Raw genomic sequence first — 57671 nt, 5'->3', positions numbered from 1 at the left:
ACCGCTCACCACCAGCGACGGTCAACCGACCAACGCGGCGCGAGGTGTGATCAGCATGATCCGTAGCTTAATCGGCCGTTACCCTGACTCACCGATCGTGGTGATCTTCGACGCCAAAGGCAAAACCTTCCGCGACGAGATGTACACCGAGTACAAGGCTAACCGCCCTTCTATGCCGGACGATCTGCGTCTGCAGATCGAGCCGATTCACCGCATGATCGAAGCCATGGGCTTACCATTAGTGGTGATCGAAGGCGTGGAAGCGGACGACGTGATCGGCACCATTGCCAAACAGATCGGCGGTGAAGGCCGTGAAGTAATCGTCTCCACTGGCGATAAAGACATGGCGCAACTGGTGACCGACAAAGTCACTCTCGTCAATACGATGACCGACACCGTGATGGACATCCAAGGCGTAAAAGATAAGTTCGGCATTCCACCAGAGCTAATCATCGACTTCCTAGCTCTGATGGGCGACAAGGTCGATAACATCCCGGGCGTACCGGGTGTGGGCGAGAAAACGGCTCTCGCCATGCTGCAAGGCATCGGTAGCCTAGAAGAAATCTACGCACGTTTGGATGACATCGCCGATCTTGGTTTCCGTGGCTCGAAAACCATGGCTAAGAAAATGGAAGAACACCGCGAAATGGCTGAGCTAAGCTATAAGCTAGCCACCATTAAATGCGATGTGGCGCTACCATTTGATCCGCACACATTGAAAAACGAAGAAATCAATAAAGAAGCTCTACGTGAGTGGTTCACCAAGCTGGAATTCAAAACCTGGTTGCGTGATATCGACAAAGCGCCTGCCCACGGCAAAGCCGACGACACGGTCGACAATGCAGATGAGCCAGTGCAAGCGGCCAACATCGACGTGGAATACGACACGGTCTTGGATCAAGACAGCTTCAATGCATGGTTAAAGAAAATCCAAGACGCCGATTTAGTGGCGTTCGATACCGAAACTACGTCTCTTAACTACATGGCCGCAGAATTGGTTGGTGTAAGTGTCTGTGTCGAAGTCGGCAAAGCCGCTTACATTCCGGTGGCGCACGATTACGAAGGTGCACCAGAGCAGCTTGATCGAGACTGGGTACTGGAGCAGCTAAAACCTTGGCTTGAAGACGACAACCAGAAGAAAGTCGGTCAGCACCTTAAATATGACGCCAACGTATTGAACAACTACGGCATCACCCTGCGTGGTATCGCTTACGACACCATGCTGGAATCCTACGTATTAAACTCCACGGCAACACGCCACGATATGGACAGCCTAGCGTCAAAATTCCTAGGCCATACGACCGTGAGCTTTGAGGAAATCGCTGGCAAAGGCGCGAAGCAAAAGACCTTTAACCAGATCGACCTTGAGCAAGCGGCGTTTTACGCTGCCGAAGACGCCGACATTACCTTGCGTCTACACCAGGCCATCATGCCCAAGCTGGAAAAAGAAGGCGACCTAGTTAAGGTTCTAACCGACATCGAACTGCCATTGGTGCCCGTACTAGCAAGAATGGAACAAACCGGTGCCTTGATCGATCCTGACCTATTGCACGCACAAAGCACTGAGATCGCCGCTAAATTGCAGGAGATCGAGATCAAAGCCCATGAAGAAGCGGGTCAAGCCTTTAACCTAAGCTCACCCAAACAGCTGCAAGAAATCCTGTTTGAGAAGCAAGGTTTACCTGTTATTAAGAAGACGCCTAAAGGCCAACCTTCAACCGCCGAGCCGATCCTGCAAGAACTGGCGGAGCAATACGAACTACCACGCTTGATCATGGAACACCGCAGCCTAGCCAAGCTCAAGTCGACCTACACCGACAAGCTGCCAGAAATGCTGCAAAAGACCGGCCGTATCCACACGTCTTACCATCAAGCGATTACCGCAACAGGACGTTTGTCTTCGACCGATCCGAACTTGCAAAATATTCCGATTCGTACCACCGAAGGTCGTCGCATTCGCCAAGCGTTTATCGCTCCAGAAGGCTACAAGCTGATCGCCGCCGACTACTCGCAAATCGAGCTGCGCATCATGGCGCATCTATCACAAGATAAGGGGCTTTTAGATGCCTTCGCCCACGATGTGGATGTACATAAAGCCACCGCAGCAGAAGTCTTCGACACCACTGTAGATGAAGTCACCACAGAACAACGCCGCCGCGCCAAAGCCATCAACTTCGGCCTGATCTACGGCATGTCCGCCTTTGGTCTGGCGAAACAACTTGGCATTGGCCGCCCAGAAGCACAGCAATACGTACAGCGCTACTTTGAACGCTACCCGGGCGTACGCACCTACATGGACAACACCCGCGAAAGCGCCAAAGAAAAAGGCTACGTGGAAACCATCTTTGGTCGTCGCTTATACCTCCCCGAGATCAAAGCGAAAAACGCCATGATGCGCCAAGCCGCCGAACGAACCGCGATCAATGCTCCGATGCAAGGCTCCGCCGCCGACATCATCAAACGCGCCATGATCAACATGCACCAATGGCTCGCTGAAACCGACCTCGACGTGAAAATGATCATGCAAGTACACGATGAACTCATCTTCGAAGTGGCCGAGAAAGACCTTGATGCCGCGCAAGCGAAAATTGTCGAGATCATGCAGAATAGTAGTCAGATTGATGTGCCATTGCTGGTTGAGGCAGGGGTTGGGAATAATTGGGACGAGGCGCACTAGGCCTCGTTACTGACGTACTCTCAGGGGTCAGATCCCTTATACACTGAATTTGGTTGAGACTAACCTTAACCGTTACGTGAAAGGGATCTGCCCCCTTTACTGTTGGGATTTCAGACAAAAGAAAAGGAGACTCGAAGGTCTCCTTTTTAGTACTTAATAGATAGTAATGCTGACATCTACCGAATTAACTAGAGCTTGTCCCGAAGGCAAAACTACAGTCAAAACGGAGATAAAAATGGCTTTGTACAGTAATCTGTTCATGCCATGCCCTCCTCTTAATTAAAAAATTTCATAAGAGATTGGCTTGAAGAATTGAACTCAGAACACTAAAGTACGACTACCACATCGAGTAAGTGCTCTGATTAATAAATCAGCCTTTCTCAAAAGAGAAGCTCCTATCACTCCCAGTGATAGGAGCTTTTTTATTAGTCAAATCAATTGACTAAGGCTCGAACAATAGTGCTCATATTGTTGAAAATCAAGGCTTGAAAAAATCAAGATTTTGCGCGTTATCAGGCGCTGAAGTGATCACTTACGTGAGCATGCCCAAAAGCTCTTGAATGCGTAATTGCAACATGAAAATAAGAAATTTTGTTTGCCGATTCTTCTTAGTAAATCGGTGATAACTTGATCTAAGGGGTCAGATCCCTTATACACCGAATTCGTTTGAGACTATCATCAAGTCTTGATATGAAAGGGATCTGACCCCTTTTCGCTAAATTACTTTGGTTTCTATTCAAGGAGGAAAAGATGCCAAGAAGACCTCGTACATTTCTGCCGAATGTGCCCGTTCATATCGTTCAACGGGGTGCGTCACACGAGGCGGTTTTCTTTGATGATGAAGACTACAAAGCCTATGCAGGTTGGATGAAGGAAGCCGCTCAGACTTATGATATTGCCATCCATGCGTTTGTCTTGATGACTAATCACATCCATATCCTACTTACTGCTCAGAACCCTGAGAATGTAGGCAAGTTTATGCAGCATATCGGACGCCGCTACGTTCCTTTTATTAATCATAAATATGGACGTAGCGGTTCTCTCTGGGAAGGCCGATACAAGAGCAATCTAGTGCAATCAGAGCGCTACTTTCTGGCGGTGATGCGTTATATCGAATTGAATCCCGTAAGAGCCAGTATGGTAGAGCAAGCCGCCCAGTATCGTTGGTCTAGCTTTCGACATAACAGTGGCCTAAAGCCACTTTCTTTTATTACGCCGCATCCTATCTTTACTGCACTTGGTTCAAACATCGAAAGCCGGAATCAATACTACCTATCCATGTTTGAACACAAGCAAAACACGCAAGAGATCAATACCATTCGTAATGCTTGGCAAAGAGGAAGGCCGTTAGCTTAGGGGTCAGATCCCTTATACACCGACTTTGGTTGAGACTATCATTTAGCCTCTGTATGAAAGGGATCTGACCCCTTCCATCAGTTCGCTTTGGCCACAATCCTTTCCAGCAGTGGCGTCCACTCGTTTTCAACCTTGAGTCCGAAGCATTCCTGTAACGCGTCGGCTAGTTGCTCTGGATTTAATTCGCGTTGTTCTGGGGCGCCGTTGCGTGGGCGAACTGTTAGGCGGTTGTTCAGCAATGCATAGCGAGTATCCGGTGTTGCCCGTGCCATCATTAGGTTATGGCGGAATTTGGAGTTGGGGCTGGCGGAGGTAAACCAGTTCGCGACTTCCATCTCGATCGGCTCTTGAGGTTGGCTAGCAATATCGTATAGATTTTCCCATTGATCCTGTACGTTCACCTGTAACATCCAGCCGTGATCTTGTGTCAGGACTCGAAACGCTTCGTGTTGCCCCTGTTGCTCGTCACTGGTTTCCATGCGCAATGGATCGGTCAGAACGAGACCGCCAAAGCCCACATCGGCTAGCCACCATTCGCCTTCAATTCGAACTCTTAGCACCTGATGGGTTCTTGGGCCAAGCGGCGTGTTATCGGGTTGTCGCCAAACGTTACGCGCCATTAACGATTCGACTTCAAACCCCAGTTGTTTGAGCACCTCCATAAACAGAGCATTGTGCTCAAAACAGTAACCACCACGTTGGTTGCCGATGAGTTTTTGCTGGATATTATCGAGCTCTAGGCTAATGCCACGGTCAAGTAGGACATCAATATTCTCAAAGGGAATATGGGCCGGATGCAGCCCGTGAATGGCTTTCAAAGTGGAAAGCTCTGGTGTTGTAGGTCCCTGATAGTTGATGCGGGCGAAGTAGTCTTGCAGGTGAATCATGTCTCATTCCTGTTGATTGGCAAAGTGCTGGCGTTGCGTGTCTCTAGCTATGTTATTTGGAATCGGGGGCGTGAACAATTCGGAGCAGGTGAAAATTGTATCCATGCTCTATTTCCATCTGTCCTCAATATCCTTATCAAGCCCACATCAACTGCGCAATATATTTCTCAAAAATCACTTTAGTCGTCTAAAATGAGCAAAATACTGCTCACTCAGGTATCTTATGAAATCCCTTACTATCCAAGCACTATTCGATCAATAATGGCGCGATATGGCTATAAAGCACCGCTCAAAAGCTTGTGGGGCTACGGGATAGATTAACGGAACGCGGCGTCACAGAATGCATTTTAAGTGTGATTCAAATCGAATGGCTGGAAACTAAACTGACTCGCTGGGGGCTTCTATGAGTATGATACCTGCCGAACGACAAGCGTTGTTGGTGCAACTGCTACAACAGCATTTACTAGGTGAAATCAGCCAAGGGCAAATGCTTAAGAGGCTACGCAAAGAGGTCTTAGGATTTTCTCAAACCCGCTACGCGGAGTTTGTCGGAGTCAGTCGTCGTACGCTCACAGATATTGAGCAAGACAAAGGCAACCAAGCCCAGTCGATGATTGATACCGTGTTTAAGCCATTTGGCATTAAATCTGGACTGACGCCGATCCACCCTCATGTAGCAAAACATATGATGGCTGGCGCGGCACTCGGTGGCAGTTTGAAAGTTAAAACGCCTAATGAGTTATAAAAAAGCAGACCTCTTAATCATTAAGCTGCCTGCTGTTTTCAAAGTACTAGCCCGCGCTATCCGCGTGGGATACGCCGTCAAAGCTTTGTGTATGTTCAAAGCTTGCCAACCAGAATTGCGAACCCACCAAACTAAACTGACGGTTTAGGCCGTTGTCAGCGGTCTGTTTCAGTTGCCACACAATCCCACTCGCTTCTGGAAATGACGTGCCTTTGATTTGGTCTTCGTACAAGCGGTGCATCAGCGCATCATCCCCTAAACCACTGGCCAACAATCGCACCATAGAGGGTGCTAGCGATTTATCAAAGATCGCTAAGTCTTCCGCGTGCGCGGCGCTGACCGTTAAGGTCATTTCCACACCCGTTGGTTTGGCGAATTTACTGCCGTATGCCTCACGTAATACTGCATAGGCATTAAAGAAACGTTCGTGGTACAGACAGTCTGGGTATTCTTCCCAAGAACGATCTTGCAGCATGTCATGTGCCATATGCTCGATTTTCCCTCGCTTCAACGTAGGGAATAAGTGTGTTAACACGATCATAGCCCCGTCGTCGGGCTCTAGGTCTCCCAGAGACATCACACACATTTCTCTTAATTCAGAGTCGTCTAACGAATCAGCATCATCAAAATCCATTAACGTCAGCATGGCTTTGAAATCTGCACTTGACCAAGCATCTTGAATCTTATTTGTCTTACGGTATGAATCGATCTGAACGGAAAATTTTGACTGCATCTAGCACTCCTATTTGAACGCTATCATGGCATGAAGAATCGACGGCGGACGCCGCCACTAGCCGACTGAACCTTGATCAAGGCGAAGAGAAACAGGCGGCTATATAAGGCAATATTTAATCTAAACGATCAAAAATAGCGAGCGAAATCATGGGGGAAATAAGAAAAATAATGCCGATATTTTGGTTGGTGGCGACACTTGAGCGCGAGTGCCTAAAGCTCTTGTTGGATTCGATCGTTCAATACCATTTTGCATTGAACGATCCGAAAGGCAGACCGTCATATAAAGCGCGGTTGTCTAACAATAAAAAGATCCAAAATGATCATCACCTACACAACAACCATTGAGAACCAATGTAATTATCTATCAAGTTACTTAGAAGAATATCGCCCTATTCAGAGGCAATGATATAGCAACCTAGGCTAATATCGCTGGCTTTTTCTTGACACTGCGCTAGAGCTTTCTGCTCCGCATCCGCTTGTGACTCCCCTTTGGAACCGCTTTTTATGCCAGATGGATTACCAACGATCGCTTTATGGCCAGGCGTAGACAAATACTGTTGCCAATGAGCCACGTCACGGTAGGCAATGACTTCTTCAGGAAAACTTGCTGGATCTAGCGGCTCTCTATGAGTGGCTTCTTCGCTCTCAACCACACATCTTTCCTGCTGTGACCGGCTATAGGCTTGGCAAAGTCGAAGAGCTTCTTTACGAGCAATGGTCATAGTGAGTTTGTCATCACCATAACCTGAGGCCAACGGAAATCCAACAGCATCCCAATATACGGCAAATGCTTTATTGCCCTTAGTAGATAAGTATTTGCGATACTCGTTCGCTAGCCATTCTTCACGCTCTAGGGCTCGCGAAAACTGTGGGTGGATATTTTGCTCAGCAAGTTCGGCTTGGCTAAATACACCCTGCTTTTGCACACTGGAACAGGCAGTTAAAAACGTGACAACACTTACAGTAAATGCTGTTTTAAAAAGGAAGGCACGAGGCATCTTATACTCCTTGATACTGAAAGACCGTCAATGGTCCGAAAATACGTGTTGCGGACGATAATAAGCGAGTTAATAAGGAAAGTTAAGAACATTAATAAGCAACCGAGAGCAAAGCCACTGCATTCTGTTTTCTCTGTTTCCAATTAAAAGTTGTACTTTTCGCTACCAGCGCTTCTCGTCAACCAAAAATAACGACCAGCGCACCAAAGACCAAAACACCGACCACAATCGGGTAACCCATAGAGCGGGTGCGTCGCCACACTATATAGGTAGCGCTGCAGCCGATCACCGTCGCAATCCAAGACAGCAGCGAGGGCTCAACGGGCACCAAGGAGGAGCCAAACATGGCAGCAATCATTGTCGGGCCAAGTATCGTCAGCCAAACGGGTGTGCTACCGATACTGCCTTGTGAGGCTTGTTTATTGAGCTTTCGTGCCATCCATAGATAAGGTAAGGCGCGGATCAAGTAGGTCCCCAACGCGATGCTGATAAGAATCATCCAAGTCTGGACGCTCATGATAGTTCCCCCTTATCGGTTGGACGGGCTTGAATGGCGTAATAAGCCAATACACCACAAATCGCCGCAGCAGGAATAGCCATGTTGGGGAAACCAGACAGCTTCAGCAACATGGCCGTACTGGTCGCCATGACCATGGTAATCGTCCAACGACGATCCGTGCATCGGGGTAATACCATCACTAAAAACAAGGCTGGCAGTGCAAACGGTAGCACCTCGCCAATCAACGGCCAGCGTTGCATCAGTTCTTCTCCCGCAATGGCTCCCAAGGCCGTGCCAAAGATCCAACTTAGCCATGCAATTACGCCCGCACTCACATACCAACGCAGGCGATCGCTTGGTGTCATATCTGGCATGCGCGTCAGTGTCAAAGCAAAGATTTGATCGGTTAATAAATGCATCAACGGTAGCCAACGCACATCCTTTTGCAAATAGGGCGCGATGTTAGGCCCGTAAACCAGATGACGTGAGTTAATCAGTAGCGTCATAACAATAACAAGCCAGATTGGCGCGCCGGATACCACCATAGCGACAAATAAGAACTGCGACGCCCCAGCATAAATAAAGGCCGACACTAAGATAGTTTCTAATACGCCAAAACCCGACTGAACCGAGAATAAACCAAACGAAACCGCCACCGGAATGTAGCCACCGAGCAAAGGTAGAGCGTCCTTTGCCCCTTGTTTCCATGGGTTGCTTAAGAGTGTTGGTGCCACGGTATTCATGGTGCCTCCTTTTGTTTGGGATAGGTGATCACCAGCATCGCTGTGGCCGCCGTCCCTTTCGTTTGGTAGCCGTGAGGCTGATCAGCTTTAAGCGTGAAGGTATCCCCAGCGCCGAGTCGCTGCATGGCATCCTTTGGCCCCACAAACAATTCGCCGCTGATCAAGGTCAAGCGCTCCGTCGTGCCATCCGTATGGGCTTCCGATAGCTTTATGGTATTGGCTGCGCAAGACATCCAATACACATCGACTCTTGGATCATCCGAGCCTTGGTCGATCAACTTAACTTGAATACCGTTCTCGCCTACAAACTCATGACTGCCGGCAATCAAGTCGCCAAACGGTACATTCAACTGCACTGCCAGACGCCAAATGGTTTCTATGGTTGGGTTACCTTCCCCTTGCTCAATCCGAGATAAATTGGACTTGGCGATGCCAGCATTGCTCGCCAACTGAGACAGGGACAAGCCCTGCGCTAAGCGAACAGTTTTTAGATTCTGACCAAGACTGCTGAGATTGGGGCTTTCCATGATGAGACGCTCAAGTTGTTCTATATATTGAACGTTCTATATATAGAACAACTTAAAGTCAATTATTTTTCACCTTATTAGCTCTAACAATAAGACAACCTAGACTAAGCGGTTGCAAAAGCGCTATGAGTTGCCTGATAAGCGGGGCGTTGACGAATACGCTCTACATAGGCGGCGACTTTGGACGATGGCTCCATCCATTTAAACGTGACCGCGAAGTCCAGCAGACCACCGAACACGACATCGGCAGCGCTAAAGTGTTCGCCAAGCGCCCAGCCTGTTTCTGGCGTCATCTCTTCAATTGCAGCCAATACGCGAGGTAAATCTCCCCACCCTGCCGAGAATGGCTCAGGGTGTTCAAACCCACAAGCAGCAAGAGAAAAGGCAGGTTCAATGGTATTACCAGCGAAAAATAAGTAACGGTAATACACTGCACGCTCAACCACCCCTACTGCAGGCGCCATTTGTTTTTCCGGAAATTTATCCGCTAGATAAGCACAAATCGCGGATACTTCTGTCACCACAGCGTCACCGTCGATCAGTACAGGTAACTTCCCCATCGGGTTAATACGACGAAACTCAGCGGTGTTATTTTCACTCGCCGTAAAGTCGATGTTAATTCGCTCATGTTGAACATCCAGCTCCTTAAGCATCCAATCCGTCGTAATAGCTCGGCTCATAGGGTTGAAATAGTGTTTCATACTGAAAACTCCTCATCGTGAAAATGGCATTGGACAATTTGATATATGGCTTGTACTAGAGATGAAGTAGTGCCATTGATTTGGAGTTTATGGCTATTTATGCCATTTACTGGCACATTAGATAAATGATCAATACCAGCTTTGAACAACGCACGGAGCGACGTAACCGACTCATTGGTCTACTTCGCTCGGAAACCTACTGGAAGACCTCTGATTTGCGTGAGCAACTTGGTGTCAGCCAGCGTACTTTGATGCGTGAACTGGCGGAGTTAAAACGAGCTGGCTACCCAATTGAATCGGAAAGAGGTCGCGGTGGCGGCATCCGACTAAATGGCCGTTGGGGAGTGAACCGTCTTCAGCTGAACCATCAAGAAGTCGTGGAGTTGATACTGTCCTTAGCGATTATGGAGTCTCTGCAATCACCTCTTCTGACTAGTAACTTGAAGGCAATTAAGCAGAAATTGTTTCAGGCATTCCCACAAGAACAACGAAGTGCTGTCAGTAATCTCCGCAAACGTATTATGATCGGCAGCAACGCTGGCGCTGACACTGTTTCTCGCTATGTCACACCTGAGCATACTATTTCAGAAAGCATCGCCGAAGCATTTTTAGAGCAATACGGCTTAGAGATCGACTACGAATCGGATTCTGGTGCGCAGACAACACGAGTCATTGAAGCCCATTATATTTTGCTAAACTGGCCAATATGGTATATCACCGCATGGGATCACCTGAGAGAGGACTCACGGATGTTCCGCATTGATCGAATTAAGAACGCACGCATCGTTGCAAGCCGTTTTTCACTTAAGCCCATCGAAGACTTTATTGGCATTTACACACCCTATTATCAAAGCATTTAATTTGGACACCAAAGGAACCGTACTCGATGCTTAACTGCCGTTGGAACGAAAAGATATTAAAAAGAGCAGATTTCTAAAACACCTAGAATCTGCCCCTTTTAATAACAGATATTCTCCTAACTCAAGTGATGCACGGGCTCCATACCATAGACAGGGGTTTCAATACCTTCCATGCGGGCTTTTAATTGCAGTGATAAATACTGAGAGTAGTGTCTGGATTGATGCAAGTTGCCGCCGTGGAACCAAAGTGCGTCTTGATGGGTCGGTTTCCACATATTGCGCAGCTCTCCTTCCCAAGGGCCGGGGTCTTTGGCGGTATTCGACCCCATGCCCCAGCATTTGCCCACTTTATCGGCCACTTCTTGCGAGATGATTTTCGCTGCCCAGCCATTCATCGAACCAAACCCTGTGGCATAAACGATCAGGTCAGCTTCGAGCTCTGTGCCATCTGTCAAAACAACGGATTTGGGTTTGATGTATTCAATAGATACGCCGGATTTCAGCTTGATGTCACCGTTAGCAACCAAATCGGATGCGCCTACATCAATGTAATAGCCTGAGCCGCGACGTAGGTATTTCATGAAAAGACCAGAGCCATCTTCACCAAAGTCGAGTAAGAAGCCCGCATCAGTTAAGCGTTGGTAAAAGTCTTTATCCCTTTCCGCTACCGCTTGGTAAGCCGGAATATGGAATTGCGGCATGATTTGAAACGGAATGGAAGCGAAGGTTAGATCGGCTTTATACGTCGTCATGCCATTTTCCACTGCTTCTTCTGAATACAAGCCTCCTAACACAAGCTCCATTAACGAGTCCGACTTAATGATATGCGTCGAAGAGCGTTGAATCATGGTGACATCGGCATCGTTCTCCCAAAGCGCACAACAGATATCATGAGCGGAGTTATTGCCCCCCAGCACGATACACTTCTTGCCCTTATAAGCTTCACCACCAGGGTGTTTACTGGAGTGATGTTGCTCACCTTCGAAGGTTTCCATACCAGGTATTTCGGGAATATTGGGAATACCGGACATCCCCGTCGCCAAAACAAGCTGCTTAGGGCGTAACGTCAGTGTCTCGCCATTTTTTTCGACGCTAACTAACCATTCTTGCTTTTCTTCGTCGTATTGGGCACTCGTACAACGGGTAGATCCCCAGTAATTGATTTCCATAACCTTGGTATACATCTCTAACCAGTCACCAATTTTGTCCTTGGGTGTAAACACTGGCCAGTTTTCAGGGAAAGGCAAATACGGCATGTGGTCATACCAAATGGGATCATGCAACGAGAGTGATTTATAGCGATTACGCCACGTATCCCCAGGCTTTGGTAGCGCATCAATAACGATGGTTGGTACATCCAATTGGCGTAAACGGGCCGCCAACCCAATTCCGCCTTGCCCACCACCAATAATCAGGCAGTAAGGTTGCTCGTCATAACCTAATGTACGCTCTTCCTGCTGACGCTTTTCCAGCCATGTTTGGCGATTCTTGTTAGCACCGTGCTCGGCACCTTTGGGACGAAGCTTGTTACGCTTCTCTGGGTAGTCTTTCAGCTCAGTCATCGTCGTTAAGAACGTCCAAGCCAGTCCATCGCGCAAGCGAAGATACGCACGACCTCTAGCAACCGCGGTATCAAACGTAATCCAAGCATCAATAACACCGTCAGTGTCTGTAGCATCCTCTTCTAACTGCCAGTTTGTTGGTTGAACATGACTAACCGTTTCGCTAACCATATCGCGAATCGCGTCACGCCCTTCCAGCGTTTTGATGTTCCATGTAAAAGCGACTAAGTCGCGCCAGTATCCGTCTTTTTCAAACAACGACGCGACGTCGTCGGAGGCATTTGAATGAAAAGCATTGGATAGCTTTTCCAGCCAATTCAGGACGGCGCTATTAGGTTGATGGGCGGCGCTCGGCATTGATTGCTTGGATGCGGATTGGGTCATAAGTATCTCCATTGCAGATTGTTGTTTTTGTTACTGCGTTTGTCTCGACAGGACGACCAAAATGAGTCCGTATGAACATTTTTCTGAACCATGTCGGTAAGTTCATTTGAGCAGCTTGCGTGCCAAGAACCGTTTTTTATCGTGGTAAATTTTTCAATACTCTGATTTTTAAGACTTTTATTGGGAGGGGATTTTTTCTTATCTTGCTGCTTTTGGAGTGCTGTTGGTTGTCAGCTGATTGCACCTGTCACGTTTTCCATTACAGGTGTAACGCGCCATGTTACAGGTCTGCAGCCGTCGATCCGGCACTTCTAGAGGTTGGGAGAAAGAAGGCTAGAAAGGCAACTTTTTCAGGGGTAGACTCAAAAACAGTCGAACAATAAAAATAAGCAGATCGAGACAAGGTGTGAGCATGAGTGATATAAGTCAGCAACGCCGTCATATAGAAACGATACTGAGCTATGGCGGACACCCAGTTAAAGGTAACAGTGCATTTCCCCCCGAGCTGATTGGCCGCTCTTGGCAACGCTGTGTCAATGAATACGGTTTAGATCCAAGCCGACCAAGGCCTGCGCGCATCGTGACACAGCAAACCTTACTGGAACATCAAGACTCTGTTGATGAGTTACTCAACGTTGCTCGTGCGGGTGTAGAGCAGCTGTTCACGCAAATAGCCAGTCTCGGCTACGTTCTATTGCTAAGTGATTACCGAGGTATCACGGTACAGTTCTTAGGTAACAAAAAAGACGATGATCTACTGCGCCAAGCGGGACTTTACCTAGGTGCAGATTGGAGTGAGCAATATGCAGGTACATGTGCGGTAGGCACCTGCATCCAAGAACAGCAAGCGCTCACTTGTCATCGTACCGACCATTTTGACACGTCTCATATAGGCTTAACCTGTACCGCGGCACCGATTAAAGACCCATTTGGTCAATTGTTGGCCGTGCTCGATATCTCTGCATTACATTCGTCTCGGTCACCTGATAGTCAAAATTTTGCGCTGCATTTAACACAGCTGTATGCACGTTTGATAGAAGACGCGTACTTTTTACGGCGTTATCGACACAGCTTAATCTTTAAATGCGATCAATCTCGCGAACTGGTTCAGGTCAATGGACAGCTTCTATTTGCGTTGGATGAACAAGGGCAAATCCTCGCGGCAAACACCGCAGGTCGAGCTCTGTTATCCCAATGCCAAGTCACTGATCAAACGTGTATTTCCCTACCTAATTTATTGGAGTGTCAGTGGCGAGATATTTTATCCATCACATACGAAAGTAAGGATGGTATTCGTGCCTTCCGCTCAACGGGGACGCAACAAACGTTGTTTGGCATGTTGATCGAGCCGACAATGAATGCTTCTTATCAAAAGCATCTTTCTGACGTGCTGACCCATCAAGAGGAGTCCGTTCCCGAACTTGACCGCCTTTGTGCCGATGACCCAGCGATGCGCAAAACGATTAATCTGGCAAAGCGCTTACGTCACCGTGATATGAACTTGCTTATTTTAGGGGACACAGGCACAGGAAAAGAAGTCTTGGCGCAGGCCATACATTCCAGCAGTGACCGCTCTGATGAACCCTTTGTCGCGGTTAATTGTGCCGCCATTCCTGAGTCATTAATCGAGAGTGAGTTGTTTGGCTATACGCCAGGCACATTTACTGGAGGCCGTGCAAAAGGTGCCAAAGGATTAATTCAACAAGCGGACGGCGGCACACTTTTTCTAGATGAAATTGGTGATATGCCACTGCACTTGCAAACGCGTTTACTACGAGTGTTAGCCGAAGGATTGGTGTTGCCATTGGGCGCGGTGCAACCTGTCGCCGTTAACATTCGCGTGTTGGCTGCCACACACTGCGACTTATCACAGCGCATCAGCGATGGGCGTTTTCGCGAAGATCTGTTCTATCGTCTCAATGGGGCAACATTAAAACTCCCCACGCTTAATGCTCGCGCGGACAAGCAGTATTTAATTCAAACCTTATTGCAAAAGGTTAACCCAAAGGTGAGGTTAAGAGCAGACGCCATGAGTGCACTCTTAGCGTATCACTGGCCCGGAAACATCCGTCAGCTTAAAAATACATTGACGTTTGCAGAAGCCATCTGTGAAAGCGATGAAATTACGGTACAGCATTTACCCGAAGAATTTGTGACTCATCATCACCAAGTTCATGAAGCGTCTGTACCTCTAGCGCAAACGGCTCAATATACGCCTGCCGTTAACAATCAGCCCCCACCAACCGAGTCTGCGATGTTATTGGACTTACTCCAACGACATCACTGGAATGTCTCCGCCGTGGCAAGGCAATTAGGCGTATCGCGCCCCACCGTGTACCGGCGGATGGCAAAACAAAACATTGTTCCGCCCAACCATTGGCAATCGCACCACAAAAGCTAAACAACTTAAGCGCAAGCGAACTATTGGAAAAAGTATTACAACACGCCGCTCGGCAAAGGCTTGCCCAGTGAATACATCAGCAAATGGAATCGCTATGTATTGGAGGAAAGTAAATGAATGCCCCACATTTAAAGCGTGAAGTGTTGGGCTGAGGCAATTACGTAGTTGGGTTCCGCCCGTAGCACTGCGCTTAACACCGCTAAATGATGTTTTTTCCTTGCTCTGGATCACGCGACTTTTCAGCTTGTTCTCGAATTTCATCCGTATCACTACTGACATCATTCAGCGTATCTGAGTGCTCAAGTGCAGCCATGCTTTGCTTAGGTGCTTTCGGCGGCTGCGGCTCTGTGTCTGCCGGGTTATTGTTCGGCATATTAAGCAAAATACGTTCGCGAGCATCATCTGGCATGCTGATCCCTTGTTCAGTAAATTCATTCACCAGCTCCCGCATCAGCTGAGAGCTCACTTTTACCGTACTGTGTTCTTCACTGTTGACCCAGAAATACAAAATCAGATTGATCGTCGAAGCCCCTAAATTGTCTATTAATACTTGCGCAGGTGGGTCGGACAACACAGCCTTTTGCTGATTAAGAATTCGTAAGGCAAGGGCTTGCACACTGCGTATATCGCTATCATAACCAATACCGATGGTAACGTTACCACGCATTTTAGGGTTGGCCGTTAAGTTCTTGATGATATTTTTATACACCGTCGCATTGGGTATTTGAATGTGATTGCCATCATAATCCACCAATGTAGTGGCCCGTGCTGTCACCTTTTTAATCACCCCTACGCGACCCTCCACCTCTATCACATCATCAATCTTAAACGGGCGCTGTATGCTTAAAAGTAAACTGGCGATGAAGTTCTCAGCGATATCACGAAAGGCAAAACCGAGTATCAAACCAATTAGGCCAGTTCCACTCATAATCGCTACGGCAAACTCAGTCAACCCAGCTAAGCGTAAGAACAGATAAGCGCCAAGTAAGATAATGAGTGTACTGATGGCTCGCCTTGCGACAAGTATCACCAGCTTACTATCGGTCATAAAATTAATGGGGTTTATCAATAAGCGCGATAAAGGTCCTGCGACTAAATAACTGCTCATCAATAGAATGAAACCCAGTATCAGAGTGGGCAATATTTGAGCGCTTGAGTGAGCCAGTTGTATGAGCTGATCTTGAAAAAACGACCATGAAAACACACCGGTTGGTAAATCTTGAGGGGGCGTGACGCCTAAAGTATTTGGTTGGGTTGTGGGCATAACGTATCATCCATGGTTAATCTTTATTCACTTTAACAGCAAATTTCAATACACACACTCTCATTAAGTGAGTGACTATTATTGGTCTATTAAAAGCTAGAAACAGGAATGTTGGATATGAGTAACGCTAAACGAGGCCAAGACGCTAGCCAGCCAGGCAATATTCCAATTAAGGGCTGGTGGGATATTAGCAAACGTATTTTTAATCAGATGGGGCGCGATAATTTATCGTTAGTTTCGGCAGGGGTCGCCTTTTACGCCTTACTAGCCATATTCCCTGCTATCGCGGCGACAGTGTCAATTTATGCTTACTTCGCTTCGCCGATGGAAATCAACGAACATTTGTCTGAATTTATCACGCTCCTTCCTGAAAGCTCCCGTGAATTAATCCTATCGCAAGTCGCGGACTTTGCTCAAAGCTCTCAAGCAAGCTTAAGTTTGAGCGCCATCGGCACCCTTTTAATTACCATTTGGAGTAGTTCAAAAGGCAGCCAAGCACTGATTACGGCGTGTAATATTAGCTATCACGAATACGAGAAACGCTCGTTTTTCAGAGCCTTAGTCGTGCGTTTTTTGTTTGCCGCCGGCGCTATCTCGGTCGCGATCTTCGCGTTATTTATCATTGGTATTTTGCCGATTGTTTTGAATATGGTCGGCCTCAAAAACAGCCTCGACTTTTTAATCAAAGCGCTGTCGTGGCCATTGCTGGCGTTTATGTTTCACTTTGCTTTAGCGTTGCTATATCGCTATGCGCCTCATCGTAAGGCCGCGAAATGGCGCTGGATCACATTGGGTTCGCTGTTTGCAACGGTGTTGTGGATTGTTGCATCCATCGGCTTTTCATTCTATGTATCGAACTTTGCCAGCTACAACGAGACCTATGGCTCCCTTGGAGGGGTGGTGATCATGCTGATGTGGCTCTACATCAGCGCTTACATTGTCATCTTAGGCGCCGTGATCAACGCCGCCACAGAGCAACAAACCGAAAAAGACAGCACGGTAGGCCCCGCTAAAGAAATGGGCCAACGCGGCGCTTACGTTGCCGACCACGTCGCCATTAAAGACGATTGATCCAACATCGCACCTTTAGAAGAAACTCACCGGCAGATAAAAATCCAGATCAAAACGCTCATCCTCATTGAGGAAATGATTGTCATGGTAATGCACGTAAGCAGGGGTTGAACGCAGCTTGAAACCGGACTGCGGCAACCATTGCTCAAGCACTTGGCTGATTTGCGGTAACAGTTCACCGTATTGGCCGGTCAATCGAAAGATCGCATGCAATCCCTCTGGAATCGTCAGTTGGCAAACGACTGAGCGACGCTTGATCGGTTCATCAATTGCGAGACAAGCCACGTAACGACATTGGTCAAGCGCCACCCATGCGGGGTTGGAGTGATGCAAACCAAGCTGCTCATCAAACGTTCGCCCTTCTGCCTGAGCCCACGCTTTTAGAATCAGCCAAGCATTACGTATTGAGCGCCCATATCCCGTGTGTCTAACATACGCGACCAACCGTTCGGGCACGTCTTTGATGTGGGGCGTAGGCAACGAGGTCTGTGCCACATGACGATAACCTGCGGCGATTTCAGGATCACTCAAATAGGGTTTGCTACTAGTCTGCGTGTCATGCTGCCGCCAAGCACTGGGCGGCATCCCAAAGCTTGCTTTGAAAGCTTTGTTAAACGACGAGACCGATTGAAAACCGCAGCGTTGGGCGATGTCCACTATGCTGGTTTTGGATGCAAACATCAGTTGGTTAGCGGCGTATTCCATGCGTGTACGACGAATATATTGATGCACCGACTCACCGACAACCTGCTTAAATACTCGATGAAAATGCTGCTCAGAATAGGCTGCAAAATCGGCTAACGACTTCGCGCTTAACTCTTGGCTGATATCTTGATGGATGTGAAATAACACATCGTTAATACGCGTTAGATGTTGGTTGCTCATACTGTGTATCACATAAATGGACAATTACAAGCGCATATATTGACATATTTATCCGCATAAATGGACACCTAATGCTTCCGTGTTCTCGCTAGCATAGCGCTATGACCTATTCCTCTTTTACACCAACACGGAATCATTATGAAAATAGCTCGTTCGCTTCAATCACTTAAGCCGTCCTATATCCGCGAAATCTTAGCCGCAGCCAAGGCGCCACACATGATCTCTCTTGCGGGGGGATTGCCGGCTGAGGACACTTTTCCGATGCATATCCTAGCGCCCATCATGACGCAACTGGCGCGGCTTCCATCGCTGTTTCAATACGGTCCAACACAGGGCTATGGGCCATTACTAGCCTATTGCGACCAGCACTTTGCGTATCAACCCACCCATACCTCGCTTATCACCACCGGCTCCCAGCAAGGTTTAGATTTAATCGCTCGAGCCTACCTTGATGCGGGCGATGCCATTGTCATGGAAGCTCCTAGTTATTTAGGGGCACTTCAAGTATTTGAATTAGCGCAAGCACGAATTTTACCTGTTGCCCAAACCTCAACAGGGCCGGACCTTACGCAACTAGAGGCTTATTTTGCTAAGCATTCGCCCAAGCTGTTTTATGCAGTGCCCGATTTTCATAACCCGACGGGGGTATGTTGGTCGCACGCCACCCGTGAGCACGTAGCGACACTGTGTCAACGCTATGGTGTGGTGCTGCTTGAAGACGCACCCTATCGTGAGCTTAGGTTTTCAGGGGAGTCTTTGCCGATGGTGTCTGAGCTCTGCCCTGAACAGGCAGTGGTATTGCGTTCGTTTTCAAAATACGTCTCGCCCGGCATGCGCGTGGGTGTGATAACGGGTCCGGAGCGATTCATCTGCCCCCTTATCACACTAAAACAGGCGGCGGATTTGCACTCCAGTGTGCCGATGCAAGCCTTGCTGTTAGAAACCTTAATGTACTCGGACTTCCCACAGCACCTACAAGCCATTCGCACCTTGTATCAAGTACGCTATCAGGTCCTCACTGGGGCCCTCGCAGAGCAATTGCCGCAATGCGCTGCAACGCCCATTGATGGCGGGATGTTTGTCTGGCTTACCTTACCAAGATGCGATGTTGAACAACTGGCCGCTCATTTGCTTCAGCAGGGCGTCGCCGTGGTCCCTGGCTCCGTATTTTATCCAGCAGATGTTGACGCTCCTCCTTGCTGCGCCGTTCGCTTAAACTTCACCCACGCCGAACCGGACACGCTCGTTGAGGGCGTGTCGAGAATGGCCGATGTATTCGCCCATATCCAAGAGTAATTAACTACTGACGGCCGCATGTCGACTCATTAGCAAGCTTGGATTATAGACGTAGACCACAGCTTACCTTTTAGGAGATTTGTGCCTTGCAGGTGAACACATTTAAGTCTATTGCACTGTAAAGTGTCATTTTTTTATAAATTTTGTTAACTATTGTTTCCAATTTTTTTCACTGTTATGCTGATTTTGAAGCTAATTCAAAGGAATCATTTTTCAAGCTGTATAAGAACGCGAAGGTAATTAAATCTGCGCAAGCTTGACTCGTCGAATGATTGAAAATTTGCATGTTGTAAAGCGTAGGCTTCAGCAGGCATAAATTGAAGAGAGGGAACACATATGGATCTAGCTAAACAAGTCAAACTCGCCACTCTTACTCTAACTGGTTTTGGGCTGATAGCCGGCGCACATGCCGAAACGGTGCTAAAATTCCACAGCGGACTCGCTCAATCTCGCCAAGAGGCCCATCACATCGAAGAGTTTGCCAAACTGGTTAATGAGAAATCGGACGGTGATCTACGCGTAGATGTCTATCATGCTGGCTCTTTGGGGCTTAAAGAAGCCGATATGCTGCGTATCATGAAAGCCGGTCTAGTCGATATGGCACTGATGTACGGTGAATATTACAAGCGAGATGCACCAGCTCTAGCCTCGGTATATGCTCAAGGAGCCATCACGGAGGCTGATCAGCATTTAGCACTACTGCCTACTCTTCGCTCTATCTATAAAGAAGCCTACTCCAAATGGGGTATTCATACGATTGGTGGTGTGGTCGCCCCAGTTTATGACGTTGGTCTTCACTGTAAAGAGCCAGTGAATAGCCTAGCGGATCTCCAAGATAAGAAAGTGCGTGTTTGGTCTGGCCATTTGGTGGATACCTTTAAAAAACTAGGTATCTCCGCTCAAGTGATTGGGCAAAATGATATGTATCTCGCACTGCAAACGGGCGTAGTAGATTGTGCTTACTATTTGTCTACTGTTGCCAAAACCGTTTCCTTGCAAGAAGTTACTGATTACGAATCTTACCTACACCCATGGGCCGCATCGCCTTGGATGTTTGGAGTCAGTGACAAGACTTGGAGCTCTCTATCAGAGTCCGAACAGAAAATCTTAACGGAAGCTGGTGAAGAAATCTGGCAAGAAACTAAGCTACTTGCAGTCGATCCTGCCCGTGAAGACGCAGCCCGTGAAGAGCGGAAAGAGCTAGGCATTACTGTTCTTGAGCCGTTCAGCCAAGAAGATGTGAATACATTTGTGGATGCCGCCATGGAAGCCTGGAAGGAAATGGCAACCGCTGCAGGGCCGGAAGGCCTTAAGTACTACGAAACCGTCTCGGAATTAGCAAAGCAGCAACACTAGCGTTCTGTTTTTCTTCTTCTCTGGGAAGGGACGCCCCTTCCCAGCACTTCTAGTTAAAAGGCGGTTTTTATGAACTTTCTCTCTAAAGTACTCGATCAGGTAGTACGCTTTTTATTCTATTTAGGTGTGCTTTCAGGCGCTGTCATGGCACTTCTGATTTTTGTCAGTGCTGTATTGCGTTATGTTGTTGGCTCACCTATTTCTTTTTCAGACGAGCTCGCCAGCTTATTATTTGTCTTCCTAGCTTTTTCTACTTTCCCCTATGTATTAAGCCGTGGCGAACACATTCGCTTAACTATCGTTACTGAGCGTCTAGCACAACCTATGCAAAAAATAGCTCAGATTTTTGCATCCATCATTTTCTTGGGCTTTGCTAGCATTTTCATTTATGAGTCCTACAACTTTGTTCAGTTTTCCCAACTGCTCAATTCCCACAGCGAAGTCAGCGGTATTCTATTATGGCCTTGGATGGCTCTCATGCCCTGTTCACTAGGGCTGTGCTTTTTGATTGAGCTCCGCGCGATCACACGCGTATTAATGCTTAAGGCAACTAAGGAGAGTGCTATATGAGTTGGCTAATACTAAGTTCAAGCTTGATCACGCTGCTCGGTAGCGGTGCATTATTAGGCGCTGCTCTCGGCCTTACCGGGTTTATTTTGCTGCACTTTCAAGCTAGTGGGGCCACCGCATTGGCGATTAACACCACTTGGAATTTGCTGTCTGAGTTTACCTTAAGCGCGGTGCCACTCTTCATCATCTTGGGTGATATTCTGTTAGCAAGTGGTGTTTCGACACGTGTATACAACGGTCTAGCGCCGCTCTTTCGTAAAGTTCCTGGTCAGCTCCTGCACACAAACATTGCTGTGTGTACATTATTCGGTGCCGTCAGTGGCTCTAGTACGTCGACCGCTGCGGCCATTGGCTCTGTTAGCTACCCAGAGCTAAAACAGCGGGGGTACAATCCTGATATGGTCGTTGGTACGTTAGCGGCTGGCGGTACGTTAGGATTGCTAATTCCACCCAGCTTATCGCTACTGATCTATGGCGCAACACAAGACGTCTCCATTGGACGCTTATTTATGGCCGGGTTAATCCCTGGTGCGCTCATTTCCTTAGGCTTCTTTGCGTGGATTTACTTCCGTTCCAAGCACGGAGAGACCGTCACTCCAGAGCATGGTGAGGCTTTTAGTTGGCGCGATGCAGGTCTTGGTCTGCTACAGGTTTGGCCATTACCCATCCTAATTTTCTTCGTGCTTGGTACCATCTATATGGGCATCGCGACACCGACCGAATCTGCGGCCATGGGGGTTGGAGTTGCCGTGCTGTTAGGCTTCTTTTGGGGCGATCTCACTTGGCCAAAACTATGGCAAGCTCTGAAGCGCTCATCAATGATGTTCAGCGCCATTGCCATGATACTAGTCGGTACGGCGATATTAGCTCAGGCGGTAAGCTTGCTCGGCTTGCCTCGTGAAGCGGTTAGCATGATCAATGGTTTAGGTCTCGATAAATATGGCGTTCTATTTATGATTGTCATCGTTTATCTGGTACTGGGATGTTTCTTTGACGGCATCTCGCTACTTCTTATGACATTGCCAATCACCTTCCCTATGGTCACGGCGGTAGGTTTCGATCCAGTATGGTTTGGCGTCATTGTGACCATCTTAATGGAAATCGGAATGATCACTCCTCCAGTCGGATTGAATTTATTCGTACTAAGTTCAATTACTAAGGGAGAAGTCAGTGTGACGGCCGCGGCGAGAGCCTCACTGCCTTATTGGCTTGTGCTATTAGCAGCAGTGTTTGTTCTGACAGTTTTACCGAATCTAGTCTTATGGCTACCTAATGCCTTAGCTTAAAAACAAAAGGGCAGATCCTTTAAATACTAAAGGTCTGCCCTCCTTTCAATGCAGCGATATTTGATACTTGTCCAGTAGCGCTTGCTCTTTCTCGCCAGTTATTGCTAAACGGCCTTGGTTCCATATATCGATCAGTTGTTGGCGTTTTTCCGCAGGAAGCTGTTTGGAAAAGATCGGCATCTCAACCAATGGTTTTTCTAAACCTGGGCGTATGATTTTCAAGGAATCATTCAGTCCCAGTTGGTGTAAGACGTACTGAAGCACCAGTTCGTTATCAGCATATAAGTCAACGCGATTAGCCTTGATCATCTGGAAAATACGGTCAATCACATCATCATCTCCTGCGATGACTTCAACGAATTTGGCATTTTTGGGGTCATCGATAAAGTCCTGATAGCCAGCACTCATGGAGCTGTAATCCCAACCAGGGCCTGTCGCCACTCGTCGATCCTTTAGCGATGGGATACCATCGTAGCGCCAAGGATCGTCTTTTCTCACGACAAACGCGCTGTCGTAGGCAAAGGTCGGCTGCTCCGCATAAACAAACCCTTTTTCAGCGTGCTTCGAGTACAAGAACTCTGGCAGCATATCGCAGCGCCCTTCTGCCACCATGTCCAGGCCTCTTGCAAGCGGCACTTCATAGTATTCAAGGGTGTAGCCCTTCGCAGTATAGATTTGCTCGACCATGTCAATCACGACACCACGCTCAGGTACGTTTAGGCTTGGAAAAATCGTCATCGGTGGCCATTGGTCGTAGCACACTTTAAGAGTCGTCGCCAGACTGGTACTCGATTCCAACACGGCCACCGCGCACAGAAGGGACTCTACAATTCTGTGTATATTACTTTTCAACCCGATCTCTCCCGTTATCTTTCGCTCCGTAGAGTTTCAAATCTGCTCGTTTAAACAACTCATCAATGACTTGGTCTTCAGGCTCGGATGCTTCAACACCTAAACTGACCGTATAAGAAACGGCCTTTCCCTCTAGCTCTAACACGGTATTGCTAATCGCTTGGCGTATACTATCAGCCAGCTGAAACGCGTCTTCTAAGTCCGTATTAGGTAACAAGATGGCAAACTCTTCACCGCCCACTCGCCCAAAAAGATCGGACTCACTCAATAAACTTTTCACGGTTTGACTAAAATGGATCAGTACTTTGTCACCGATAAAATGACCATGCGTATCATTGATCTGCTTAAAGAAGTCTAAATCCGCCAAGATAAGATGGAAAAAATCACATGTAACATTTTTTGGGAAAGATTGTTTGGGTAGCGCAGAAAGCTCTTAAACATTAACAACCCTTTCCAATACTCTTATGCTTCGAGTTTAACCTAGATAAAGCCCAGACATGAAATCATTGTGTAAAAGGGATTAAGCTCCATTTGCAAACACATCCATTTGCTTAGCAAGATCAAAATCTTTATCCGACAGCCCTGCTACATAATGCGTAATCAGTTGGACGCTTACCTTATTGTAGACGTTCGACCACTCTGGGTGATGATCTTTCTTTTCCGCATACAGCGCGCACATGGTCATAAAACCAAACGCTTGCTGGAAGTTTCGAAACTCAAAGGTTTTGGTTAGTTTGCTGTCTTCGATAACCCAATGGGATGCGGCGTTTGAATTAAGTTGTTCTAGAGCAGATTCAATGTCTGGTGAAGTGAGTTTTTGATAGGTCATGAGAGCTCCCGATTAGCACTAAGCAGCTGGTATTAATGAAAGAGCCGGATCACAAAATAAAAAGGCTGCCCTGTTTATGTCATAGTGACTAAGGGCAGCCTTATGATCAAGCCAGTATCAATACAGTGTAGAACTATGCGGCACTGAGTGCTTGCTCGATATCGGCAAGAATATCGTCAATGTGTTCAATACCAATCGACAAGCGGATCATGTCTTCGCTGGCTCCCGCTTTTTTCAATTCTTCTGCATTCAGTTGGCGGTGTGTGGTCGACGCTGGGTGACAAGCTAAGGATTTAGCATCGCCAATGTTTACCAAGCGAAGAATCATTTGCAGTGCATCAATAAAACGACCACCCGCTTCACGGCCACCTTTGATGCCAAAGCTGATAATGCCTGACGCTTTACCGCCAGTAATTTTCTGGCAAGTAGCGTGGTATGGACTGTCTGGCAACGCCGCGTAGTTCACCCAGTTAACTTTGTCATGCTGCTGTAAAAACGCGGCGACTTTCTCCGCGTTCTCACAGTGGCGTTCCATACGTAACCCCAACGTTTCGATGCCCTGCAGAATCAAGAAGGTATTTTGTGGCGATAATGCTGCGCCAGTGTTTCGCAGCGGCACCACACGACAACGACCGATGTAAGCGGCTTCTCCCAGTGCTTCGGTATACACCACACCGTGGTAAGAAGGATCAGGTTCATTCAATGCAGGGAAACGCTGGCTATTGCCTTTCCAATCAAACTTACCCGAATCGACGATGATACCGCCAACACTGTTACCATGACCGCCCATGTACTTAGTCAGTGAGTGCACCACAATATCCGCCCCCAACTCAAATGGTCGACATAGGTAAGGCGTTGCCACGGTGTTATCAACAATCACGGGGATACCGTGTTTGTGCGCGATAGCAGACAAGCGCTCAATATCCACGATATTACCCGCTGGGTTACCAATGGACTCACAGAAGATCGCCTTGGTTTTATCATCAATGGCTGCTTCAAATCCCTCATAGTCATCGTGAGAGATCATGCGCACTTCGATCCCTTGTTTAGGGAAAGTGTGGGCAAACAGGTTGTAAGTGCCGCCGTACAGCTGACTCGTACTCAGGATGTTATCGCCGACTTCTGCAATACATTGAATGGCATACGTAATAGCCGCCATACCAGACGCAACCGCTAGCGCACCAATACCGCCCTCTAGTGCTGCCACACGCTCCTCTAATACCGCATTGGTCGGGTTCATAATGCGCGTATATATGTTGCCTGCTACTTTTAAGTCAAATAAGTCAGCACCATGCTGCGTGTTATCAAAGGTATAAGACGTGGTTTGATAAATCGGCACAGCGGCCGCTTTAGTCGTCGCTTCAGACGTATAACCATGATGGAGCGCTAGTGATTCAAATTTCATGCTGGGTCCTTTTATTGTTCGTGAGTGTCGTCGCATAAAGTGCTAATGATCTTAGAGCAATGAACCGCTAGTAAACAAGCAAATAAACAAGCCTCTATTGCTCAACGCCATATCGCTAAGACAGCAGCCAGACTAATAAAGATCCCCCCTGAGACTCGTTCTAACCAATGCAAATAACGCTGCACCCGCTGACGAAACATCGGCCGGGCAACCCATAAAACAAGCAGCCAATCCCAGATGAGCACCACTAAGAACATCCATAGCCCAGCGAACACTTGCTGGAAAACGGTCGCACTGTCGCCCAATATTGAGCTCATCAGGCTCAAATAGAATAATGCATTTTTAGGGTTCAGTAATGCGGATCCAAGCCCCAAGAGAAACGTCTTGGAGCGTTTTTCTTGGGGTACATCTGTTGTAGTAAAGTGGATGTTCGCTGGTTGTGCGCGTAATAAGTTAGCGCCAATCCAAGCCAAGTAAACGACCCCTAACCATTGAATAATATTAAACACCACAGGGTAATCACGCAGTTTCGCTCCCACTGCGATGACTAAAATAATATAAAGCAAATTACCCAATGCGATGCCGAACACTGCATACTGACTGCGCTGATGACCAAAACGCAGCGTCTGAGTCACTAACAACACAAAGTCTTGGCCTGGGCTTAGTAATGCTAACCAATGAGCAAGTGCTAGAACTAAGAAGGTTGGCGCAATAAACTGTTCAATCATGTCTGTTGTCTCCATATTAGAGACAGCATAATAAAAAGTCGCACGCGCAAATTATTGTCAGAAAGTGACCCTGATAAAAGTTAAGCTAAGTCGATGTATTACCCAAAGAAGATCTGGATATGACGGTTCCTTCACAACAAGAGCAACAATTTGTTAGTAACCCCCTATGGCCGTTCCTAACGTTACGCTCAACCTTTAACAGCGCTCTGGCGTATAAAACCCACCAGCACGACACAGTGTCATTGGGGGTGGTTCTTGATGGCACCACCAAGAGCACTGTCAATGGTGAGGAACAAACGCTTTACGCTGGTGACATGGTCTTGATTCCACATCACTGCTCCCACTCCTGCAACCCCAACGGCGGAAGCCGCAGTTACCACATGCTATATATCGACAAGAGCTGGTGCCTAGAAGTACTCGGAGGCTCTCCTGAAACCGCTGCATTCGCGACCAAACAATATGTGATACGAGATTCGGTATACTTTGCAGCGATAACGAAATGGTTATCCCACTTTACGGTGACCGAGGATACCTCGCTCACAACACTTATCTCTCTCATTAAGGAAGTCGGCTATCTTGAGCCCATAGGGTCACTTAACTTAGAGAGCATTACCCAGAGCGAATTGAGCATTCAGGAGCTGGCTACTGAGCAAGGAATGAGCCGGGAAGGTTTTATCAGAGCCGTAAAACGACAAACAGGCCTGTCGCCACTCGCCTTACGCCATAATCGACGTATTGAATGGGCGAAAAAGCTTATTGCCGAGGGCGCGGCGCTTGTTGACGTTGCACTACTGGTTGGCTATCAAGACCAAAGCCAGTTTCACAAACATTTTGTACACTTTACTGCCGCCACACCGAAACAGTTTCAAAATAGCTTGCGAAAAGATACAGGGGATTGAGCTCCGGGTTGAGTCCATTTGGGGCTTAAAAGCGCTGACTGCTCAACCTACTTTATCGATCACTTCATCGAAAAGGAGAGGTATGCTGCCCCGAGGAGATAAAGGTCTCGTCCGTCAGACTTTCTAGAAACGTGACTAAAGCCTGCTTATCACTTGTCGACAGTTCAAATGCTTGTACTCTGGCATCTCTTAGGGGCGATGGGGCTCCGGTTAACGCTGCACGTCCACCAGCGGCATAATGCTCAATCACCTCAGCCAGCGTTGCGATAGAGCCATCGTGCATATACGGCGCGCTGAGGGCGATATTACGAAGCGTTGGCGTGCGAAACTTGCCTTGATCTGCAGGATTGTGAGTGATCTCATATAGACCTTGGTCGATCTCTGGATAGGCACCATGGCCATCCATGTTATAAAGCCCTGTGTTGTGAAAACCAGCCTGAGTTGTCGCATCCGAAAAATGAACACCGGAATGACAATTGCCACAGCCAATTTCTTGACTGTAGAAGAGAGTCATACCTCGTCTTGCTTGTGCGGAGAGCGCGTGTTCCTGATGCTCATAGCGAAAGCGGTCGAAGGGTGAATTATAACTGATCAATGTGCGCTGGAACGCAGCTAGCGCTTTAAGAATATGGTCAAAGCTAATCTCATCTTGCGGGCCGAATGCCGCATCAAACATAGCGGGGTACAACGGATGCAGTTGAAAATATTGCAATACTTTCTGTTCGTGGTGTTGTGTGCCCATTTCAACAGGCCCATGACCGAATAAGGGAATTTTAGCTTGCTCTTCAAACAACGTTAACTCAGGGTTAGACCACGTTAGAGACGTCATATAAGCACTATTAACAATCGCTTGAGTATTACGCCGATGGAAATCTCCACTAATGCCTACGGCAACCACACGCTGCTCGGCGAAGCCATGACTAGGCAGGTGGCAAGTAGAGCAAGAGACATAACCTACCCCGGATAAGTTTGCATCAAAGAAAAGCCGTTGCCCTAACGCCACTTTGGCATTCGACATAGGATTATTCTTTGGCACTGGAGGCGGAGGAAGCCATTCTGGCAATGACCAATCAAATGCAGAGCAGATCGGCGCCAGCAAGCTAACCCATAACAGCCCTCCTTTCAGCCAAGATGTCGTGCAAACATTTACTTTTCTAGGATTCATTGCAAGCCAATCTCGTAAGGATATGACCAATACTATAGCCCATCGTCAACACAGCGCCCCCTTCAACACTTGAAGTGATGTTCGGGCAAGCTACTCACTGACCGCCACTCAATGATTTATCAGAAAAGGTTGATCAGACAACAAGCGCAACATCGATATTTTTTGGTCGTTCTAACTATTGAACGGTTTACATTCTTTTGCAATTCAACACATTAAGTTTATTTTAAGAAAGCGATTCTAGGAATACGCTATCAGCTATGATAAGAAATCAGATATCTATAAGAATTTATTATAGATAATGTTAGATTTATGCCCTATTACTTTTTATACCCCATGGCTTTTGTTTACCCCAATAAGACGCTGTGATTTCAGATGCTTAGCGGCTTATCTCTTGATAGGAGTGTTTGTATGTTTTTTAAAACATCAAGGAAAGAAGACGCTGAGACACAACGCTCTGATATCTGTAGCGATATCATAGAATCAATGAAGAAGTTTTGCCCTATCATCACCTTCTCTCCTGAAGGCGAAATAGAAGACGCAAACGATCTATTTCTATCCGCTATCGGCTATTCCTTAGGCGAAATTAAGGGCAAGCACCACCATATGCTCTGCAACTCAGATGCAACCAACGCTTCAGAGTATTCGACTTTCTGGCCCGCCTTAGCACGAGGAGAAAGCCATTCAGGTAAATTTTTACGTCGCCGTAAAGATGGTAGCGCGCTGTGGATCGAAGCGACCTACTTTCCCATATTCTCAAACAACAAAGTCGTTAAAGTTTTTAAAATCGCGGCGGATATCACCGAAGCCTATGAAAAAAGCGTAGCTCAAAATGCGTTAATAGATGCCATCAACAAATCCAATGCGGTGATAGAATTCAAACCCGATGGTACGGTTATTCAGGCCAATAAAAACTTTGCGCGCGCACTTGGTTACAGCAGTGAGAAAGAGCTTCCGAACGTACACCATAAGCAGTTTTGTTTTAATGAATTTTATGAAGAGAATCCTAATTTCTGGAAAGAATTGGCTCAAGGCGAAGTCAAATCCGGACTGTTCAAGCGCCAACGTAAAGATGGTGGGATTGTTTGGATTGAGGCTACCTACAACCCTGTTTGGGATGACGCGCACAAGGTCACCAAAGTTGTAAAAGTGGCGACCGATATTACCGAACGGGTCAACAAGCAGCTATCTATTGAACGTGCGGCGGAAGTTGCGCACAGCACATCGGTTGAAACGGCTCAGGTATCAGAACGCGGTTCAAGCATACTCAAAGATACGGCACATAACTCCGAAAGCATTGTTGAAGATGTGAAAATTTCCACGGCATTGATTGTGGATCTAAATCATCAGTCACTAGAGATTTCTAAGATCGTCGATACGATTGGTGCCATCTCGGATCAAACTAACTTGCTGGCGTTAAATGCCGCCATTGAAGCAGCCCGAGCGGGCGAACACGGTCGCGGATTTGCAGTGGTTGCCGATGAAGTGCGTACTCTAGCGGCTCGTACCAGCAAATCGACAGATGAAATCAATGAGATGGTAAACAAAAATACTCAATTGGTCTCGCAAGCCAAAGACAGCATGTTGAAAGTGACCAATCAGGTTCAAATGAACTCAGAAAATATTCGAGAAGCCTCAGGTATCATCGACGAAATCCTTAAAGGTGCCGAACATGTCAGTCATGTGGTGGGGGATTTGGTTAAATCTTCTGATTAATCCATGCCATAACCGCAGCCCTGGCGTCTTTTCTAAATGGCCGAATCATTATTGAAAAAATTGGGGGAGTCATAACTCCCCTAGCTCCAGAAACGGTGCAATTCTTGCCATGTTTGCACTAATAGCTGTGAGAGTTGCTCGGGCTCAGGTAGCCAAGTAAACGCTGGCAACCACTCTGCTGCACTGGGACTCAACCAATACCCCAGCCCACATCCGCAAATAAACAATAAAGAAACGAGGGGTTCGCCCCAGTCTGTGAGTTTAAGGGCCGTGCCAAATGAGCGTTTCACGCGCATTCCAGACAGCTCAATGCTATATAGCTCATCTAGCACAAGATGAATGGTGGCACCGAAGAAAACAAAGCCGCCTATTCCCCAAGCCGTTTTCGCATCTAAGGAAAACACATGATACGCCAGTGGCACGGCACAGGCGGTAAAGAGCAGGTTCGCCAGTAGACTGTGCAATACGCCTCGATGCACGGTAAGTTGCTCAAACAACCACTGGATTGGAAACCGCACCAGCAGATAGCAGACCAGCGCCGCCGCGAGTAATTGCCAATGAATCAGCCGCTCAATCCAGATGACCAATACCAGCCCAGCGGCTAAGGCCCCAAATAACCGAAACACCAGTTGAATAGCAATGGATTCATCGGCGTCAATGTCAGGTAGCAGGCCACCCAAGGTACCAGCCAACGCGTATAACACCATCTCGTTTAGGGTCGCGAATCCCATCACAAAGGCACTTGCAGCCAGAATCGTACTGAGTACAGCGGCAACGCTAACATGAGTTTTAAAGTCTGCCATAGGGCAAGCTCCCTTATCGCGGTATAAATCGCGGTAAATATTAGAAGATAGCCATTTTGCAAAAGCTAACCAGTGAGTGGGCGCATACTACAACAATCCCGCAAGAGATTCTGTGCACAAAAAAGTGAGTCATCTCTGCTGCGATACGAGAGCCTAGCGACGTTCTCTGTTACCATGCCCTATCACCAGCAATCACTCGGATTTCGCTGGGCTTTCTATGACTGGAACCAACCTTGATCAACAATGACATTTTGCGCCGTGTGCGCTACACCTTCGATTTTAAAGACAGCACTATGGTAGAGATTTTTGCTCTAGCCGAATCGACCGTAACAGAAGAGCAAGTGGCTGCTTGGTTGAAAAAAGAGGACATGGAAGGCTTTGAACCTATCGAAGATGTGGAGCTAGCGTCTTTTTTAAACGGCTTGATCGTGATGAAACGCGGCGCCCGAGAAGATGGTCTACCGGCACCGGAGACACGCTTAAACAACAATATTATTCTGCAGAAGCTACGTATCGCGATGAACTTTAAAGCAGAAGATATGCTAGAGATGATGCGCTTAGCCGAGTTCAATCTAAGCAAACATGAGCTGAGCGCTTTTTTCCGTAAACCTGAGAACCGCCAATATCGCGTTTGTAAAGATCAGATTCTGCGCTACTTCTTGCTAGGCTTACAGCTACATATGCGTTCGGCAAAAGGCAAAGCGACTCAAGCTTAAGTATGGGCGAGCGGCTCTTAGGCCGCTCAAGCCAATCCCTACCCAAGCTTAATTTTTTAGCATAAAGCATTGTTTTTACTACCTTTCCCTTAGAACTCTTGATTCAGTTTACCGAGCAGGCTTACTAACACTTGGCGTTCATCTTCGCTAAGCTCTTTGGTGAGTTCTTCGGTTAACGATAGGTGTAGGGCATTGTGATGCTGATGAATGGTTTGTCCTTCCTCCGTGAGCGCCACGGTAATAGAACGTCGGTCGTCTTCTCGGTAAAAACGTTGCACCAACCCAAGCTTCACCAGTTTATCCACTTGAACCGTTAAGGTCCCCGTTGTAATGCCAAGCTGAGTTGCCAAGGATTTCATATTCATCGGCCCATAGTTGCCCAAGGCTTCTAACGTATGGACTTGAGCTAAGGAATAGTCCGACTCACGCACCACAGAGGCTTCCCACGATGCCATTTTGTCGTAGAACTCGATGAGTACTTTGTTCAGTGCGGTATGAGAAGACATAAGACAGACCTATACTGGATTCACTTCAATAACGATGTGATCGATTTTATCAAACTCCACCAAGAGTTGCTTAAAGAAAGCTGGTTCGCGCATTTGCTCGTCTTTTAAGGTCAAGGTGGCACAGAAGTGATCGGCGCTCACCTTCCAGATATGCAGATCTTGCAGGGACACATTAGCGCTTTCGAGTCTTAACGCTATTTTCTGTTTGTAGGCTTTATCGATCGCTTTATCCAGCAAGATCGGCGACGTTTTCTGCATGAGCCCCCATGCCCATTTCGCAATAATCAAACTGCCCACGATCCCCATAAGTGGGTCTAGCCATACCCAGCCAACAAATTTACCCACCAGCAAAGCAACGATTGCCAACACCGACGTTAGTGCATCGGTCAGCACATGCAAGTAAGCCGCACTGAGGTTGTGATCACTGTGTTGGTGGCTATGGCTATGAGCGTGATCGTGATCGTGATCGTGATCGTGATCGTGATCGTGATCGTGATCGTGATCGTGATCGTGATCGTGATCGTGATCGTGATCGTGATCGTGCCCAGGATGCCCAAGCAGCAGCATACTTAGCAAATTCACCACTAGACCAATCACGGCCACACTAATAGCAGCGTTAAACTCAATCGCCACAGGACTCACTAGCCGATGAAACGACTCATACAACATCCCTAAAGCAACAAGACCTAATAAGATAGCACTGGTATAGCCACCCAATACTCCGACTTTACCGGTCCCATAGGAAAACTGACCACTGTGCTTATGCTTACGAGCGTAGCGATAGACAAACAAGGTGATGCAGAAAGCGGCTGCATGGGTGCCCATATGCCAACCGTCGGCAAGTAGCGCCATAGAGCCAAATAGAGTCCCAGCGCCAATTTCAAGCACCATGGTGACAAAAGTCAGCAGCAATACATACAGGGTACGTTTTTCATTATCGGAATCGAAGTAAGAAAACTGGTCGATTTTATTGCAATCAGGAATAGACATAAGCACCAACTACTTTGAATTTCAAATTATTATAAAAAATAGATTATTTGATTATCAAAGTAAAGTCATACCTAGTTCGAATTCAACATGCGCTGTGCTTGCTGACGAAACACACGGGTTAAATTAGCTAAGGTTGTTGAACGCAGCGAGGCATGCTGCCAATACAGCGGCACATCCACAGTGATACTGGGATCCAGTAACACTACCCGTTGCAGGCGTAAGTCTGCTTGAATCATACATTCCGGCACCATGCACCACCCAAGATGCAGAGCTGCCGCTTCGACAAAGCCTTTGGAAGTCGGAATATAATGGGTTGGCGGCTGCAGGATCTGCGTGGTAACGCGTCGAATAAAGCGATTTTGTAACTCGTCCTTGCGATTAAATACCAGCATGGGAGCCACACCTAGGGCTTCGACATTCAAGCCATGAGCAAAATAACGCGCTTTAAATTCGGGGGAAGCAATAGCGTGGTAGCGCATGGTGCCAAGTGGGTGAATATCACAGCCCTGAATGGCTTTCGCTTCCGAGGTCACGGCCCCAATAACACTGCCATCACGTAGCAAGCTTAAAGAATGGTCTTGATCGTCCACCACCACATCGAACAGGTAACCAAAGTCTTGACTCAGTTCGGCCAGTGCTGGCAATAACCAAGTCTCCAATGAGTCATCGTTAACGGCTATTTTTAAACGACGGGGAGCCATGTCCGCGGGTTGATCGAGTTGAAAATCGGCAAATGCTTCTGCTTCCAACGCTAACATCGGCAGCACTTTGCGCAGCAGAGTTTGCCCAGCTTCAGTTGGTCGGCACGGTGGCTGACGCACAATCAATACTTGCCCTAAGCGATCCTCAAGAGCCTTAACTCGTTGCGATATCGCAGACGGCGTGACGCATAAACGTTGAGCGGCGCCATCAAAACTGGCTTCTTCAATGACGGCAGCAAACGCGGCTAGTTGCGGGTGAACGAGACTCATCAAGCCCTCCAGATTAGAATTTCTTAACCATCTCTATAATTATTAAATTTACTAAGGAGATATGACAACGCAGTATAGCGCTGTTTTATTCAATTACAGGAACAGTACTATGTTGACGGCCTTATTATCCGGCTTTACCACGGGTGCAGGATTGATCATTGCTATCGGTTCACAAAATGCCTTTGTGCTTAGACAAGGCCTGATGCGCCACCATATCGGTGCCGTGGTTGCGATCACATCGCTGAGCGATATCTTGCTGATCTCTTGCGGGGTGGCCGGTATTGGTATTCTAGTCGAGGCGTGGCCGTCATTGGTTCAGTATTTACGATGGGGTGGCGCGGCGTTTCTGGCATTTTATGGCTTGCAAGCAGCACAACGTGCTTGGTCTGGCTCAGGCGCCTTACACGCGGCACAACAAACTTCTTCTGCGTCACTGAAGACCGTGGTGCTGACTTGCTTAGCGTTTACTTTCTTGAACCCGCATGTGTATCTCGACACCATGGTGCTGTTGGGGAGCCTTTCTGCGAACTACCCAGGTTTTGGTCAGATCGCCTTCGCCATCGGCGCCTGTTGCGCCAGCTTAGTCTGGTTTATCGCGCTTGGCTACGGAGCACGTTTATTGCGCCCCGTATTCAATAGCCCGCTGGCTTGGCGTATTTTAGACGCCAGTATTGCCGTATTTATGCTGACATTAAGTGCGTTGATGCTGAGTTAGGCTGACGGCGTTATAACATCCCCACCAGATGCCACCAGCCGAAGTTTAAAGGCAGCAATAGCACGATGGTCAAAGCAAACGTCACTAAACACACTTTACTGACCACCGCTAACGGCAGCTTACCGAGCGCCATGGCGGTGATCAAAGGTGGAGCCTGATAGGGTAGCAAAACGGTGGAAAACGCCATGACTTCGGACATCACAATGGCATAGCTGGACAGGCCGGTGATCTCGGCTAAATCCCCAGCCAAAGGCGTAATGATGGCCGGAATACCGGCTAAGTTAGCAATCATACCTACCAGTATGGAGATCCCGGTCATGAGTGCTAAATTGAGCGTGTTTTCACCCACAACAAACGGCGCCACTTGGGTTAACGCCTTAACGATGGATTCGCCTAAGCCGGTATACGCAATGGTTGCCCCCAAGCCGATGATCCCTGCTGCAAAAAACAGCGGGCCATAATTCAAATCTTTGCTCAAGCACTGTTTGCTGGTGAATTCCCCACTAGGCCACAAGCATGCCGCGCACGCCACCAGGCCGATCCAGCCGGGGGAAATATGGTGCAAGCTATCGGTTAGCCAAGCGACAAAACACAGCACTAATATCAGCAATAATTGCTTTTCCTTAGCAGAGAGAGTGACCTTCTCAGCCGTAGCAGGTTTAACCGGATGCACTGGGTCTTGGGCAGGAAACAACCATAGAATGACGGCGATCACCAGCCCTGCCTTGACCAGACCCAGCACGGGAAAATGCAGTACCAAATAATCCCAATAGGACAAAGTTTCGCCATATAGTGCTTCACTGATGCCGGATAACAGCATGTTTGGCGCATTCGCTGGCAAGATCGAAAAAGTAGGTAGAAACGTACCAAACGCCGCCGCCAGCAAAATGCCGTAGCGACCTGTTGAGCCTTCTTGATAGCCCAGCTGTTCGGTGATTGCGACCACAATCGGGATTAACAGCACGACTCGGCCGATACCGGAGGGAATCAGAAATGCCAAGAGCAAGCCAAATAAGGCTGTACGCGTAATCACGCTGCGATAACTTTTACCAACAATCTGGATCAATAGCCCTGCTGCCTTATGGTTTAACCCCGTAAATTGAATGGCGGCACCAAACACCATACCGCTAAACAGCAACCAAAAAGTCGATGATGTAAAGCCCGACAACACCACACTACCCGGTGCGATTTGTGTGACGGTCACCAGTGCAAACATGGCCAGCGCTGGCCAAAATTCGGGCACATATGAAGTCGCCCACAAGGCCGCACAGAACACTAATACGCCTAAGGTTGCTGCCTGCTGCGAAGGCAAGAACAGCCCCCCTAACGCCGCCGTTACCGCTGCCGCCAAGGCAACACCTAACACCGGCCAAATAGGATTCGCTGGTGCATCATTCGAGTTTACGGGCATATTGGCTTCCTTTGTTCTTGTTGTATTTTCTACAACATAGCAAGTCTGACTCGGTAAACGAATTTGATTATTAACCTGTGTTATTCATTAATCGGAGTCGTCAAGATATCGTTTCCATCGAGATAATCACGGACTCAATGCTGATCGAGTGCTATACTGCCGCCCAAATCCATCTCGTTTCGTCACTTATTCTAGGATAGTTGGCCTAGCGCCTACTTATTTGAGTGAGATATGACGCCCCTACGCTTACGTTACCAAACCGTTGAGTTTGGCAAAGTTGATATTCATTTATGCACATTGCGTGATAACCAAGAATTCCATGACCCAGGCGGTGTAGCAGAAAAGCTCGGCATTTCCTCCGCGACATGGCCTATCTTTGGCATATTATGGCCTTCTAGCTTAGTGCTAGCGAATCATATGTGTAACTACGATGTGGGCAGCAAACGCATCCTAGAGCTCGGCTGTGGCATGGCCTTGTCCAGTTTGTTGTTGAACAAACAGCACAAAGACATTACCGCTACAGACTATCATCCAGAGTCACACCATTTTCTTGATCGCAATACCACCTTGAACGGCGACCAACTTATCCCTTACCAACAGGCCGATTGGGCAGACAATAGCGATACCCTTGGTTTATTCGACATTATCATTGGTAGCGATGTGCTGTACGAAGACAATCATATTGAGATCTTGGCAAGCTTTATCCAAGACCACGCTTTACCTAACTGTGAGGTAATTGTGGTTGACCCGGGCCGAGGCCGTAAAAACAAACTGAGTAATCAACTCGCGAACTTTGGTTTTAGCTGTACCCAGACCCGACCGCCTCATACCGACTATTTAGATAAACCATTCAAAGGTCATATTCTCAGCTACCGTCGACTGGCAGAAGGCACAGCACCGCTCTAATCCATCTGTGCGATGAAGGCGGCCTTGATCACGGAAACTTGCTATCATGACTCGACTAGGATGGGATCCCTATTAGATTTGAGGTAGTTCATGGCATCACGTAAACGCAGCATTACCCGTAGGCTTTGGTCCGTGCTCTGGAAGCTGGCACTGCTGTTCCTTTTAGTATTGCTACTGTTTCGCTTTGTACCACCCCCAACCACAACCTTTATGCTGCAAAGCCCTTACCCCGTCAGACAGACATGGGTCAGCATTGATACATTGCCCAGCTATGTTCCCTTAGCAATGATTGCCTCAGAAGATCAGCGTTTTCCAGACCACTTTGGCGTGGACTTTACCGCTATCAGCAATGCTCTTCACGACTATGGCGATGGCGAAGAACTACGCGGTGCCAGTACCATCACACAACAAACCGCTAAAAACCTATTTTTATCTCCCAGCCGCAGTTTACTTCGTAAGGGCCTAGAAGCGGGCCTAGCACTTTGTCTTGAAGTGGTTTGGGGTAAAAAACGCATTCTTGAAGTGTACTTAAACATCGCTGAATTTGGTCAAGGCATTTATGGCGTCGAAGCCGCTAGTCAACACTACTTTAATCGCGCAGCAAGGAATTTAACACCAAACCAAGCCGCACGTTTAGCGGTCTTATTGCCAAACCCTAGACAACGAGATCCCAATCGACTCAGTAACAATCTATCGCAGAGAGTCGATTGGATCGAGCAACAAATGCGTCAGTTGGGCCCTGACTATTTACGCCCTATTCTCGACTAACTTTCGCTACAAAATAGCCATTGCACGCGATGGTTTTAATTCTATAATGCGCCTGTTTTCTATACAGAAAGCACCGTCTATGGAAGCCAGCTCGAGGCTTATATCACTGCTCCAGAATACGGCGTTTAATCGTTTTCGTGTGATCATAAGTGGAAGCTAAAAAATGAATGATTTTCTTTGGATTGGTGTACTCATCCTGTTCGGTGCGTTGTTTGCTATGTCTGAAATCGGTATGGCCGCTGCACGCAAAATCAAGCTGCGGGTAATGATGGAGGACGGCAACGAAAAAGCCGAATCTGTGCTCGCACTTCAGCAAAATCCCGGTGCCTTTTTTGCGATGATTCAAATCGCACTGAATGCCATTTCAATCCTTGGCGGTATCGTCGGTGAGCAAGCGCTAACCCCTTACGTCAAAGACATGGTAATCATGTTTTACCAAGGACCTTTGCTCGATCAAGTCAGCTTCATGCTGTCCTTCCTGCTGCTGACCTCGCTGTTTATCCTATTCGCAGATCTCTTACCGAAGCGTCTGGCGATCATTATGCCGGAAGCCGTGGCCATCAAAATGGTCACTCCGATGCGCTGGATTACCTTTGTCTTGATGCCAATGGTGTTTCTGTTTAATGGCATTACTAACGCCATTCTGCGTTTATTAAATTTGCCTACCAAACAGGAAGAATTAGTCACCACTGAAGACATCGTCGCCATGATGGACGCTGGCGCAGAAGACGGTAGCTTGCAGAAACAAGAGTATCAATTAATCGGTAACGTGTTTGAACTGGACAGTTTAACCATCGGCAGCGCCATGACGCCGCGGGATCAGATCATTTATTTTGACGCCCACGAAAGCAGCGAAGACATCAGCCAGAAAATCATCGAGCATCCACATAATGACTTTTTAGTGTGCGAGGGCAACCTCGACAAAATTATTGGCGTGATCGAATCGAAAGAGATACTACGCCGGGTTTTGAAAGGCGAAAAAGCCTGTATCCCCCCCGAACAAGTGGATAAAGACTTATTTTATTTGCCAGAAACCTTAACCCTGTCAGAAGCCTTAAACGCCTTCAAGGTCGCGCCACAGCCGTTTGCGGTGGTGGTGAACGAATACGGTACAGTCGTAGGCTTGGTCACGGTGAAAGATTTACTGGGCAGTTTTATGGGCGATTTGATCACCCCACAAGATGCCGAACAGATCGTACAACGTGATGCGGATTCGTGGCTGATCGAAGGCTTAACCCCCATCATTGATGTCATGCGTAGCCTTGCGATCGAAGAGTTTCCCGATCGTAACCAATATGAAACCATTGCGGGCTTTGTTATCTACAAACTCAAACGGCTACCTAAGCGCACAGACTCATTTGTGCACGAAGGTTATAAGTTTGAAGTATTGGATTTAGAAGGCGTGCGAGTGGAACAGCTGCTGGTCACTCGTGTCACTGTGTAACTCCGTGGTGACTTAAAGAGGGCTGTATCTAGCCCTCTTTAAGCCGATACGCTAGATCTTAAAGAACTCTAATTGTTTCTTAACATCTTCGCTGCTGTTCATAACACTTTGGCCCGAGTTCTTTGCTTCTTCCGCATTACGCTGAGTTAAATCCCGAACCGAGTGCATTTTCATATTAATATCATCGGTTACGGCAATCTGTTCCGTGGCAGAAGACGCAATTTGGCTAGCTTGTTCTGAAATACGCTCGATACGCTCTAAGATGTCTTGCGTTAAATCGCTTGCTTCAGACACATGCTTGCGAGAACTTTCCACTAACCCTAAGCTACTCCCCATCTGACTTACGGCGCGTTGACTCGCTTGATTCAGCTTCGTTAGTAACGCTTCAATTTCGTTGACGCTATCTTGCGAACGCTGGGCAAGTGCACGTACTTCATCCGCTACCACCGCAAACCCACGGCCTGTTTCACCGGCTCGTGCGGCTTCAATAGCGGCGTTTAACGCAAGTAAATTAGTTTGCTCAGAAATGCCACGGATGACACCCAAAATAGTCTCAATGTTGTTGGTCTCGCTGCGTAGCTCTGTGACCGCCACATTGGTTTCATTTAATGTGCTGACTAAGTTATCCGTTTCGGACAAAGTATTATGCGCCACAGCTAAGCTACTCTGGGCCACCGTTCGGATGCCGTTAGCCGCGCTTGAAGAATCTTGAGTATTTTCAGAAATGCTACGACTGCTGGCCGACATCTGTTCTAATGCTACGACAACCAATTCGGTGTGCTCCATAATATCAACCGAACGCTTAGCTGCCTCTTGGTTGGCTTGCAGCACCCCTAAGCTACTCTTGTTGACGCCATCTACCGCATTTAAAACATTAGTGATGACCGATCGAAAATGTTCTCTAGAGACGTTGATGGCACGGCCTAAATCAGCGATTTCATCCTCCCCGACCACTTCAACAGGTCTATTTAAATGTCCTTTGGCCATTTCTTGAGCCGCCGTACTCACAACTTGTATACGTCGCACAATGCTGCTCGATATGGCGTAACTTAGAGCAAGAGAGACGAACAAGGCTAACGCAACCGCACCCCAAAAGCTGATTTCGATTTCTGAAATTAAGCTATCTGAGTTCTGCTTAGCGACAATAACCGCCGAGCTATTAAGGTCAGAGAAAGCGTCCAAGGCATCAATCAGTGCGGTATAAGAGCCCATGAATGCAGAAAACACAGGAAAGGGAGCTTTATGGTCTGGCGCATTTTGCATCGCAGACACAAACGCTTTGGTTTTAGTTTGAAAATCTGCGACCAAGCTTTCTACGTTTTTCAATGCTTGGGCATCACCTGAGAACCCCGTTTTTAGGTTTTGCAGCAATACAGGCGTGTTGCGGTATGCTTCATCTATGGTTTTCAGGTAAGGTGGTATTTGCTTATCCAATGACAGCAAATACCCAATTTGCAACCCCCGCACATTTAAGACGATGTCCACCTGAGCTTCTTTTAAATGCTCTAGACTGACCGAGACTTTGTGATTCTCATTGTAAAAACGGTTAAAACTGTCTGCTAAATCTGTACTTTTAGACTTTATGACCATTAAAGCGACTAGAAATACAAAGATGATGGAGGCGATCATCGTAAATTTAGTTCCCATCGAAAACCGACTCATAGCTTACTTCCTTTCTCAAGCTGCCTAAAAAGGCCTACCCATGCATCTACACTAGTTCAGTTCTATTGCATCAGTGGCCGACCCAACAAAATCGCAGTCTGACACATTACTGTGACTTATAGAACTCTATCTTTAGATACTTTTTCATGGCCTAAAAACACCTCAAAAGCACACAGTCAGAATTCTAGATTTGATGTTAAACTAGCGATCTTTCCACGACTTTGCGCACAAAGGTAAGCAATGACCGTTCTTTTAATGACGCCCCCTATGACTCAGTTAAATACACCGTATCCTGCGACCGCGTATTTAACCGGTTTTTTACGCTCCAGAGGCTACAAAGCTGAGCAGCGGGATCCTGCCATTGAGTTGTTTCTGGAGATGATGACAACACAAGGCTTAGACATTATGCGCCAGCATGTGGAAGAGAACTTTGAAGCCTTTGATGACGATGAATTGCCAGATGCGATTTACACTTTCCTCGCGGAATTTGATCGCTATCGTTTGTGTGTTGAGCCAGTGATCCGTTTTTTACAGGGCAAGGATTCGAGCCTTGCCATGCGCATTAACTCCCGCCGTTTTTTACCCGAAGGCCCAGCCTTTGATGTGATCGAGCAGATGGAAGCAGTCTCTGGCGATGTGCTCAAAAGTGCCTTTGGCAACTTGGGTGTACAGGACAAGGCCAAGTACTTAGCAACTTTGTTTATCAATGACTTATCGTCAGTGATTACTCAAGGCGTTGACCCTTACTTTGAAGTCAGCCGCTACGGCGAGCGTTTGGCCGCCGCCAATCCAACGTTTGACGATTTGTACGATACCTTGATGGGGGAATCGAGCTTTAGCTCAGAAATCCTTGAGCAGTTGGTCGAGGCCTACCTTGAGGAAACCCAACCTAGCGTGGTCGCGCTGACAGTGCCTTTCCCTGGCAATATGCTCGGCGCGTTGCGCATTGCCCAGACCTGCAAAGAAATTAATCCGGACATTCCAGTGGTGATGGGCGGCGGCTTTGTGAATACCGAGCTGCGCGCGCTGAAAGACACGCGCGTATTTGAGTTCGTGGATTTTATCTGTGTCGACGATGGCGAGCGCCCGTTTATGACCTTGCTGGACTACTTTGACGGCAAGTGTGAAGTAGACGACTTAGTTCGAACTTACTTCCTCGCTGAAGACCAAGATGGCGAACCGTTTGTTTATTTCAATGACAACAAAGCTCTGCACGATATTCCGCAAACGGAAGTCGGCGCACCGGTGTACGATGGTTTACCGCTGACCGAGTATTTATCTTTGTGTGAAATGCTTAACCCGATGCACCGTATTTGGAGCGATGGCCGCTGGAATAAGCTCACCATTGCCCACGGCTGTTACTGGAAGAAATGCAGCTTCTGTGACGTGAGCTTGGATTACATCGAACGTTACGACTACGCTGGCGCAGATATCTTGGTGGATCGTATCGAGCAATTGATCGAAGAAACCGGGCAGACGGGCTTCCACTTTGTTGACGAAGCCGCGCCACCGAAAGCGTTGTTTGCCTTGGCTGAACGCTTGATCGAACGAGGCGTTGTCATTAGCTGGTGGGGCAATATTCGCTTTGAGAAAACCTTCACCCCTGAGAAATGCCAACTGCTGGCAGACTCAGGTTGTATCGCCGTCAGTGGTGGTCTGGAAGTGGCTTCAGATCGTCTTCTGAAGTTGATGAAAAAAGGCGTCAGCGTCGAGCAAGTGGCGCGCGTCACCAAAGGCTTTAGTGATGCAGGCATACTAGTACACGCGTACTTGATGTACGGTTTCCCAACTCAAACCGAGCAAGAAACCGTCGATGCTCTGGAAATGGTGCGTCAGATGATGTCTCAGGGCTGTTTCCAATCCGCTTACTGGCACCGCTTCGCGGCGACCATCCACAGTCCAATTGGCATCAACCCAGAAGAATACGGCATCACTCTAGCTGAGCGCCCAGAAACACTCTTTGCTGAGAACGACGTCGATTTCTTTGATCCAACCGGCACCGACCATGACATGCTTGGTAATGGCCTACGCAAAGCCCTGTACAACTACATGCATGGCATTGGCTTTGATCAGCCCATGAGTTTTTGGTTTGATCAATCTGTAGCACGTACCACAGTGAAAAAAGATCTCATCAGCAAAGCGTTTAGCAATTTGATAGCCAGCAGCTAATCCTTCTTCACCTCGACAAGCGTTCCACTCAGTGGAACGCTACGCACTTTCCCATTTACCTTTTTCAACTTGATCGCAATGATAAACAGGCAGTTCAGCGACTGCACTGTGTATGGCCATACTCAGATGTCTTCCAATAAAAATAACAGAGTGGACTCAGGTTATGATCAAGCAATTCTCTCAATGCACCCTTTTATCCCTTGGTTTGGTAGCCTTGCCTGTGTTGGCAAAAACCCAAGTCATTACCCTAGGCACAGGAACACCTGTGACCAACCCTGAGCGTGTTGGCTCAGCAACGGCGGTGGTCTATAACGACAAAGCGTATTTATTTGATATTGGACCAGGGGCGGTACATCGCACCATTCAAGCGGCGGCCAATGGTTTCCCGCAATTACACCCCACCAAGATCGAAAACCTCTTTATTACTCACCTACACAGTGACCATATTTTAGATTACGCAGAGCTCGCCTCGACCCTTTGGTGGCGCCGCGACAATCAAATCTCGGTCTACGGACCAAAGGGAATTCAAGCCATGACCGATGGTTATTACGAGATGTTACAAGTAGATTTAGATTTGCGCCTAAAGGGATTAACGCCAATAAAGAACCCTGAAATGTATAAAACTCGGGTCACTGAGTACGAACACGGTGGTTGGGTATTTAAAGATGGCGATGTCACCATCGAAGCCTTTGATGTGCCCCACGGCGATATTGAACCAGCCTTTGGCTACAAAATTACTACGCCGGATAAAACCATCGTGATTTCAGGCGACACGGGCTATAGCGATAAGCTGATCGAAATGGCTAAAGGAGTCGACATCTTGGTTCACGAAGTGATCAATGACGAAGCCTTGAAAAAGGTCTCGCCAGCGTGGCAAAACTATCATTCGCATGCTCATACTCCAGCGACAGAACTGGCAAAAGTCGCCAATGCCGTGCAACCAGGTTTACTGGTACTGACGCATTTACTGTTTTATGCTGAGCCTGTTGAATCAACCGCAGAGCAAGTCCAAGCTCACTATGATGGCAAGGTGGTCTTGGCGAATGACTTGGATGTATTTGAGTAGTTAACGAGAGCCTTAGATGACACTAGCCCTTGATCGTGGAATCCAAATCTTAACCGAGCTTGGAAATGCTCAAGGGTTGACCTTGTCAGAATTGTCGCAACGCACCCTCATACCCAAAAGCACCACTCACCGACTATTAAAGCGTCTGTGTGAGCAAGGGCTAGTGAGACAGAATCTGCTCGACCAACGTTATCGTAGCAATGTACTGCTCCCCCAGCAGACTGAAATCCATATTCCTCCAGCGGAACAGCCACTCATTGAAATCATCTGCCGACACGCCGAAGCCCTAACCGACCAAGTGCTGTGGCCGTCGGACATTTTCATCCCTATTGATGATCGACTCGTTCTAGTCGAAAGTACCCGTGCTCTCACTCGTTTGCACTTAACACATTGTCGTATTCAAACTCAGGTCGACTTACTTCGCTCAGCGGCAGGCCGCGCATTACTGGCCTTCAGCGAGCCTGACGTTTGCGAGCGTTATCTACGACAAGCATGGCAATCCACCCGTTGCAAAACCAATGATCAACAGCATTTTTCCAAAATTTGGCCTGCGATGCGCGAGCAGATTCGTCAGCAAGGCTTTGCCTTTCGGGCACCCTCCTACTTTGGTGAACGCGAGTCCAGTGACGAGCTGCGCGCCATTGCAGCGCCACTGGTTATGGATGGCAAAGTTCGAGCTTGTATTAACTTAGTGTGGCCCAAACTGTTTGCTAGCGAAGCTGTGTTTGCTAAGGATTATGCACAACCGTTATTAACAACTGTTTCAAACATTCAGGCACAATTAAACACGCTTTAACTCATCAATAACGGCTCTATTTTTAGACGCTTGTGATACGCTTCAAGTAAGGAAAAGGTTGTTCCTCTTATTTTCAAAACAATAGGATGGTGCTATGCAATTAGGTGAGTCTTCAATTGTATTGCTGGGTATTGCGTTGTCGTTAGGGCTGCTGATTGGTGTTGAGCGTGGTTTTAAGTATCGCGACCAAAAAGAAGGTTCTCGAGTCGCGGGGCTACGCACGTACGGTTTGATTTCGTTGCTCGGTGCCGTATCAGCAATGCTTTCGGAGCAGCTTGGTACTTTTTTATTGGGGGTGTTTTTTATTGGTTTAGCGCTCGCGTTGACCGCTTCTTACGTGATAAACAGCACTCGAGAGCGCTCTTCTCTAACTTCCTTAATTGCCTCCCTTTTAGCCTTTTGTTTTGGTGCCATGGTCATGGTTGGCTACGTGACCGAAGCGGCTTCATTAGCCATTATCACGACCTTACTACTCAGCCTCAAAGGTGAGTTGCACCGTTGGCTGTGGTTGATTGAAAAGAAAGAGCTCTGGGCCGCATTAGAACTGTTGATCATTTCTGTGGTCATTTTGTCAGTTATTCCAAACGAAGATATGGGGCCTTGGGATGCACTAAACCCCTACAAAATCTGGTGGATGGTGGTGCTGATTTCCAGTATTTCATTTGTCAGTTATTTCGCCATGAAATTTGCGGGTGCAAGAAAAGGCATTATGGCAACCGCGCTGTTTGCAGGGTTGGCATCGTCTACCGCTCTGACGCTGCAATTTTCCAAAATGGCAAAACAAATGCCACAAGCATCACCTCTACTGGCTGCAGGCGTGCTGTTTGCTTGTGGCACCATGTACCCTCGAGTCCTTTTGGTTGCCAGCGTCATTAACCCAGAGCTGTTACAACCGCTGGCCATTCCCACCTTAACCATGGCAGCCATGACTTACCTTCCGGCACTTTGGCTTTGGTATCGCGGCAACCAAAGTGTGCCTGAACATGTCGCACCGCCCGCATCACCACTTTCACTCTGGTCAGCCCTTGGCTTCGGCGCTTTGCTAACCGGTATTTTACTGCTTAGCAGTGGTTTGAAAGCCACCTTAGGAGACGCTGGCGTCTTTATGCTTGCCGCTGCCTCTGGCGTCGCAGACGTTGATCCCATTAACCTTTCACTTTCCGGTATGAGTCGCGACGGCTTGGCACTTGAAACTGCCGTGTTAGGGATAGTCATCGCCGCCACCGTTAATGGTTTACTCAAAGCAGGCATGACAGGCGTGATTGGCGGACAAGCCATGCTGAGACGTGCCAGCATCCCCTTAATCATTGCCAGCACAGTGGGATTAGGCTTAGCAGTCATGGCTTAATGACCACATCAAATATTGCTCATCAATCACGAAACAGGATCTGTGACATGCCAGCTATTTATCGCAAATGGTTCATCCTTTGCTTGTTGTTAAGCTTGGTTACAAGCGGTCTGGTAATGTTTTCGGCGATTTGGCTCAATCGCCAATTCCAATTTGTCGAGGCATTTCAACCGCTCGATATTTGGCTGCTCAGCGGGTTTGTGATCAGCCAGAATGTGATTGTGCTTCCTTGGTTTTACTGGCTCGATAAGCGTAAAGCCGTTCAAGGGAAAAAAGAACGTATCCCTGAGTTAGTGTTGCATCTATTGGCTTTGTTTGGTGGGGGCTTGGGTGCCTTGTATAGCCAGCAACGTTATCGCCACAAAACGCAAAAACCGGTGTTCCAATGGGTTGCTTGGCTAGGAGCGCTGTTACTAATCTGCGTTTTATATCCGGCACTTCTGTACGGGTCAGAAAATTTATTTTCATTTTTATGAAAATAACCTTTGACTTAGTTAACTGCTGTCTATACATTAATCAGCAGCTAGAGAGTTTGAGTTTTTATATCTCGTTACGTCGTGTTATTAAAAGTAGTCCTTCGTCTTGTAAGATTTAAAATATTGTCTATTTCTCCGCTACATCCGCCTGTTACAGGCACCCTTATTTTTTATCTACAGGATATTTATTATGTCTACTAAAACAACTGGTACAGTTAAATGGTTCAACGAAACTAAAGGCTTTGGTTTCATTCAACAAGAAAACGGTCCTGACGTATTCGCTCACTTCCGTGCTATCCAAGGCAACGGCTTCAAAACTTTGGCTGAAGGCCAAAAAGTTGAGTTTGAAGTAACTCAAGGCCAAAAAGGCCCTCAAGCTGAGAACATCGTTGCTCTTTAATTTTTAATTAAAGCAGCACATTAAAAAGGGGCGATACCGCAAGGTATCGCCCCTTTTTATTACCTGGCTAACCTGCTAGCACTTGCCAAAGAATAAACCCACCCAATAAGCTGAAAAACACCCCGCAAAGCAGATCGATATAGCGCCCAGCGTTGAGCATTTTACGCTGTAAATTTGGTCTCGTTAGCAGCCATGCTAAGGAAGCAAACCAAAATAGGGATAAGCTCCAAATAACCATTAAAGCCACCCCCTTACCACTCCACGACATACTGATTGGGATCAAACTCGACATTAAGCTAGCGAAGAAAACCAATGCCTTAGGATTTAATAAATTGGTCAAGAAGCCTTTTGTGAAAGCTTGGCGCTTATTCGTTAATAACACCCCAGCAGTGAGCGGTGTAGCGGATTGCTGCCAATTCAGACACGTTGCTCGAAGTGCTCCGACGCCAAGATACAATAGATACGTTCCTCCCGCCGTTTGCAGCAACATAAAAATCAATGGGTGCTGTTGAATCAAATAACTCACACCCGTAATACTTAATACGGCATGCAGCAAGATGCTCAACGATAAACCTAAAGCAATATAAAAGCCGGTTTGTCGACCAAAGCGTGCAGCGTTTTGTACCACTAAGGCAAAGTCAGGTCCTGGACTCATCAATGCGACAAAATGCACGGCTGCCAAGGTCAGTAAAATATGAGCTTCGTTCATGCTAACTCCTTTATCAAAGACAACATTGTCTGCCAAGTAAAGGGCATATTGCTTGTAAAAAAATAGCAGCGAGTTGCTCATGACAAGCGTTCGGAATGATAGAACTCACCCCAATGCAAACTTCTCTGAATCACACATAACCTGCTTTGCGGTACAGATTCAAAACATCTTTAGGAACAAGATCAGCACCAATATCGTGTTTTAATCCCTTTAAAAAGTCCTTGCCCGTTTTCACTTCGTCGTAGCGGCCATCGCCAGGTTTCAACATCACGTAAGCCATCGAGTCGTAGTCATAAGCCAATTTAACATCAGAGCCGTACTCTTTTTGCAGAGCCTTTTCAACGTTCAATAATTCGATACGCTCTAATGCTTGTTGGACCTTTTGCAGGGAAGACTGTGCTTCATTCTGGGCTAATGAAAGGCCGTGAATATTATCTCAGATAGAATGTATACGCCCCGAACCTTGGTAAGGCACCGCCTCAGAGAACTTCGCTTCAATATGCGTCACGTTTTCGATGGCCTCCTGCCAATAGCTTGCACGATGCATTTCTGCAGGCACATCCCAGCTCAGCCCGTGATCATCATGGCTGTCTAACATGTGTCCCGACACCACCACATCATAGCCCCCCACTCCTTCGATACTCCAGTTCTCACGATCAGTCTGACGTTTAGGTGCGGGATCTATAGGATTAGACTGGGGGTCATCCACATGGCTGTAATACCAAGGCTGTTGCGCATTATTCTTACGCTCTTGCTCAAAATATTGAAACTCTTGCTCAAGGTCACGCTGCTGTTTAGGTGTCGCAGGAAAACCTGTTGCAGACGATATTGCATATTGAGATCCATGGATTTGCATCTTTATTTCCTCCTTGTCGTATTAGGAGTACCACAGCAAATCCTAGGCCAGAAAAAACACCCTTATAAATCATGATATTACAGAGAAAGATTCACATGATAGGGCAAGTTTTTGCCCACTACAGGAACGCCATTGGCAAGCAATCACTAACGTATTTGTGAGGGAGAGACGCCGAAGCATTGCTTAAACGCTTTACTAAAATGGGCTTGATCATAAAAGCCAACTTGGTGCGCAACGTCAGTTCCTAACACACCCGCTTTAAGCAACTTCATGGCTTGCTCTAGGCGTAGCCTTGTTAACCATGCATAGGGCGTCAGGCCAAAGGTCGCTTTAAAGTGACGCTGAAATTGTGTCGGACTTAGGCTGCACATATTTGCCAATTGCCACAGGTGAATCGACTCAGACAAATGAGCCATTAAATAATCTCGTAACGTCACGAGGGTTTGTGACCCTAAATGCTTCGGTTCAGAGGATTTTTCATGGCTATAACGATCAATTAAAGGCCCAAAAGTCTCGTAAGGTAAGCAGTCTTGCGCTAACTGGGAAAGATTGCCTTGTCGTAAAGCGTGATGGGCCTGACACAAATGAGAAAACACTTGTGGGTCTCGTATTAACGGATGAGTGAAGCTTAAGCATGTTGACGAGTGAGCATCCAACTGGTTTATCAGCCAGCTCGGCTCAAGGGCAAAAACCTGACTACGGTAGCCCGACTCTGAGAAAGAATGCCCGTCATGTAATTCATCGGGCGGCATCAATACTAGATCCCCAGGCCCAGCCAAATAACGACTTCCTTGGTAAACGAAGCGCTGCTGCCCCTCCAAAATCAAGCCAAAGTGATAATCCAAATGGTAATGGCGTTGGAATTTAAAACGCTGATAACGCCCTTCAATCAAACTCAGGGCTTGATCTGATGTGCTGAAGTAGTCCACTCTGTCCACGCTAGAAACCTCCTATTCAATCAAGCATAGCAAGCTTGGCCGATATATCGCTTGTAAAAAACCAACACATAGAAAACAAGCCACTACAAAATGTAAGTACGCTGGCATCCACACTCCAGCTGATGCACACTGAGCCCAAGAAAATATTTACTCAAGGTCCATTATGTCTTCCAAGCGTTATAAAGCGGTGCTTTTCAGTATCCTGATGCCATGCTCTATTTATCTTGCACAGGCGACTACAGCTGAACAGTATTACGCTCTGATTGACAATCAAGTAGCGGCCTCCGCCTCGACAGAGCAACGCATCGTACAGCTCAGTGCCAGTCTGCTGGGAGCACCTTACGTTGACGGTAATCTTGGCGAAGGAGAGTTTGGCCAATATGATCGCGACCCCTTGTATCGCTTTGATGTGTTCGACTGCACCACTTATGTAGAAACCGTATTGGCTGGTGCACTGTCGACATCCAGTCACGACTTTGCCGATAACATCAATAAGATTCGCTACCAAGATGGCCTAGTGTCATTTGTTACCCGCAACCATTTTGCCAGTGCTGATTGGCTGCCAAACAATCAAGGGCTTTTACAGGACATTACCACGCAAGTCGGCCAAGCCGAGACATTAATCGCTACCACCTTGATTGATAAGCCTGCTTGGTATCAGGCCATGAAAGAGGATCGTTTACAGAGTCTGCCGGACTCGGTCAACAAGCAAGAACGACTGGATGCCCTTCACCATGAAGGCCAAGCTTTTCAAGCGCAAAGCGTCAGCACGGCTTATGTACCACTTACGGCAGTCTTTCAGGGAGATCAGATCAACCAAGCGTTACTCGATCGTATACCTAACGGTAGCATCATCAGCATGGTACGCCCGGACTATGATGTGAAAAAGTGGATCGGCACCAACCTCAACATCACCCATCAATCCATTGCTGTGCGCAAAGACGGACAGCTGTTTTTGCGTCATGCCAGCCAGTTGAAAAAAGAGGTCACCGATGAGGACTTTATTGAGTACTTTGCCAAGTACCGGGATAACGCCACATTAAAGGGCTTTAACGTACAGCAAGCGCACTTCTAAACACAAAAGGGCCGCTTTCAATTCTGAAAGCGGCCCTTAATCATTGCTCAATGATTTAATGCACTAGACCATTTTGCAACATACGCATTTCGTCGTGACACTCTTTCATACGCACTTTGACACGGTGTAGAGTCGCTTCACAATCCGGCGCCTGATCCTTTGCCAGTGCTTCATTTATCTCTTCTAGCACCTTGTCTTCCACTTCTTCAAGCTGATCTACATAGTTTTCAGCGCTACTTCCTGTGGAAATTTTATCGACCAGTTTAGTGTAAATTTTACGCGCCTCTGTCATCGAATCTGAACCCGTTTCCAAATCGCCTTTCTCCACTACCGCATACTTTTGCAGTTCAAATACCGCAGACTCCTTGGCATCAATCATACGGTTAAAGAAGCTGGTGTATTCAGGACGGTCTATTTTCTCTTTTGCTTCTTGGTAAAACTCAATGCCACTGTTCATGACTTTGATAATGTCTGCAATATGATTAACCTCTGGTGTATGTTGTAACATCATGTTCTCCTTGGTTACTTGCTTTGTGTTTGAGTTTCTACAACGGAGCTGTTTGCTCATCCGTACTAATAGACTTAACGACGTAGACTGATATTTCAACCGCCCTGCTAAGGTTGCACTGCCGTTCCCCTTTTTCTCCCTGTTTGCTGCATTCCTCTTACTCCCCTTTACAACAGGTCGTTTTCGGATCGCTTTGAGTCTTCCACTTTCAAGCCCTGCACGTTACATTGAATAGCAACGGCGACGGTGTTCGCTGACCCACTTAAGCAATACAAGAACAATAAAGATGGCGATCAACGAACAATGGAATGAACGGCCCGCCCCGGCTAAGCCGTCCGACATAGCGATACTAATTGTTGATGACGAAGCAGGTATTCGGGATTTTTTACAGCGAGCACTAAGTAAGCTGTACCGAGAGGTAGACTGTGCGGATTCAACGCAACAAGCGGATCTGCTACGGCTAGAAAAACACTACGATTTATTAGTGGTGGACATATGTATGCCTGAGCGCTCAGGCGTGCAATGGATTCAGACCTTGCGCGATGCTGGCAACCATTGCGATGTGATCTTTATGACTGCGTTTGCCGATATGAATCATGCCATCGATGCCTTGCGCCTAGGCGCCAGCGATCTGATTTTGAAACCTTTTCGCATTGAGCAAATGCGTGCCGCGATTAAGAAAAGCCTCGATCATCGCCGACTTTCAAGGGAAAACTTTGTTTTACAACGCCAGCTAAACGACCAGCAGTCGGCTCGTTTGATTGGCGAAAGCTCTGCTATTCAGGCATTAAACACTTTGATAAAGCGTATCGCGCCAGCCCCCTCGGCGGTTTTACTGCAGGGTGAAAGTGGCACGGGGAAAGAGCTCGCTGCTCGCGCTTTACACCAATTTAGCGGACGGCACGGGGCGTTTGTTCCAGTAAATTGCGCAGCGCTGTCACCCGAACTCATGGAATCAGAGCTATTCGGCCATGTAAAGGGAGCTTTCACCAATGCCCACCAACCCCGAGAAGGCCTATTTAGCTATGCCGACCACGGCACCTTATTTCTTGATGAAATCTCAGAAATGCCGCTCACCCTGCAGGCAAAATTACTGCGTGTGCTAGAAGATGGCCGCATTCGTCCCCTAGGTACCGAACGCGATATAAAAGTGGATGTGCGCATCATCGCCGCGTCGAATAAAAACCTCGTCGAAGAAGTCCAACATGGGCACTTTCGTGAGGACTTATTTTATCGCCTTAATGTGTTGCAATGTCAGCTGCCGCCGTTACGAGAACGACTGCAAGACCTGCCGATATTAACCGAGCACTTAATTCAGCGCCTAAGCAAAGACCTGTCCATAAAACCCATTCAATTTTCCCAAGCGGACTTTCAGATCATGCGCCAACAGCGCTGGCCTGGGAATATTCGTGAGTTAAAAAACCTAGTGGAACGCTGCCTACTCTTGGGCATGTTCCCCCAAGACCTATTGCAACCAAGCTCGCACGCGACCTCAACAATGGAAGGCTACCCGCTAGATTGGACGTTACAACAAGTGGAGTGTTGCCATATAGAACGGGTACTCCAAGTGCACAGCGGCAATAAAACACAAGCGGCCAAGCAGCTGGGCATCACTCGTAAAACATTAGATCGCAAGCGTCAGCAAGGTAGCGATGAACGCAGCGCCCTCGAACAATAACCGACGTTGGTCACGACGGCGCAACAGTCTCCGTTATCGACTATTGCGACTGACGCTGTTTCCCCTGCTGCTAATCTTGCCGGGGGTCATTGGCTTGGCTTACTTATGGAGCCAAGAAGTAGGTTATCGTCAGCTATTAATGAAAGCTAACACCGACCTAGCCGTCGCTCATGAGGCGTTTTTGGCGACACAACAGCAACATTTGATGCGTCTATCACTCCTCGCTAGTGACTACCGCTTTCGTCCCGCTTTAATCAGCGCTAGCCAAACCAAACCCGAGCCTCTCTCCATCTCGTTGATAACGTTAGAAAACACGTTAGCCCGCGCCGCTGGTGTGGATTATGTACGCGTCTTATCACTGAAAGGCTGTGAGTTGCGAACCTTAACCTGCGGCTATCCTGCTCAGCCTTTGTTGGATAAATCGCTGCGAGAAGGTGCGCTGAGTGGCGTTCAAATTTTCAGCCACAGCGAGCTAGACAGCCTTTCTCATCAACTTGCCGAGCAAGCCAGTGTCCACTTAGTGGCGCAGCCAGATAGAATAGAACAACGGGGCATGATGCTGCATTTGATGCAACCTGTGCAAAATGACCAAGGCGAAACCATTGCTTTGCTCGCCGCTGGCGTGCTTATGAATGGTAACTTTCAGTTGGTCGACAGCATTCGCGGCACTGTCTACGGGCCAGGTAGCTTGCCTGATAATGTCGTTGGTACCGTAACGTTATTTTTGGATGATGTGCGTATCAGCACTAACGTCCCCCATCCAAGCACACCACAACAACGAGCCCTAGGTACTCAGGTATCGGAGCAAGTGAAATCACAAGTACTGCTGCAAGGGCAGCGTTGGCTAGATCGGGCCTATGTCGTGCAGGATTGGTATATTTCTGCCTACGAACCCGTGCTGGATGTACATAATCAGCGCGTCGGCATGCTCTACGCAGGCTTTCAGGAAGCGCCTTTCCTAGAGAGTTTTTATACCTGGCTGGAGCTCTTGCTATGGCTCTTTGTTGGGGTATTGCTATGCTGTGTGGCGATCACCATACGCGGGGCTCGCGCCATTTCCAAACCATTAGAAAGCATGACCGCTGCGATGGATCGCGTCCGCGATGGCGAGCGTCAACCACTGCCCAGCCAACACTCTACCGATGAAGTACAGCAACTGGCCCTGCATTTTAACGACATGCTAAGCCAGCTTGACAGCCAACATAACGCGATCCAACAAGCTGCTGAGCAACTGGAAGAAAAGGTCAACCAGCGCACCCAAGCTCTCAGTCAACGTACCGCGGAGTTGCAGCAACACATTGTGCTTCTCAATCGCACCCGTGAACAATTAGTTGAACAAGGCAAGCTGGCCGCTTTAGGAGAATTAACCGCAGGCATTGCTCACGAGATTAATAACCCCACAGCCGTAATCTTAGGCTATATGGACTTATTACTGGATGAACTGGGCGAACAAGCCACCCCTGAAATACGCCAAGATGCAGAACTGATCATTGCGCAGGTCGATCGCATCCGTAGCATTATCAATGATCTATTAAAACTGGCTCGCCCGACCACTGAACAGCACACGCTGACCCCAATTGATGTCAACGACGTCGTGCGTAAAACACAAACCTTAGTAAAACACGAATTACAGCGCCGTCAGATTCGTTTAACACTTGAGCTTCATGCAACACAACTCGCCCTCGCTGATGCTCCACCGTTACAGCAAATTTTGATTAATCTGATTATGAATAGTGCTAACGCCATCGGGCAGGACGGCGAAATACGCATTAGAAGTCGAGACACAGGGCGTGGCCGTATTCAGTTAAGCGTTCGCGATAATGGTTGTGGCATCGCCCCCGACCATCTAACACGCATCTTTGACCCCTTTTTCTCTACTTCATATTCTGGAACAGGGTTGGGGCTATCCATTTCACATCGACAGCAACAATAAATATAAAAGCGGAGTAATACCTTATGTCGAACACATCTGGTCCTTTATCTTTCCTGCTCAAAGAACGCATTGTCGCCAAGCCAGGGTTCAACCGATGGCGCGTTCCACCCGCATCCATTGCGATTCACCTCTGTATCGGCTCCGTCTATGCGTGGAGTATTTTTAATCCGCCGTTAGTACGCCAACATGGCGTTGTCGCCAGTGCTGCAGACGACTGGACGTTAAGCTCTGTCGTGTGGATATTCTCCACCGCCATTGTCTTTTTAGGCCTAGCCGCAGCCATTGGCGGTAAATGGCTGGAGAAAGTCGGCCCGCGCGCAGTTGGTTTTCTCGCTGCGATTCTATGGGGCGGCGGTTTTTTGGTTGGCAGCTTAGGGATTCTCTGGGATCAACTCTGGTTATTGTATTTGGGCTACGGTGTGCTCGGCGGTTGTGGCCTTGGCTTAGGTTATGTTTCCCCAGTCAGTACTTTAATACGCTGGTTCCCCGACCGAAGGGGGATGGCCACCGGGATGGCGATTATGGGCTTTGGTGGCGGTGCCATGATTGGCGCACCACTTAAAGAATGGCTGTTATCTAAATTCTATGTGGCGCCCCAGTACCTCGGTCAAGTGGCGGATTTAACGCTGATAACTGACGCCGGACGTCGTTTTGTTGAAGTCGCAGGCGAGCGTTTAGAAGTGGTCGTGGCAAGTGCCGCCGACATGGCCAAAATGCCGGTCCCAGGGCCTGAGGGTGTGTACGTGGTCAACACGGGAGATACCGGGGTCGCAGGGGTATTTATCACCCTTGGCATTGTCTACTTTATCATTATGACCATCGCCGCGTTTGCTTACCGCGTACCCGCGCCGGGCTGGAAACCAGAGGGGTGGAATCCTCCAGCGGAAGTAGAGAAGAAAACAAGCCTGATTTCTGAGAATCATGTACACATTGACCAAGCGCTCAAAACACCGCAGTTCTACCTATTGTGGTTAGTACTATGTTTGAACGTGACCGCGGGGATCGGTGTAATCGGCGTCGCCAAAACCATGATGACGGAAATCTTTGGCACCACTTTACCCACCATTGTCGACGCAGGATTTGCCGCCACCTACGTCTTGATGATCAGTGTTTTTAACATGGTTGGACGCTTCTTCTGGGCATCCGCCTCCGACTATATTGGTCGCAAGAACACCTTCTACTGCTTCTTCCTAATTGGTATGGTGCTGTATGTTTCCATTCCCTATGTGGCAAGCCAAGTTAGCAGCAACCCTGCGGTTATCTGGCTGGTGCTGTTCTGCATTGCGACCATGATTATCTTCACTATGTATGGTGGTGGTTTTGCCACGATTCCAGCTTACCTAGCCGATATCTTCGGTACGCTGCACGTGGGCGGTATTCACGGTCGTCTTCTGACCGCTTGGAGTACGGCAGGGGTATTGGGACCATTTGCGATCACCTACTTGCGCGAGCAATCGCTTAATAACGCGATTCACAATCTTGCGGCAAGCGTTGACCCAGCTCGATTCCAACAAGCTTTTGGCGCTGGGGTAGATCAATTGGAAGCCTTGATCGCCTCAAAAACAGTCACCTTAAGCCGTCTGATGGACATAGCTCCAGCAGGGACAGTGGATCCGACGTCAAGCCTGTATAACACCACTATGTATGCCATGGCCTTGCTATTGGTTGTCGCTTTTTTCGCCAACATGGCAGTCCGTCGAGTTTCGGAAAAACACCACGTGGAGAATACGCATCCTGAAGAAGCGCCAGCTCGATAAGCGATTTTTAACATGCGATGCAAAAGGCTGAACCTTTGGGTTCAGCCTTTTTCGTTAAGACAGCAGAAGGTATCCGTTATAAAGAAATTGCAGTGCAAGTGCCAGTAAGGTCACTCCCATGACCCTTTGTAGCCAGCGCATTATCGTTGGATTCAACACTGCTTGTTTAAGGCGGTGGCCTGCCACAAAATAACTGGCGGGCGCACCGCCTGCCATCGCTCCCAAGAAAACTGACATCAGCAGGATCATCAGACCTTCGACCTGTGCTTGCGGGAACTGCACGGTGACAATCGGTAACACGGCAACCATTGCCTTCGGATTGGTTAACTGCATTAAAAAACCAGATACAAACGTCAGATTTTGCGGGGTACGGTCCGCGTGCTGGGAGGAAAAACTCGCCTTAATAATTTTTACCGCCAAGTAAGCAATGTAAGCGCCCCCGATCAACGCCGCCACACCTTGCAAGACTCCTGTCATGAAAGAGCTGCCCAGATAACCAGTGGCTAAAAATAACAAGCACATGGCCGCTCCTACACCAGCACAGAAACGCAAGGCGCGCCAACCATAATCGGAAACCCCTGCAAATAAAGACAACATGTTCACAGGGCCAGGGCTGTACATCATCACCAAGGCAAATATAAAAATTTCAAGCATAGTAAAGCCTCCAACGGCGTTT

Annotated in this window: 55 protein-coding genes (1 of these 55 cut by a window edge); 27 read left to right on the top strand and 28 right to left on the bottom strand. The window is 47.7% G+C overall.

The genetic code is table 11. From position 1 onward, the window contains the following. On the top strand, nucleotides 1–2677 hold the 3' portion of the coding sequence (polA, locus tag ASC49_RS12055) for a DNA polymerase I (RefSeq protein WP_082443833.1). 53 nt of this gene lie to the left of the window's left edge; the window shows 2677 of its 2730 coding nt (coding positions 54–2730); its start codon lies off the left edge, out of view; the stop codon is at nucleotides 2675–2677. A gap of 750 nt (nucleotides 2678–3427) precedes the next feature. Next, the gene (locus ASC49_RS12050; protein WP_055463499.1) at nucleotides 3428–4033 is read left to right on the top strand and encodes a transposase; all 606 of its coding nucleotides are present in this window, start codon (nucleotides 3428–3430) and stop codon (nucleotides 4031–4033) included. A gap of 77 nt (nucleotides 4034–4110) precedes the next feature. Here the strand turns inward: ASC49_RS12050 and ASC49_RS12045 are convergent, their stop codons facing one another. Continuing rightward, the gene (locus tag ASC49_RS12045) at nucleotides 4111–4920 is read right to left on the bottom strand and encodes an arylamine N-acetyltransferase family protein (RefSeq protein WP_055463498.1); all 810 of its coding nucleotides are present in this window, start codon (nucleotides 4918–4920) and stop codon (nucleotides 4111–4113) included. Between the two features lie 403 nt (nucleotides 4921–5323). Between ASC49_RS12045 and ASC49_RS12040 the strand changes: the two genes are divergently transcribed. Further along, nucleotides 5324–5665, top strand: coding sequence for a helix-turn-helix transcriptional regulator (locus ASC49_RS12040; protein WP_141656841.1), 342 nt, complete (start codon nucleotides 5324–5326; stop codon nucleotides 5663–5665). A 46-nt stretch (nucleotides 5666–5711) separates the two neighbouring features. On the opposite strand, the gene ASC49_RS12035 is transcribed toward ASC49_RS12040, so the two are convergent. The 6 genes from ASC49_RS12035 to ASC49_RS12010 all read right to left on the bottom strand — a co-directional run bounded on the left by ASC49_RS12035 (nucleotide 5712) and on the right by ASC49_RS12010 (nucleotide 9868). Further along, complete coding sequence (locus ASC49_RS12035) at nucleotides 5712–6398, bottom strand: hypothetical protein (RefSeq protein WP_055463497.1); 687 nt, start codon at nucleotides 6396–6398, stop codon at nucleotides 5712–5714. 391 nt (nucleotides 6399–6789) lie between these two features. Then, nucleotides 6790–7398, bottom strand: a complete 609-nt coding sequence (locus ASC49_RS12030; protein WP_055463496.1) for a hypothetical protein — start codon at nucleotides 7396–7398, stop codon at nucleotides 6790–6792. Nucleotides 7399–7576: 178 nt separating this feature from the next. Next, entirely contained in the window at nucleotides 7577–7915 is a 339-nt protein-coding gene (locus tag ASC49_RS12025) for an AzlD domain-containing protein (protein WP_055463495.1), read from the bottom strand. Then, nucleotides 7912–8640, bottom strand: coding sequence for an AzlC family ABC transporter permease (locus ASC49_RS12020; RefSeq protein ID WP_055463494.1), 729 nt, complete (start codon nucleotides 8638–8640; stop codon nucleotides 7912–7914). Before ASC49_RS12020 ends, ASC49_RS12025 begins: the two co-directional genes overlap by 4 nt. Continuing rightward, nucleotides 8637–9167 (bottom strand): helix-turn-helix domain-containing protein, encoded by a 531-nt coding sequence (locus ASC49_RS12015; RefSeq protein ID WP_055463493.1) that lies wholly within the window; start codon nucleotides 9165–9167, stop codon nucleotides 8637–8639. Before ASC49_RS12015 ends, ASC49_RS12020 begins: the two co-directional genes overlap by 4 nt. A 104-nt stretch (nucleotides 9168–9271) precedes the next feature. Beyond that, entirely contained in the window at nucleotides 9272–9868 is a 597-nt protein-coding gene (locus ASC49_RS12010) for a glutathione S-transferase family protein (protein WP_055463492.1), read from the bottom strand. A 125-nt stretch (nucleotides 9869–9993) separates the two neighbouring features. Here ASC49_RS12010 and ASC49_RS12005 point away from each other — a divergent pair, with 125 nt between their 5' ends. Beyond that, nucleotides 9994–10728 carry a helix-turn-helix transcriptional regulator gene (locus tag ASC49_RS12005; RefSeq protein ID WP_055463491.1) on the top strand — a complete coding sequence of 245 codons (735 nt, stop codon included), beginning with the start codon at nucleotides 9994–9996 and terminating at the stop codon, nucleotides 10726–10728. Nucleotides 10729–10844: 116 nt separating this feature from the next. Here ASC49_RS12005 and ASC49_RS12000 read toward each other — a convergent pair whose 3' ends face one another. After that, on the bottom strand, nucleotides 10845–12674 hold the full coding sequence (locus ASC49_RS12000) for an NAD(P)/FAD-dependent oxidoreductase (protein ID WP_082443828.1): 1830 nt from the start codon (nucleotides 12672–12674) through the stop codon (nucleotides 10845–10847). Nucleotides 12675–13086: 412 nt separating this feature from the next. Here ASC49_RS12000 and ASC49_RS11995 point away from each other — a divergent pair, with 412 nt between their 5' ends. Beyond that, nucleotides 13087–15075: a sigma-54-dependent Fis family transcriptional regulator gene (locus ASC49_RS11995; protein ID WP_055463490.1), complete on the top strand. Its 1989-nt coding sequence runs from the start codon at nucleotides 13087–13089 to the stop codon at nucleotides 15073–15075. A 199-nt stretch (nucleotides 15076–15274) separates the two neighbouring features. Here ASC49_RS11995 and ASC49_RS11990 read toward each other — a convergent pair whose 3' ends face one another. After that, nucleotides 15275–16339 carry a mechanosensitive ion channel family protein gene (locus ASC49_RS11990; RefSeq protein ID WP_055463489.1) on the bottom strand — a complete coding sequence of 355 codons (1065 nt, stop codon included), beginning with the start codon at nucleotides 16337–16339 and terminating at the stop codon, nucleotides 15275–15277. A 117-nt stretch (nucleotides 16340–16456) separates the two neighbouring features. Here ASC49_RS11990 and ASC49_RS11985 point away from each other — a divergent pair, with 117 nt between their 5' ends. Then, a complete protein-coding gene (locus ASC49_RS11985; RefSeq protein WP_055463488.1) occupies nucleotides 16457–17410 on the top strand; it encodes a YihY/virulence factor BrkB family protein in 954 nt (317 codons plus the stop codon). A gap of 15 nt (nucleotides 17411–17425) precedes the next feature. Here ASC49_RS11985 and ASC49_RS11980 read toward each other — a convergent pair whose 3' ends face one another. Then, complete coding sequence (locus ASC49_RS11980) at nucleotides 17426–18295, bottom strand: AraC family transcriptional regulator (protein ID WP_055463487.1); 870 nt, start codon at nucleotides 18293–18295, stop codon at nucleotides 17426–17428. A 138-nt stretch (nucleotides 18296–18433) separates the two neighbouring features. Between ASC49_RS11980 and ASC49_RS11975 the strand changes: the two genes are divergently transcribed. From ASC49_RS11975 to ASC49_RS11960, 4 genes are all read left to right on the top strand, one after another. Next, complete coding sequence (locus ASC49_RS11975; RefSeq protein ID WP_055463486.1) at nucleotides 18434–19591, top strand: aminotransferase-like domain-containing protein; 1158 nt, start codon at nucleotides 18434–18436, stop codon at nucleotides 19589–19591. 336 nt (nucleotides 19592–19927) lie between these two features. Continuing rightward, nucleotides 19928–20947: a TRAP transporter substrate-binding protein gene (locus tag ASC49_RS11970; protein WP_055463485.1), complete on the top strand. Its 1020-nt coding sequence runs from the start codon at nucleotides 19928–19930 to the stop codon at nucleotides 20945–20947. A gap of 69 nt (nucleotides 20948–21016) precedes the next feature. Beyond that, a complete protein-coding gene (locus ASC49_RS11965) occupies nucleotides 21017–21517 on the top strand; it encodes a TRAP transporter small permease (RefSeq protein ID WP_055463484.1) in 501 nt (166 codons plus the stop codon). Beyond that, nucleotides 21514–22803 carry a TRAP transporter large permease gene (locus ASC49_RS11960; protein ID WP_055463483.1) on the top strand — a complete coding sequence of 430 codons (1290 nt, stop codon included), beginning with the start codon at nucleotides 21514–21516 and terminating at the stop codon, nucleotides 22801–22803. Before ASC49_RS11965 ends, ASC49_RS11960 begins: the two co-directional genes overlap by 4 nt. Before the next feature lie 45 nt (nucleotides 22804–22848). Here ASC49_RS11960 and ASC49_RS11955 read toward each other — a convergent pair whose 3' ends face one another. The 5 genes from ASC49_RS11955 to ASC49_RS11935 all read right to left on the bottom strand — a co-directional run bounded on the left by ASC49_RS11955 (nucleotide 22849) and on the right by ASC49_RS11935 (nucleotide 26617). Beyond that, on the bottom strand, nucleotides 22849–23655 hold the full coding sequence (locus tag ASC49_RS11955) for a substrate-binding periplasmic protein (RefSeq protein WP_055463482.1): 807 nt from the start codon (nucleotides 23653–23655) through the stop codon (nucleotides 22849–22851). After that, on the bottom strand, nucleotides 23645–24022 hold the full coding sequence (locus ASC49_RS11950) for a GGDEF domain-containing protein (protein ID WP_055463481.1): 378 nt from the start codon (nucleotides 24020–24022) through the stop codon (nucleotides 23645–23647). The genes ASC49_RS11955 and ASC49_RS11950 overlap by 11 nt, the downstream gene beginning before the upstream one ends. A gap of 153 nt (nucleotides 24023–24175) precedes the next feature. Further along, a complete protein-coding gene (locus ASC49_RS11945; protein WP_055463480.1) occupies nucleotides 24176–24484 on the bottom strand; it encodes a 4a-hydroxytetrahydrobiopterin dehydratase in 309 nt (102 codons plus the stop codon). 133 nt (nucleotides 24485–24617) lie between these two features. Then, nucleotides 24618–25889 (bottom strand): O-acetylhomoserine aminocarboxypropyltransferase/cysteine synthase family protein, encoded by a 1272-nt coding sequence (locus ASC49_RS11940; RefSeq protein ID WP_055463479.1) that lies wholly within the window; start codon nucleotides 25887–25889, stop codon nucleotides 24618–24620. A gap of 101 nt (nucleotides 25890–25990) precedes the next feature. Then, complete coding sequence (locus ASC49_RS11935; protein WP_072242102.1) at nucleotides 25991–26617, bottom strand: LysE family translocator; 627 nt, start codon at nucleotides 26615–26617, stop codon at nucleotides 25991–25993. Nucleotides 26618–26736: 119 nt separating this feature from the next. On the opposite strand from ASC49_RS11935, the gene ASC49_RS11930 reads away from it, so the two are divergent. Then, nucleotides 26737–27516, top strand: coding sequence for an AraC family transcriptional regulator (locus ASC49_RS11930; protein WP_055463477.1), 780 nt, complete (start codon nucleotides 26737–26739; stop codon nucleotides 27514–27516). Between the two features lie 64 nt (nucleotides 27517–27580). Here the strand turns inward: ASC49_RS11930 and ASC49_RS11925 are convergent, their stop codons facing one another. Then, nucleotides 27581–28681 carry a methanobactin export MATE transporter MbnM gene (locus ASC49_RS11925; RefSeq protein ID WP_055463476.1) on the bottom strand — a complete coding sequence of 367 codons (1101 nt, stop codon included), beginning with the start codon at nucleotides 28679–28681 and terminating at the stop codon, nucleotides 27581–27583. A 408-nt stretch (nucleotides 28682–29089) separates the two neighbouring features. Between ASC49_RS11925 and ASC49_RS20195 the strand changes: the two genes are divergently transcribed. Beyond that, on the top strand, nucleotides 29090–30394 hold the full coding sequence (locus ASC49_RS20195) for a methyl-accepting chemotaxis protein (RefSeq protein WP_055463475.1): 1305 nt from the start codon (nucleotides 29090–29092) through the stop codon (nucleotides 30392–30394). Between the two features lie 80 nt (nucleotides 30395–30474). Here the strand turns inward: ASC49_RS20195 and ASC49_RS11915 are convergent, their stop codons facing one another. Continuing rightward, entirely contained in the window at nucleotides 30475–31197 is a 723-nt protein-coding gene (locus tag ASC49_RS11915) for a metal-dependent hydrolase (protein ID WP_055463474.1), read from the bottom strand. A 233-nt stretch (nucleotides 31198–31430) separates the two neighbouring features. On the opposite strand from ASC49_RS11915, the gene ASC49_RS11910 reads away from it, so the two are divergent. Next, a complete protein-coding gene (locus tag ASC49_RS11910; RefSeq protein WP_055463473.1) occupies nucleotides 31431–31913 on the top strand; it encodes a YehS family protein in 483 nt (160 codons plus the stop codon). Nucleotides 31914–32002: 89 nt separating this feature from the next. On the opposite strand, the gene ASC49_RS11905 is transcribed toward ASC49_RS11910, so the two are convergent. The 3 genes from ASC49_RS11905 to ASC49_RS11895 form a co-directional block, all read right to left on the bottom strand. Further along, the gene (locus ASC49_RS11905; protein WP_055463472.1) at nucleotides 32003–32419 is read right to left on the bottom strand and encodes a MarR family winged helix-turn-helix transcriptional regulator; all 417 of its coding nucleotides are present in this window, start codon (nucleotides 32417–32419) and stop codon (nucleotides 32003–32005) included. A 9-nt stretch (nucleotides 32420–32428) separates the two neighbouring features. Beyond that, the gene (gene dmeF, locus ASC49_RS11900) at nucleotides 32429–33409 is read right to left on the bottom strand and encodes a CDF family Co(II)/Ni(II) efflux transporter DmeF (RefSeq protein WP_055463471.1); all 981 of its coding nucleotides are present in this window, start codon (nucleotides 33407–33409) and stop codon (nucleotides 32429–32431) included. Between the two features lie 71 nt (nucleotides 33410–33480). After that, a complete protein-coding gene (locus ASC49_RS11895) occupies nucleotides 33481–34380 on the bottom strand; it encodes a LysR family transcriptional regulator ArgP (protein WP_055463470.1) in 900 nt (299 codons plus the stop codon). Between the two features lie 109 nt (nucleotides 34381–34489). Here ASC49_RS11895 and ASC49_RS11890 point away from each other — a divergent pair, with 109 nt between their 5' ends. Next, on the top strand, nucleotides 34490–35095 hold the full coding sequence (locus tag ASC49_RS11890) for a LysE/ArgO family amino acid transporter (protein ID WP_055463469.1): 606 nt from the start codon (nucleotides 34490–34492) through the stop codon (nucleotides 35093–35095). Between the two features lie 10 nt (nucleotides 35096–35105). Here the strand turns inward: ASC49_RS11890 and ASC49_RS11885 are convergent, their stop codons facing one another. Next, nucleotides 35106–36506, bottom strand: a complete 1401-nt coding sequence (locus ASC49_RS11885; protein WP_055463468.1) for an SLC13 family permease — start codon at nucleotides 36504–36506, stop codon at nucleotides 35106–35108. A 231-nt stretch (nucleotides 36507–36737) separates the two neighbouring features. Between ASC49_RS11885 and ASC49_RS11880 the strand changes: the two genes are divergently transcribed. The 3 genes from ASC49_RS11880 (at nucleotide 36738) to ASC49_RS11870 (ending at nucleotide 39624) form a co-directional block, all read left to right on the top strand. Next, on the top strand, nucleotides 36738–37412 hold the full coding sequence (locus ASC49_RS11880) for a class I SAM-dependent methyltransferase (protein WP_055463467.1): 675 nt from the start codon (nucleotides 36738–36740) through the stop codon (nucleotides 37410–37412). 90 nt (nucleotides 37413–37502) lie between these two features. After that, complete coding sequence (gene mtgA / locus ASC49_RS11875) at nucleotides 37503–38180, top strand: monofunctional biosynthetic peptidoglycan transglycosylase (protein ID WP_055463466.1); 678 nt, start codon at nucleotides 37503–37505, stop codon at nucleotides 38178–38180. 163 nt (nucleotides 38181–38343) lie between these two features. Further along, nucleotides 38344–39624 carry a hemolysin family protein gene (locus ASC49_RS11870; protein ID WP_055463465.1) on the top strand — a complete coding sequence of 427 codons (1281 nt, stop codon included), beginning with the start codon at nucleotides 38344–38346 and terminating at the stop codon, nucleotides 39622–39624. A gap of 51 nt (nucleotides 39625–39675) precedes the next feature. Here the strand turns inward: ASC49_RS11870 and ASC49_RS11865 are convergent, their stop codons facing one another. Further along, nucleotides 39676–41286, bottom strand: a complete 1611-nt coding sequence (locus ASC49_RS11865; protein ID WP_055463464.1) for a methyl-accepting chemotaxis protein — start codon at nucleotides 41284–41286, stop codon at nucleotides 39676–39678. A 267-nt stretch (nucleotides 41287–41553) separates the two neighbouring features. Here ASC49_RS11865 and ASC49_RS11860 point away from each other — a divergent pair, with 267 nt between their 5' ends. From ASC49_RS11860 to cspE, 6 genes are all read left to right on the top strand, one after another. Next, nucleotides 41554–43455 (top strand): B12-binding domain-containing radical SAM protein, encoded by a 1902-nt coding sequence (locus tag ASC49_RS11860; protein WP_245624703.1) that lies wholly within the window; start codon nucleotides 41554–41556, stop codon nucleotides 43453–43455. Nucleotides 43456–43618: 163 nt separating this feature from the next. Continuing rightward, nucleotides 43619–44521, top strand: coding sequence for an MBL fold metallo-hydrolase (locus ASC49_RS11855; protein ID WP_055463462.1), 903 nt, complete (start codon nucleotides 43619–43621; stop codon nucleotides 44519–44521). Nucleotides 44522–44537: 16 nt separating this feature from the next. Further along, the gene (locus tag ASC49_RS11850) at nucleotides 44538–45317 is read left to right on the top strand and encodes an IclR family transcriptional regulator (protein ID WP_055463461.1); all 780 of its coding nucleotides are present in this window, start codon (nucleotides 44538–44540) and stop codon (nucleotides 45315–45317) included. A 94-nt stretch (nucleotides 45318–45411) separates the two neighbouring features. Further along, nucleotides 45412–46665 carry an MgtC/SapB family protein gene (locus ASC49_RS11845; RefSeq protein WP_055463460.1) on the top strand — a complete coding sequence of 418 codons (1254 nt, stop codon included), beginning with the start codon at nucleotides 45412–45414 and terminating at the stop codon, nucleotides 46663–46665. Nucleotides 46666–46712: 47 nt separating this feature from the next. Then, nucleotides 46713–47141, top strand: coding sequence for a DUF1294 domain-containing protein (locus tag ASC49_RS11840; protein ID WP_055463459.1), 429 nt, complete (start codon nucleotides 46713–46715; stop codon nucleotides 47139–47141). 190 nt (nucleotides 47142–47331) lie between these two features. Then, on the top strand, nucleotides 47332–47541 hold the full coding sequence (gene cspE, locus ASC49_RS11835; RefSeq protein ID WP_055463458.1) for a transcription antiterminator/RNA stability regulator CspE: 210 nt from the start codon (nucleotides 47332–47334) through the stop codon (nucleotides 47539–47541). Nucleotides 47542–47608: 67 nt separating this feature from the next. On the opposite strand, the gene ASC49_RS11830 is transcribed toward cspE, so the two are convergent. The 4 genes from ASC49_RS11830 to ASC49_RS11815 all read right to left on the bottom strand — a co-directional run bounded on the left by ASC49_RS11830 (nucleotide 47609) and on the right by ASC49_RS11815 (nucleotide 50044). After that, the gene (locus ASC49_RS11830) at nucleotides 47609–48250 is read right to left on the bottom strand and encodes a LysE family translocator (RefSeq protein WP_055463457.1); all 642 of its coding nucleotides are present in this window, start codon (nucleotides 48248–48250) and stop codon (nucleotides 47609–47611) included. A gap of 130 nt (nucleotides 48251–48380) precedes the next feature. Beyond that, the gene (locus tag ASC49_RS11825) at nucleotides 48381–48599 is read right to left on the bottom strand and encodes a hypothetical protein (RefSeq protein ID WP_055463456.1); all 219 of its coding nucleotides are present in this window, start codon (nucleotides 48597–48599) and stop codon (nucleotides 48381–48383) included. 87 nt (nucleotides 48600–48686) lie between these two features. Beyond that, a complete protein-coding gene (locus ASC49_RS11820) occupies nucleotides 48687–49106 on the bottom strand; it encodes a hypothetical protein (protein WP_055463455.1) in 420 nt (139 codons plus the stop codon). A 146-nt stretch (nucleotides 49107–49252) separates the two neighbouring features. Continuing rightward, the gene (locus ASC49_RS11815) at nucleotides 49253–50044 is read right to left on the bottom strand and encodes an AraC family transcriptional regulator (protein WP_055463454.1); all 792 of its coding nucleotides are present in this window, start codon (nucleotides 50042–50044) and stop codon (nucleotides 49253–49255) included. Between the two features lie 163 nt (nucleotides 50045–50207). Between ASC49_RS11815 and ASC49_RS11810 the strand changes: the two genes are divergently transcribed. Continuing rightward, on the top strand, nucleotides 50208–51119 hold the full coding sequence (locus tag ASC49_RS11810; RefSeq protein ID WP_055463453.1) for an N-acetylmuramoyl-L-alanine amidase-like domain-containing protein: 912 nt from the start codon (nucleotides 50208–50210) through the stop codon (nucleotides 51117–51119). A gap of 55 nt (nucleotides 51120–51174) precedes the next feature. On the opposite strand, the gene ASC49_RS11805 is transcribed toward ASC49_RS11810, so the two are convergent. Beyond that, nucleotides 51175–51630, bottom strand: a complete 456-nt coding sequence (locus tag ASC49_RS11805; protein ID WP_055463452.1) for a PA2169 family four-helix-bundle protein — start codon at nucleotides 51628–51630, stop codon at nucleotides 51175–51177. Nucleotides 51631–51913: 283 nt separating this feature from the next. Here ASC49_RS11805 and ASC49_RS11800 point away from each other — a divergent pair, with 283 nt between their 5' ends. From ASC49_RS11800 to ASC49_RS11790, 3 genes are read left to right on the top strand one after another with little or no spacing between them, the layout of a single operon-like run. Beyond that, a complete protein-coding gene (locus tag ASC49_RS11800) occupies nucleotides 51914–53305 on the top strand; it encodes a sigma-54-dependent transcriptional regulator (protein ID WP_055463451.1) in 1392 nt (463 codons plus the stop codon). After that, nucleotides 53280–55238, top strand: coding sequence for a sensor histidine kinase (locus ASC49_RS11795; protein WP_055463450.1), 1959 nt, complete (start codon nucleotides 53280–53282; stop codon nucleotides 55236–55238). Before ASC49_RS11800 ends, ASC49_RS11795 begins: the two co-directional genes overlap by 26 nt. Before the next feature lie 23 nt (nucleotides 55239–55261). Next, nucleotides 55262–56995, top strand: a complete 1734-nt coding sequence (locus tag ASC49_RS11790) for an OFA family MFS transporter (RefSeq protein WP_055463449.1) — start codon at nucleotides 55262–55264, stop codon at nucleotides 56993–56995. A gap of 54 nt (nucleotides 56996–57049) precedes the next feature. On the opposite strand, the gene ASC49_RS11785 is transcribed toward ASC49_RS11790, so the two are convergent. Then, entirely contained in the window at nucleotides 57050–57649 is a 600-nt protein-coding gene (locus ASC49_RS11785; RefSeq protein ID WP_055463448.1) for a LysE family translocator, read from the bottom strand. Between the last annotated feature and the right edge of the window lie 22 nt (nucleotides 57650–57671).

This window comes from Marinomonas fungiae, assembly GCF_001418205.1.
Taxonomy (GTDB): domain Bacteria; phylum Pseudomonadota; class Gammaproteobacteria; order Pseudomonadales; family Marinomonadaceae; genus Marinomonas; species Marinomonas fungiae.
This window is presented reverse-complemented; position numbering and strand designations above follow the sequence as displayed.

Coding starts and splice junctions, on each gene's coding strand:
- ASC49_RS12030 (WP_055463496.1), bottom strand. CDS start 7,398: ATGCCTCGTGCCTTCCTTTTTAAAACAGCATTTACTGTAAGTGTTGTC.
- mtgA (WP_055463466.1), top strand. CDS start 37,503: ATGGCATCACGTAAACGCAGCATTACCCGTAGGCTTTGGTCCGTGCTC.
- ASC49_RS12045 (WP_055463498.1), bottom strand. CDS start 4,920: ATGATTCACCTGCAAGACTACTTCGCCCGCATCAACTATCAGGGACCT.
- ASC49_RS11895 (WP_055463470.1), bottom strand. CDS start 34,380: ATGAGTCTCGTTCACCCGCAACTAGCCGCGTTTGCTGCCGTCATTGAA.
- ASC49_RS11805 (WP_055463452.1), bottom strand. CDS start 51,630: ATGATGTTACAACATACACCAGAGGTTAATCATATTGCAGACATTATC.
- ASC49_RS11845 (WP_055463460.1), top strand. CDS start 45,412: ATGCAATTAGGTGAGTCTTCAATTGTATTGCTGGGTATTGCGTTGTCG.
- ASC49_RS11915 (WP_055463474.1), bottom strand. CDS start 31,197: ATGGCAGACTTTAAAACTCATGTTAGCGTTGCCGCTGTACTCAGTACG.
- ASC49_RS11985 (WP_055463488.1), top strand. CDS start 16,457: ATGAGTAACGCTAAACGAGGCCAAGACGCTAGCCAGCCAGGCAATATT.
- ASC49_RS11965 (WP_055463484.1), top strand. CDS start 21,017: ATGAACTTTCTCTCTAAAGTACTCGATCAGGTAGTACGCTTTTTATTC.
- ASC49_RS11790 (WP_055463449.1), top strand. CDS start 55,262: ATGTCGAACACATCTGGTCCTTTATCTTTCCTGCTCAAAGAACGCATT.
- ASC49_RS11945 (WP_055463480.1), bottom strand. CDS start 24,484: ATGACCTATCAAAAACTCACTTCACCAGACATTGAATCTGCTCTAGAA.
- ASC49_RS11840 (WP_055463459.1), top strand. CDS start 46,713: ATGCCAGCTATTTATCGCAAATGGTTCATCCTTTGCTTGTTGTTAAGC.
- ASC49_RS11880 (WP_055463467.1), top strand. CDS start 36,738: ATGACGCCCCTACGCTTACGTTACCAAACCGTTGAGTTTGGCAAAGTT.
- ASC49_RS12005 (WP_055463491.1), top strand. CDS start 9,994: ATGATCAATACCAGCTTTGAACAACGCACGGAGCGACGTAACCGACTC.
- ASC49_RS11850 (WP_055463461.1), top strand. CDS start 44,538: ATGACACTAGCCCTTGATCGTGGAATCCAAATCTTAACCGAGCTTGGA.
- ASC49_RS11810 (WP_055463453.1), top strand. CDS start 50,208: ATGTCTTCCAAGCGTTATAAAGCGGTGCTTTTCAGTATCCTGATGCCA.
- ASC49_RS12050 (WP_055463499.1), top strand. CDS start 3,428: ATGCCAAGAAGACCTCGTACATTTCTGCCGAATGTGCCCGTTCATATC.
- ASC49_RS11990 (WP_055463489.1), bottom strand. CDS start 16,339: ATGCCCACAACCCAACCAAATACTTTAGGCGTCACGCCCCCTCAAGAT.
- ASC49_RS11865 (WP_055463464.1), bottom strand. CDS start 41,286: ATGAGTCGGTTTTCGATGGGAACTAAATTTACGATGATCGCCTCCATC.
- ASC49_RS12020 (WP_055463494.1), bottom strand. CDS start 8,640: ATGAATACCGTGGCACCAACACTCTTAAGCAACCCATGGAAACAAGGG.
- ASC49_RS11975 (WP_055463486.1), top strand. CDS start 18,434: ATGAAAATAGCTCGTTCGCTTCAATCACTTAAGCCGTCCTATATCCGC.
- ASC49_RS11960 (WP_055463483.1), top strand. CDS start 21,514: ATGAGTTGGCTAATACTAAGTTCAAGCTTGATCACGCTGCTCGGTAGC.
- ASC49_RS11980 (WP_055463487.1), bottom strand. CDS start 18,295: ATGAGCAACCAACATCTAACGCGTATTAACGATGTGTTATTTCACATC.
- ASC49_RS11935 (WP_072242102.1), bottom strand. CDS start 26,617: ATGATTGAACAGTTTATTGCGCCAACCTTCTTAGTTCTAGCACTTGCT.
- cspE (WP_055463458.1), top strand. CDS start 47,332: ATGTCTACTAAAACAACTGGTACAGTTAAATGGTTCAACGAAACTAAA.
- ASC49_RS11870 (WP_055463465.1), top strand. CDS start 38,344: ATGAATGATTTTCTTTGGATTGGTGTACTCATCCTGTTCGGTGCGTTG.
- ASC49_RS11995 (WP_055463490.1), top strand. CDS start 13,087: ATGAGTGATATAAGTCAGCAACGCCGTCATATAGAAACGATACTGAGC.
- ASC49_RS11860 (WP_245624703.1), top strand. CDS start 41,554: ATGACTCAGTTAAATACACCGTATCCTGCGACCGCGTATTTAACCGGT.
- ASC49_RS12000 (WP_082443828.1), bottom strand. CDS start 12,674: ATGACCCAATCCGCATCCAAGCAATCAATGCCGAGCGCCGCCCATCAA.
- ASC49_RS12040 (WP_141656841.1), top strand. CDS start 5,324: ATGAGTATGATACCTGCCGAACGACAAGCGTTGTTGGTGCAACTGCTA.
- ASC49_RS11940 (WP_055463479.1), bottom strand. CDS start 25,889: ATGAAATTTGAATCACTAGCGCTCCATCATGGTTATACGTCTGAAGCG.
- ASC49_RS11820 (WP_055463455.1), bottom strand. CDS start 49,106: ATGCAAATCCATGGATCTCAATATGCAATATCGTCTGCAACAGGTTTT.
- ASC49_RS11925 (WP_055463476.1), bottom strand. CDS start 28,681: ATGAATCCTAGAAAAGTAAATGTTTGCACGACATCTTGGCTGAAAGGA.
- ASC49_RS12015 (WP_055463493.1), bottom strand. CDS start 9,167: ATGGAAAGCCCCAATCTCAGCAGTCTTGGTCAGAATCTAAAAACTGTT.
- ASC49_RS12010 (WP_055463492.1), bottom strand. CDS start 9,868: ATGAAACACTATTTCAACCCTATGAGCCGAGCTATTACGACGGATTGG.
- ASC49_RS12035 (WP_055463497.1), bottom strand. CDS start 6,398: ATGCAGTCAAAATTTTCCGTTCAGATCGATTCATACCGTAAGACAAAT.
- ASC49_RS11800 (WP_055463451.1), top strand. CDS start 51,914: ATGGCGATCAACGAACAATGGAATGAACGGCCCGCCCCGGCTAAGCCG.
- ASC49_RS11970 (WP_055463485.1), top strand. CDS start 19,928: ATGGATCTAGCTAAACAAGTCAAACTCGCCACTCTTACTCTAACTGGT.
- ASC49_RS11885 (WP_055463468.1), bottom strand. CDS start 36,506: ATGCCCGTAAACTCGAATGATGCACCAGCGAATCCTATTTGGCCGGTG.
- ASC49_RS11785 (WP_055463448.1), bottom strand. CDS start 57,649: ATGCTTGAAATTTTTATATTTGCCTTGGTGATGATGTACAGCCCTGGC.
- dmeF (WP_055463471.1), bottom strand. CDS start 33,409: ATGTCTATTCCTGATTGCAATAAAATCGACCAGTTTTCTTACTTCGAT.
- ASC49_RS11855 (WP_055463462.1), top strand. CDS start 43,619: ATGATCAAGCAATTCTCTCAATGCACCCTTTTATCCCTTGGTTTGGTA.
- ASC49_RS11890 (WP_055463469.1), top strand. CDS start 34,490: ATGTTGACGGCCTTATTATCCGGCTTTACCACGGGTGCAGGATTGATC.
- ASC49_RS20195 (WP_055463475.1), top strand. CDS start 29,090: ATGTTTTTTAAAACATCAAGGAAAGAAGACGCTGAGACACAACGCTCT.
- ASC49_RS11795 (WP_055463450.1), top strand. CDS start 53,280: ATGAACGCAGCGCCCTCGAACAATAACCGACGTTGGTCACGACGGCGC.
- ASC49_RS11830 (WP_055463457.1), bottom strand. CDS start 48,250: ATGAACGAAGCTCATATTTTACTGACCTTGGCAGCCGTGCATTTTGTC.
- ASC49_RS11905 (WP_055463472.1), bottom strand. CDS start 32,419: ATGTCTTCTCATACCGCACTGAACAAAGTACTCATCGAGTTCTACGAC.
- ASC49_RS12025 (WP_055463495.1), bottom strand. CDS start 7,915: ATGAGCGTCCAGACTTGGATGATTCTTATCAGCATCGCGTTGGGGACC.
- ASC49_RS11930 (WP_055463477.1), top strand. CDS start 26,737: ATGACGGTTCCTTCACAACAAGAGCAACAATTTGTTAGTAACCCCCTA.